This is a genomic window from Jiella mangrovi (assembly GCF_017815135.1).
Lineage (GTDB): Bacteria > Pseudomonadota > Alphaproteobacteria > Rhizobiales > Rhizobiaceae > Jiella > Jiella mangrovi.
The window spans coordinates 56,549-114,219 of sequence record NZ_JAGJCF010000017.1; the positions used below are offsets into that span (position 1 = coordinate 56,549).

Genomic DNA, 57,671 nt, shown 5'->3' on the forward strand with positions numbered 1-57,671 from the left:
GACCTGAAGAAGCGCGCCGAAATGCTGGAAAAGGCCGAAAAGATCGCGCTCGACGACGACGCCGCGATGCCGATCTATTTCTACCTGTCGGAAAACATCGTCTCGCCGAAGCTCAAGGGCTTCAAGGACAACGTCTTCGACAAGCACCGCACGCGCTACATGTCGCTGTCGGAATAGGTGCCGAAAGCGCGGCACCCCCGCGCTTTCGCCTGAAGACGTCGTTTGCATAGCACCGGGGCCGCCGAAGAGCCCCGGGCCTTCCCGAGAAACGATCCTGACATGCTGACCTTCGTTTTGAAGCGGCTGGCCTCGACGATCCCGGTCATTCTGATCGCGATCACCGCCTGCTTCTTCATCCTGCGCCTCGCGCCGGGCGGGCCGTTCGATCAGGAGCGGGCGCTTCCCCCGGAAGTCCTGGCGAACTTGCGCGCCTACTACCATCTCGACGATTCCCTGATCGTCCAGTATTTCCGCTATCTCGGCCGCCTCGCCCAGCTCGATCTCGGCCCGTCCTTCGTCACCAAGGACTTCACCGTCGCGCGGCAGATCGGTATCGGCCTGCCCTATACGCTGATCCTCGGCGGCTCGGCCTTTCTGCTCGCCATCGTCGGCGGCATCGCGGCCGGCATCTATGGCGCGCTCTACCAGAACCGCTCGGCCGACTACGCGATCGCCGCCATCGCCATGACCGGCCTCGTCGTGCCGAACTTCCTCGTCGCGCCGATCCTCCAGCTGGTCTTCGGCGTGAAGCTTTCCTGGCTGCCGGTCGGCGGATGGGGCGACGGCTCGCCGCGTTTCCTCTTCCTGCCGGTTCTCGTGCTGGCCCTGCCGCATATCGCGAGGATCTCGCGGCTGATGCGCGGTTCGCTGATCGAGACGATGAACGCCAACTTCATCAAGACCGCCACCGCGAAAGGCATCGGCCGGCGCCGGGTGGTGCTGAAACATGCGCTGCGCCCGGCCCTCACCCCCGTCGTCTCCTATCTCGGCCCGGCCGCCGGCTATCTCCTCACCGGCTCCATCGTGGTCGAGCAGATCTTCGGCCTGCCCGGCATCGGGCGGTACTTCATCAACGCGGCCCTCAACCGCGATTACGGCATGGTGCTTGGAACCGTGATCTTCTACATGGCGCTCATCGTTCTCCTCAACCTTCTCGTCGATCTCGCCTATGCCTGGCTCGATCCGAAGGTGCGCCAGCGATGACCCTTTACGCCGGCAAGCGCGAAGCGCTGGAAGACGCCTTCATCGGGCGTGACGACGAGATGCCGCGCGGCAAGCCGCGCTCGGTCACCCGCGACGCCCTCAGGCGGTTTCGTGCCAACAAGGCGGCGATGACCGCCCTCGTCGTCTTCGTCCTCATCGTCCTCGCCGCGATCGTCGGCCCGTATCTCGTGCCCTACGATTACGAGACGCCCGACTGGGAGGCCTTCACCGCGCCGCCCTCGATCGAAAGCGGCCACTATTTCGGCACCGACCAGAACGGCCGGGACCTTCTCGCCCGCACGCTCTACGGCACCCGCGTCTCGCTCCTCGTCGCGCTGATCGCAACCACGGTGTCGGTGATCGTCGGCGTTCTTTACGGCGCGGTCTCGGGCTTTGCCGGCGGGCGGATCGATTCCGCCATGATGCGCTTCGTCGACGTGATGTACGCGCTTCCCTACATCCTCTTCGTCATCCTCCTGATGGTGATGTTCGGCCGCAATGTTTTCCTGCTGTTTGCCGCCATCGGCCTTCTCGAATGGCTGACCATGGCGCGCATCGTGCGCGGCCAGACCCTGTCGCTGAAAGAGAAGGAGTTCGTGGAGGCGGCCCGCGCGGCGGGCGTTTCGAGCTTTGCGATCATCCTTCGCCACATCGTGCCGAATCTCGTCGGCCCGGTGGTGATCTACGCCTCGCTGACCATCCCCGAAATCGTCATCACCGAGAGCTTCCTGTCCTATCTCGGCTTCGGCGTGCAGGAACCGCTCACCTCCCTCGGGACGCTGATTTCCGAGGGCACCGGCGCCATCGGCTCGGCCGACTGGCTGCTCCTGTTTCCAGGCGGCGTTCTCGTGACCATGCTGCTCGCCCTCGCCTTCATCGGCGACGGCCTGCGCGACGCCTTCGACCCGAAGGACCGATGATGACCAGCAAGCCACCCACGGACATGCCCCCCCTCCTCGCCCTCACCGACTATGCCATCCGCTTTTCGACCCCCGACGGCGCGGTGAAGGCCGTGAACGGCCTCGACCTCGCCGTGGCGCGCGGGGAGACCGTGGCCGTCGTCGGGGAATCCGGTTCCGGCAAGAGCCAGACCTTCAACGGCGTCTTCGGGCTTCTCTCCGGCAATGCCACGACGTCCGGCGCAGCGCGGTTCGAAGGGCGCAATCTCCTCGAGCTCACACCGCGCCAGCTCGACGAGATACGCGGGGCGGACATGGCGATGGTTTTTCAGGACCCGATGACCGCGCTCAATCCGGCGATGAAGATCAAGCATCAGCTCGCCGAGACACTCAGGATCCACAAGGGCATGAACCGGCGGGACGCCGAGGCACAAGCGCTGGCGATGCTGAAAAAGGTCGGCATCCCTGAAGCCGAGCGGCGGATCGAGCAATATCCGCATCAGCTCTCCGGCGGCATGCGTCAGCGCATCGTCATCGCCATGGCGCTGCTCTGCCGCCCCAAGCTGATCGTCGCCGACGAGCCGACCACCGCCCTCGACGTCACCATCCAGGCCCAGATCCTCGATCTCTTCCGCGATCTCACCGGCGAGGCCGGCACCGCCCTCGTCCTCATCACCCACGATCTCGGCGTCGTCGCTGGCATCGCCGACAAGGTCGTCGTCATGTATGCGGGACGCATCGTCGAGGAGGCGCCCGTCGACGCTCTCTTCGCCCGCCCGGCCATGCCCTACACGGCGGCGCTGATCCGCTCGATCCCGCGGGTTGACCGGGACGTCGAAGCCGTCGAGCCGATCGGCGGCAGGCCGCCGAATCTGCTCCATCCGCCGGCAGGCTGCGCGTTTCATCCGCGCTGCCGCTTTGCGCAGGACAAGTGCCGCCGCGAGCGCCCGCCGCTGGAGACCATCGAGACCGGACGCCGCGCCGCCTGCTGGTTCCCCTTCGTCGACGAGACAAGCGGCAGAGAACCTATGAACGCGGAGATCGCCGGTGCCTGAAACGCTGCTTTCCGTCGAAAACCTCTCCACCGTCTTCGACATCGGTGGAGGTAACCCGTTTGCCAAAGCGCTTGAACTCAAGGCCGTCAGCGACGTCTCCTTCACGCTCGAAGCCGGCGAAACGCTCGGCATCGTCGGTGAATCGGGGTGCGGCAAGTCCACGCTCGGCCGCTCGATCCTCAGGCTCATCGAACCGACCCATGGCCGCGTGGTCTGGCAGGGCAAGAGCCTGACGGACCTTTCCGTCGGCGAGATGCGCAAGGCCCGTCGCGATCTCTCGATCATCTTCCAGGATCCGGTCGCATCCCTCGATCCGCGCATGAATGTCGGCAAGATCATCGAGGAGCCGCTGAAGGTCGCGGAGCCCTCGCTCGGCCGCAAGGCGCGGCGCGAGCGGATCGAAAAGGTGATGGAGGAAGTCGGCCTCGCGCCGGAGATGATCAACCGCTATCCGCACGAATTCTCCGGCGGTCAGGCCCAGCGCATCGGCATCGCCCGGGCCATCGTCACGGAGCCCAAGCTGATCGTCTGCGACGAGCCGGTTTCCGCCCTCGACGTCTCGATCCAGGCGCAGATCGTCAATCTGCTCAAAGCCCTGAAGGAGCGGATGGGGCTGACGCTGATCTTCATCAGCCACGACCTTTCGGTCGTTCGTCTCGTCTCCGACCGGATTCTGGTTCTTTATCTCGGCCGCGTCGTTGAGATCGGCCCGCGACGGGAGGTGTTCGCCAATCCCGGCCACCCCTATTCGAAGGCGCTTCTAGCCGCCGCGCCGATTCCCGATCCGGCAATTGCAAGATCCCGTGAGAAGACGCCCCTCAAGGGCGATCCCCCCTCGCCGATCAACCCGCCTTCCGGCTGTGCATTCCGGACACGCTGCCCGATCGCTCGCGACGTCTGCGCAGAAAAGCTCCCGCCGCTGGTCGATGTGGGGCGCGGACATCGCGCAGCGTGTCTGTTCACGGGTGACGTGCGTGCGGACGAGGCGATCGCCGGCTGACACGAGGGCGTCTTCCGACACGGTGGCTTGCGGTGAAGTGAGCCTGGACGAAGCGCAGCGGTGTGTTGGAGCGGGCGATGGGGATCGAACCCACGACATCAAGCTTGGGAAGCTTGCGTTCTACCACTGAACTACACCCGCGTCGGCGCGGACATTGCCGCCACAGCGCCAGAGCGTCAAGCAAATTCGTCCCGCTCCGAGGCCTCGACCGACCAGGAAGCGGCGATGCCGTCCCGATCCATCGGCCCGGTTGTCGATCATGCCCAATCGGACAGGTCCGCAACAGACTCGCCGCATAATATCCTTGCGACAATCGGCCGCAAATTTTCCTTTTCGAGACGGCACGCAGCCGCTCGATTGAGAAGACACGGCCACCGATCGAGAATCGGCGCCGCCGCAAAAGCGGCACGATTTTCAGTCGCAGAAGGAGCTTGCGTGGAGAACCGGGGCGTCCGGCCCGCCCGGTGACGCGTTGTGCGGCAGCGTCCGCGAAACTGCCGGAACCATCGCGCCGCAGCAATTGCATTCTTCGCAGAGCTCAAACTTCTGGCGAATACTGGCAGGCTTATGAATACGGTATCAAGGCAGTCCGAATGACTCGATCTATATTCGCCCGCTCCCTGAGCTGGGCGCCCACCGTTTCGCTGTCTTGGATGTGGGGGCTTGGTTTCTTCTATTCCATGCACGTCGTGTGGATCGAGGGATGGGCTGGATTTGTCGTCTTTGCGCTCGCCAATTGCTGCGGCCTTGCGACCTTCGGCTGTGTTCTCGGCTCGCGGCAGAGGAATTGCGAGGCGATCTTTCATGGCCTCGGATCGCGCTTCGCGTCGCTGTTCTTCCTATGTCAGATCGGAGCCGTGGCGATAACGCTGTTTGCGCTGAACGCCTATCTCTGGCCGCAGCTCCTGCCTCAAGCCGGGGCCGGAGTGGGGCTTTGTCTCACCGCTCTGGTCGTCGTGGTGGCGTGCATCGCCGGACGCCGGCTTTCGCTCGAGCGGCTGCGTCTGCTTCATACCGGCTATCTCGGCCTCGCCTTCGTCGCGATCGCCGTCGTCGCCGCCTCGCTCGTTCGAAGTGACGGTTCGCCTGCCGAGATTGCAACGCCCGACACGCAGTCCATCGCCGCCTTCCTTCTTCCAACGCTCGTCGGCTTCGCCCTTGGCCCGTGGAGCGACATCCAGCAATGGCAGCGTGTCATCGCGATCAGGAAGGCTGGTCTGTCCCCCGCCGTCGCCTATATCGGCGGGAGCCTGGTTTTCCTGGCTCTCTTGTGCGCCAACGCCTCTCTGTCGCGCCTTGCCGGCCCGAACCTCCTCGTTGCTGCCGATAACGCGATCGGCGCCCAGAGTTCGGTTGCGGCTCATCTCGGCTCGCATGGTTATAGCCTTGCGGCGGCGGCCTTCGCGCTCTGGGCCTTCGTCGCCGCTCTGTCCACGATCGACAGCTTCTATTGCGCGGCGCGCTGGTACGTGCCGCGGCTTCTGTCGAACAGCCTTCATCCGGCGCTCGCCTTCGTGTCCCCAGCGGCCCTGGCGTCGCCGCTGTGGATCCTCGGGGCCGCCGTCATCGTCGCCATCTCGATGAATGCTCTCGGCCTGTCCCAGAGCGCCTACATGATGCCCTATGCGACCCTCCTCGTCGGTGCGACGATTGCCCTGATCGCCACCTATCTCAACAAATTTACCGACTTCGATCCGGCGCAGAGCTATCTGTCCGGCATCGCGGCGGCGCTGGTGTTCTTCATCGGCTATCGCGAAGACATCGCCATCCTCATCCCGGTCTCCACGGTGATCGCTCTCATCGGGGCTGCCGGCTCCATTCGCGCCATCTTCTTCGAGGGCGGTGGACGGGTGGACGATCGTCCCGCGTCGCCGCTCGCCAAGCCGGCGGTCGATGCTCGGACGCAGGCAGACGAAATCGAACCGGTGCCTTCGTCCGAACCTGCCGCAGAGCCGATGGCGCCGCTGCAGGCCGAAAACACCAATCTGTCATCTGCCCATGGCTTCGACGGGCAATGGTTCGTCATGAGGGTCACCCCGACCTATGACGACACCAATTCGGTCGGCAACGTCTACTTCGCCAATTATGTGCGGTGGGTCGGCAAGGCGCGCGAGCTGTTCTTCAACGCCTGCATGCCCAATTTCGATCTCGAAACCACACGCTACTATGTCCTGACGCGCTCCTTTCAGCACGACTTCCGTCGTGAGATCGCCGAGTTCGAACCGGTGACGACGCGAATTCGCATCGTCAGTCACAACCGGAAATTCGTCACCCTCGGCCACGAGATCATCAGTGATCGTCATGGCCTGCTGGGGCGCGGCGAGCAGTCGCTAATGTTCGTCGATCGCGAAAGCTTCAAGCCGCTGGACATCCCCGTCGACATCGTCCGAGGCTTCCTGCCTTACTGGCCTTCCAACCGGCCCGATGCTGGCCTCGAGACGGCGCGGCAGCGGGGGTAGAGCAACCTGCGCCCTGTCGGGTGCAGACAGTGCCGGCTTCGCCTCGGGATCTTCAAGACTCACTTTGCGAGGACCGACTGCGCTTGTCGGGCCGATGCTGCGGGGCCTGCCCTTGCAGCAAGCGGTTTGCGCAAACCCCGATTCCATTGGAGCTGCTCGATCGTGCCTCACTCAGACGATGGCAGACGAACCCTGCCTGGAAGCCTTTTCCAGCAGGTCCAGCGTTTGCGCCGCGCTGGCCGGTCGCCCGAACAGATAACCCTGGAATTCCTCGCAGCCGATCCGGCGTAGGCAATCGCCCTGGGCGGGGCTTTCCACGCCTTCGGCGATCGTCGTCATGCCGAGGTGCCGGCCGAGTTCGACGATCGTCCTGACAATGCTGACATCCGTCTGGCTGCCAGGAAGATCGGCGGTGAAACTTCGATCGATCTTGAGTTTGTCTAGCGGAAACTGGCGCAGATAGCTGAGGCTCGAATAACCGGTTCCAAAGTCATCGAGCACAAGACGGACGCCCAGTTCCACCAGCTTGTCGAGAACCTCCCGGCTTTCGCAGGTGGCGGCGAGGAATGCCGTCTCGGTGATTTCAAGTTCCAGCCTGGAGACTTCGAGGCCGGATTCGGCAAGGGCCTGCTTGACCACTTCGACGAGGTTCGAGTGCCTGATCTGGACCGTGGAAACATTGACCGCGATCGACAGGGATCGGTCCGGCCATGTCGCAGCGAAACGGCAGGCGGTTCTCAAGCCCCATTCACCCAGCGCGACGATCGTCCCCGTCTCTTCGGCAAGAGCAATGAATTCGGATGGCGGAACATTGCCATGAACCGGATGCGTCCAGCGCATCAACGCCTCGAAGCCGACGATCGCGCCGGATGCCGCGGAGACAAACGGCTGGTAGTCCAGCCGGAATTCCTCGCGCTCAAGGCCCCCGCGCAGGTCTCCCATCAGGGCCGCCCGCTCGGCCTTCCGCTCATCCATCGACGGGTCGTACAGAATATAACCCGCGCCGCCGGTTTCCTTCATCCGGTAAAGCGCCGCATCGGCCTTGCGCAAAACCTCGCCGAAGGTTCCGCCATCACTGGAAAGAGCAATGCCGATGCTCGTGCCGACCTCAATGTCCAGACAGTCGAGGTGAAACGGCTCTTCCAGGATTGCCACCACGCGTTTTGCGAGATCAATATGTTTCTGAAGATCGGCCGCGCGATGGAAAATGGCGAATTCGTCACCCGAAAAACGCGAAACGACGACGTCCGGGCCGGACAGGGCAAGGAGACGCGTTCCGATCTCCTGCAGCAATTCGTCACCGACGCCATGGCCGAAGGTGTCGTTGACCTGCTTGAAGCGATCGAGATCCAGGCACATGACCGCATAGTCCGCGCCCGGCTTCGTTTCGCCGTTCACCGTTGCGTCAGACAGGATCGTCGTCTCGAATCCTCGACGGTTCAGGAGGTTCGTCAGGACGTCGTGGTTGGCAAGGTAGTCGAGGCGAGCGATGTATTCATGTTCGAGGGTGACGTCGGAACCGACCCCGCGAAAGCCGGCGAAGACGCCGTCATCGTTGTAGATCGGCTTGCCGGTCAGGCACCACCATCGTTTTTCGGCGGCAATTCGAACCGGGACACGCAGCCGGTGAAACGGGCGGCGAGCGGCCAGGGCGGCGAACAGCCGATCCATCTGCGGCGAGGATTCCTCGTCGGTCCGGGCGAGCAGCACGGTTAGCGGCAGCTTGTCGAGGTAGCATCGTGATTTCTGGGCGACGTCGACGAACCGGTTCGAGGGATGTTGGATCCTGCCAGCCGCATCGGTCTCCCAAAGCCAGTCACTCGCGTTTTTCTCGAAATCGTTGAGGAGAAGGTCGCTCACTTCGCGCTGGCGGTCGAGATCGATCTGCACCCGCGTCCGCAGCCCGACCAGCCGACCTACCTTGACGATCGTCGCAATGATGAAGGCCGAATAGATCGCGAGAAGCAGCGCGACGAATATGTAGAAACTCTCCCCGGTCATCGCGAGCGCGATGAACGAACCGATCATGATCGGAACCGAATAGGCAAGACCTGCCGCCGGCACGAAGCCGATCGATATGCCGATCGCGATCAGCCCCGCACAGGTGCAGGCGATCAGCAGGCGGCCATCGGCATCGGCGCCGGCGAAAAGCGCGACCGGAATCGAAGCCAGGATGACGCCAGCCATCGCGGCAAGGCAGATCAAGCGCGCGCGGACGGCTCGAACCGGGATCGGGCGCGACTGTTTTCGCGCGCGCCTCCACACGAGCCAACCCGACGAGGTGAGCAGCAGGAGGCCGATATCGATCGCCTGCAAACCGGCCAGGTAAACCACATTCGCCCAGTCCCAGAAGAAGATGGAGACGATGAGGGCGACGGATGAGCCCGTCAGAATCGTGAACGGCGCCAGACTGAGGACGAGATCCAGCTGATCGAGCCAGACCCTCTCGTCGTCCTTACCGCTCTGCCCTGGTCGGGTGCCTGCCGTAAAGGATGGGGCAACGGGTTTCAAGATCTGAGACACACCATGGTCAGCGAGACAGCCATATCTAGCGTCTCTTCGTTAAACGCTTGATAATAAGAAGGATATACTTTTCCAGGTAAATTGCAAAGTCGCGCCATCACGAGTAATTCATAGACTTATTATCGGTCTGTACTCAACCTGCCGCGGATATTACAACTCCTGATATAATATTACTCCCGAACCATGGCGAGAATCACGAAATATCAGCGGCCAACACCCGACGCGGCTTCGAAGGGTTCAACTTGCAGTGATCGAGATGCGGTGTAAAATGCAGAGCGCTCATACAAGTGAGCATGGCAGGATATATCAGCGAAAAATGTGTCGGCCGAATAGGTCCGTTCAACGGATAATCGCGATTCTTACGGTGATTGACCGATGCGCGAACTGATCAGCATCACCTCGTTTCCGAAAGATTTCAGGCGAAACGGCAGAGATAGTTTGCCAGGAAATATTTAGGATCGATCAGGCCGAGTGACGGCTCTTGTTTCCCAACTCAACAGTCTTGATTGCGGCCCACCGCACTCATGCGTCGACCCTCATCCGATCTTCGGCGAATTTGGTGCGGCGCATCGGACCCTGGAAAACGTTGCCAGCCTTCCCTGGGATTACGCCGCCCGACCGGGGCAATCGCCTGACTGAGCCGGGGAAGCCGGCGGCATGGCACGCTCCACGCACCACGCCTCTCGGGCGATCACGGCTGTTGCTGCAACCCTGCCGCCTCTTGCGCGAGAGCGGTGATGGCGGCCCAGTCACCGGACGCGACCTTGTCCTTCGGCGCGAGCCAGGAACCGCCGACACAAAGAACGTTGGGAAGCCCGAGATAGTCGCTGACATTCTTCATCGAAACACCGCCGGTCGGACAGAACTTCAATTGCGGGATGACGGGAGCGATGGACTTCAAGAAAGCGGCACCGCCGATCTGCTCGGCCGGAAAGAACTTGAGGACCTCGTAGCCCTCCTGCAGCATCGCCATCATCTCGCTCGGCGTCGCCGATCCCGGCAGCAATGGCACATCGCTGCCGCGGGCGGCGTCGAGGACCTCCACCGTCGCCCCGGGAGAGACGATGAACTGCGCCCCGGCCTTCTCCGCCGCCTCGAACTGCTTCGGCGTCAGGATCGTGCCGGCGCCGCAAACCATATCGGGCACTTCCGCGACGATTGCGCGAATGGCCTCGATCGCTGCGGGCGTGCGCAACGTGACTTCGATGGATCGAATCCCGCCGGCGGCGAGCGCGCGGGCAAGCTCGACGCCGACCTTGGCATCGTCCACCGCGACCACCGGAACGACCGGCTGGGCGGTGAGAATTTCGAGAAGGCGTTTGGAATCCTGGCTCATGACGACGACGCGCTCCAAATACATCAATCGCGCGCAGGCTTAGACCATCGCATGTCATGGTGGGAAGCGGCCCGGCGGAAAAAACCAAGGGCCGGCCGTCAGCCAGAGCGACGACCGGCCCCAATGGCCATGCGGATCGACGGTGAGGATCGCCTCACCAGCCGCCGTTATAGGTCCGGTAGAAGATGTGGCGGCCGATCTTGTCGACGCGCTGCATTGCGCGCGCCCAGCGAGGCTTCACATAGGTGGCGTGGTAATGCGTCGCCGAGCCAACGTCGGCGATCCAGATCTTGCCGGTGGTGACCTTTTCGGCGATGTCCTCGGCCTCGGCGTAGGAGCTGCCGTCACGGATACGATCCTTGTGCCCGTCGCAGGCGAAGGAAAACTGGCAGCGGTTGCGCCAGTTCTTGTTCTGGTAGACGACGCCGCAGATGGTATTCGGGTAGGCCGGGTTACGCACCCGGTTGAGAATGACCTGGGCGACTGCTGCCTGACCCTGAGAGGACTCGCCGCGAGCCTCGAAATAGATGCCGTTGGCAAGACAGGTCTGTTCGGATTTGCTGTAGGCAGCCTTCGGTAGCGGCGTTGCGGCCCAGGCGTGATCCTTGTCGTCGATCGGCGGAATGAAGGCCTCCGGCTGGTCCTTCAGGACCCGCTCGAACAGGGAGGAGGCCCGGCTGCTGGCGCCGCCGTCCGCCGGAGCATAGCCAAGAGCACCCGTGTCCTCGGATGGCCGCAAGGACGCGAGGAGCACCTTGCTGTCGCCGCCCTTCGCGCCGTCCTTCGACTTTTCAAATTTCGGCGGCCCCATGAGCTGGAAGCGGGTGGCGAGCGCCACGGCGTCACGGGTCGTCGGATTCAGTTTCGCAAAAGCGGTCCGGATCCCGGCTTTATCGGAGGCGCCGGCAGACGCCAGAAACGCCTTGCCCTCGAAGACCGAACCTGCCGCAAGGCCAAAGCGCGAACGGTCACCGACGGCACCGGCGACGCGGCCGGTCTTGCCGGCCCGCCGGATGCGCGGCTCGTCACCTTCGGCCACCAGCGCCATGCGCCGCGCCATCTTTGCCGCGGCCTCACGCGCCGCCGTCATCCGGGCGCCCTCTTCGGGCGAGTAGGCAAGGTCGACCGCCGACATCTGCCCGAATGCGTTCGGCACCAGAAAGGCGTGCGTCCGCTTGGCGACATCCGCGCCGGCGACCAGCCGCGTCATGTCCTGATGATCGATTTTGGTGGCGCCCATCCCCACGAGCAACACCCCTGTCACGACGATGTACGCCGCTCGCCGTGCCGTTTGATAGCCGCGACGTTGCTTGCGGCCATGCGCCGCTCGCCCCTCAGCCCCCATCAAGCCCCCGCTTGCGTGTTAAAAATTTCCTACAGATGCACTCGATACATCCCCCATTAACCTTGTCTAATGGTTAACGAAATTTGGTCATTTCAAGACGAGCGTTTCTTTTTCCCAGCGTAAGGGTTCTGTGCCTTGCGCATGGCAAGCCTTATGGGAACCCCGAAAAACCCGAACTGCTCGCGGATTCCGTTGACGAGATAGCGGGTATAGGAGGCGTTCAGCGCCTCCGGACGGGCGGTCGACAGAACGAAGGTCGGCGGCCGCGATTTGATCTGCGTCATATACTTGATGTTAATCCGTCTTCCGGCCACGGCCGGCGGCGGATGCTTTGCGACGGCGCGCTCAAGCCATTGATTGAGCTTGGCCGTGCTGATTCGCCGGTTCCAGACCTCGTGCGTCTCCGTGACGGCTTTCATCAGCCGGTCGATCCCCTCGCCCGTCTCGCCGGAAACCGTGACCGCCTTGACACCGCGCAGCTGCGGCAGAAGCCGACCGGTCTTCTCGCGCAGGTCGGCGAGAAGTTCCTGCCGGTCCTCGATGAGATCCCATTTGTTGAACGCGATCACCGGCGCCCGACCCTCGCGCTCGATGAGGTCGACGATCGACAGATCCTGCCGCTCGAAGGGGATGGTCGCGTCGAAGACGATGATCACGACCTCGGCGAAACGGATGGCGCGCAACCCATCGGCGACCGAAAGCTTTTCGAGCTTTTCCTGAACGCGCGCCTTGCGGCGCATGCCGGCGGTGTCGAAGACCTTGATCTTTCGGCCGCGCCACTCCCATTCGACCGAGATCGAGTCCCGCGTGATGCCGGCCTCCGGCCCCGTCAAGAGACGGTCCTCGCCGAGAAAGCGATTGATCAGGGTGGACTTGCCAGCATTGGGACGGCCGACGATCGCCAGCCGAAGCGGCTTGGTCGCGTCATATGCCTCGATTTCCTCGTCGTCGCCCGCAAGATCGCCGGGCACGTCGATGGTCGCCACCTGCGCCGGCTCGTCGTCGTCCTCCCGAGGCCGGCGGCTTGATGTTTTTTCGGGACGGAACGCACCTCTTCCAAGCGCCCCGACCATCGCGTCACGCAGGTCGCCCATCCCCTCGCCATGCTCGGCGGAGATCGCGACCGGCTCGCCGAGGCCGACCGAATAGGCATCGAGGAACCCCGCGTCGGAGCCCCGCGCCTCGGCCTTGTTGGCGATTAGGATCACCTTGCGGGCCGACCGCCGTAGGAGCTCGGCGAAGTCGAGGTCCTGGGGCGTCAGGCCGGCTTTCACGTCGATCATGAACAGGCAGACATCGGCGGCGGCTATCGCGGCCTCGGTCTGGGCCCGCATGCGACCTTCGAGCGTTTCGGCGGCAGCGACCTCGAGACCCGCCGTATCGACGACATCGAAGGTGAGATCCATCAATCGGGCCTCGCCCACACGCCGGTCGCGCGTGACGCCCGGCCGATCGTCGACGAGCGCCAGCCGACGGCCGACGAGGCGGTTGAACAGGGTCGACTTTCCGACATTCGGTCGACCGATGATGGCGATGGTGACCATGTCGGGAGTGATCCTTTCCGTTGTGGCGAGCTCTCCGGCTCAGTTGCCGGTCGTGGTGGCGTTGCCGCTCTCGCTGTCCCCGGAGGGGGAAGCCGGCACGATCGCGGTCGCCGGAGCGTCTGCGTTGGCAGACGGCGTCGTCGTGGAGCTCTCCGCCGCTGCCGGCGCCGCTGTCGACGTTTGGGAAGCGGCATCGGACGCTGCGCCATCCGCCGCCGGCTGCCGCGTTTCGGCATCGTCACCGCCGGAGGTCGCAGGCGTTTGATCCGAAGGCATAGCAGAGCCGGCGTCATTTTGCGTCTGCGGTGCGTCGGCCGCGCCCGAAGGAGCAGCGCCGGCCGGAGCATCTGCCGCGGAAGGCGCAGTGTCGTTGGCGCCCGAGGCGGCCGGTGAGGCCGCTCCGCCGGCGCTCTCGGCCGCAGCATCGCCGGTCGCCGAATTGTCAGGCGCGCCCGCACCCGAGGCGTCCGAACCCGACGAAGCGCCGAGATCCGTGGTCGGCATGGCCGCTCCGCCTGCCGATCCTTCGGTGCTGGCGTCGCCCGTCCCGTCGAGCAGGCCGGGCAGGTTGACGGAACCAAGCCCATCGTCGGCGCTGGCGGCGGGCGCCGAAGCGGCGTTTTCGCCAGCCTTGGCAGGCGGCAGGGCATCGGGGCCGGTGGCGCCGGAATTGATCAGGTCGAGCAGGATGCGCGCACGGCCGGAGATGTCGCGCGGTGTCCCGGAATCGGTCACCAGCTGTTCGAGAAGCGGCTTGGCGGTGTCGGCATCGCCGGCCTTCCAGGCCGCGAGCGCGATCGCCTCTCTTGCGGGAAAGCGCAAGGGCTCACTGTCGCCGGACAGCCGCTCGACCCGCTCGCGCACCTCGTCGAGAGTTCCCGAATCGACCAGGACATAAGCGGCGCGGATCGCCGCCATGTCGCGCAGCCCCGTCGGCGCGCCGGAGTCGTTTGCGACGGAATCATAGGCCGCGACCGCCTCTTTCGGCTTGCCCGCCTTCGCTTCGATGCCGGCGATGGAAAGCCGTGCCAGCGCCGGATAGGAACCGACGCCTTCCTGAACGATGCCGTTCAGCGCCTTGATGGCCGCGTCCGTTTCGCCGTCGGCCGCCAGCTTGATGGCCGCGGCAAACTGATCTCCGGCGGCGTTCGCCTGGTTCGTCTGGTAATGCTCATAGGCGACGAAGCCCGCCGTCACGGCAACTACGGCGATCGCTCCGCCCAGAAGCCAGGCGCCGAATCGTGTCCAGACCGCCTTGACCTTGTCGTGGCGGATCTCCTCGTCGACTTCCCTGAAAAAACTGTCGTCGCTCATACGCTCGCTTTCCTCCTTTTCCACCGCGGCGACCGAAAAACGGCCGGAGCGATGGAAATCAAAGCGTCTTCTAACGATTTTTTGCGGCGACGAAAGAGCGGGCTGGCGTTGCGATCAGGCGAGCGGCGATACGCCGAAGAGCCAGAGATGCAGCCCGCCGACAAAGATGGCGCTGAGAACGAGCCCGATGGCGATCGCCGCCACATCGCCGACGACGCGCGGCGGCTCGCTGAGAACGGGCGCGTTTCGTCCGAGCGAATTGAGATAGTCGAGCACCGCCCAGACGAAGAAGGCGGCGAACAGGATCACGTCCGCCATGCCACCATTGGAAAGGAGATGGCCGAGCGCCCAGAGCGCGGTGCCGAGCACCATGGGGTGGCGGACCGCCTTCTTGATATGGCCCGCCGGCGCATAGGCGGCGGCGACGAGGACGAAGGCGGCGGGCACCAGGATGAGTGCCAGATGGCGGAGCCCCGGCACGGGTTCGTAGAGGGCGGCCTGTCCCTCCCGCCCCCAGCCATAGCCGTAGACGACAAGGACGAGACCGATGATCGAAAGCAGCGAATAGGCGCCCTTGAACCGCGCCTCTCCGAGCCGCCTCTGCGTGTTCGCTCGCCCCGTTTCGGAGACGATGCGGAACGAGTGAATGCCAAGAAAAATGCAAAGCCCGATAATGAGAGTGATCATCTGCACGCCCCTTCGACAACGCTGAACGGCAAGATCGCCGCCCCGTCGGTGGCGATGACGATACGCTCGGTCCGTTCCACCCGGACTTGCTTCGTCATGCCCTCTTCATCTGATACTACGTTGGCGGCGCGCGGAGCGATGCGTCCCGACGCAAAGAAGGATGAATTTGAATGAATACTTTGGGAATCGCCGCCGTTGCCATCTATGCGGGCCTGAATGGCGCGATCCTGATCTGGTTGGCAGTGCAGACCGGTCTGATCCGCAATCAGGAAAAGGTGTTCATGGGCGACGGCGGCAATGCGCGGATGATCCGGGTGATGCGCGGCCATGCCAACGCGATCGAGTTCATCCCGATCACGCTGATCTGCATGACCCTTGCGGCGCTTCTCGGCACCTCGGCGGTGATCCTCCATGCCCTCGGCATCATGCTGACTGTCGGCCGCTTCATCCACGCCTTGCACTTCACCGCAGCCGACGCGCCCATGTGGCAGCGCATGGCCGGCACGGGGCTGTCCTTTCTGGCGATGGGCGGTGCGGCGGTGATGGCGCTCGGGTCGGGCGTGATGGTGCTTGCAGCCTGAGACGAGACCTCCGCTCCCGGCCGGCGCTCCTGCCCTAGCCCCGCAGCCAGACCCGATTGTCATGAAACGCCGCCCCACCGAAAGGCGCGACCGGGTCGGCGCCGGTGAGGGTGTTGATCCCCTCGCTGTCGAGGAAATCGTCGTTGGCCCATAGCCCTTCATGAATGACGACGCCGGGTTTGACCGTATAGCTGACTTGGAGCTTCACCCGAACCTCGCCGCGTTCATTGCCGATGGTCACGACAGCCCCGTCCCGAAAGCCCTCGCGCGCCGCATCGTCTGGATGGATCATCAGCGCCGGCTCGCCCTCTCTCTGCCTTGAACCGCCGGTTTCAGCGAAGGTCGAGTTCAGGAATTGCCGCGCGGGCGAAGTCGCCAACCGGTAGGGATGCAGCTCGTCCGTCGTCTCGATCAATTCCACATGGTCGGGAAATTCCGGCAATGCGCCGTGCGGTCCCTGCAGCCCGAGGCTTTCGGGCGGCCGGTTCGGTGCCATCGAGCCCTGCCAGTTCGGCTTGAACCGGAACTTGCCGTCTGGCCAGTCGAAACCTTTGAGGAAATGCGCCGTCGCGAAATCCGGCTGCTTGTCGATCCAGCGGCCGGCTTTGAGCGCCTCGTATCCGCCCGGCTCGCCGCTCAGTTCGAGCAGGCCGTCGATCAGCTCGCGCTCGCTCTTGCCGAAGCCCGGCCGGTCGGCGACCCCAAGACGCTTGGCGAGTTCCTCGACGACGAAATGGTTCGTGCGCACTGTCTGCGGCGGCTCAACGAGTTTGGGGCCGAGGACGATGTGGTTCTGGCCGCCGCCGCGATAGATGTCGTCATGTTCGAGGAACATCGTCGCGGGGATGACCAGATCGGCGAGCTTGGCCGTGTCGGTCATGAACTGTTCGTGCACGGCGACGAAGAGGTCGTCGCGTGCAAGGCCCCGGCGCACCAGCCGCTGCTCCGGGCAGACATTGGCCGGATTGGTGTTCTGGATCAGCATCGCCGTCACCGGCGGTCCGCCGGACAGGGCCTCGCGGTCACCCGTCAGGACCGCGCCGATGCGCGACTGGTCGAGATGGCGGATCGACGGATCGCGATAGGCAGCGCCCATGATTTCCGACTTGTCGAGGCCGAAGATGTCGGAATTGGAATGAAACGCCCCGCCGCCCTCGTGCCGCCAGTGGCCGTAGACCGCCGGCACGCTCATCGCGGCATGCATGGCGACGACGCCGTTCCTCTGCCGGGTGAAGCCGTAGCCGAGACGGAAGAACGTGCGCGGCGTCTTGCCGATCAGCGCGGCGAAGGCCTCGATCTCTTCCACCGAAAGGCCGGTGATCGCCGCTGCCCATTCCGGCGTGCGCGTCTGAAGATGCGCCTCGAGCCCTTGGGGATCGTCGGTATAGCGGGAAAGATAGTCTCGGTCCGCCGTGCCGTCGCGAAAGCCGACATGCATCAGCGCGCAGGCGAGCGCGGCATCGGTGCCGGGCCGAAGCTTCAGCTTGAGATCGGCCTGCTTCATCGTCGCATTGTCGTAGATGTCGATGACGACGATCTTCGCCCCGCGGTCCTTCCTCGCCTTGGCCGCATGGGTCATGACGTTGACCTGCGTCGCCACCGCATTGGTGCCCCAGATCACCACGCAGTCGGATTTTGCGATCTCGCGCGGGTCCGATCCGCGCATGGCCCCGGCGCCGGCGAACCAGCCGGACCAGGCCATGTTGGTGCAGATGGAATCGAACTGGCCCGAATAGCGCTTGGCATGGCGCAGCCGGTGGATGCCGTCGCGCTGCACGAGGCCCATGGTCCCGGCATATTGATAGGGCCAGACGGCCTCGGAGCCGTCTTTCTGCTCGGCCGCGACGAAGCGCTCGGCGATCAGGTCGAGCGCGTCGTCCCAGCTGATCTCGCGCCACTCGCTACCGCCCTTTTCGCCAACGCGTTGAAGCGGTTTCAGCAATCTCTTCGCGTGATGGATGCGCTCGGCATAGCGCGCCACCTTGGCGCAGATCACCCCCGCCGTGTAGTCGTTCTGCGCCGCCCCGCGCAGCCGCCCGATCTGGCCGTTCTCCAGAATTTCCACGTCGAGCGCGCAGGTCGACGGGCAGTCATGGGGACAGGCGCTGTGGCCAATGGCGATGGGAAGCGGCTTGTTCATGGGACGAGCTTTAGCATGACGGGTCTACCGGGAAGAAACCCGGAATGAGGGATGATCTGATTGCCTGGAAATTTTCAATCGTCAGGGAAAAGAATGGCTTCATAGTCCCGGGCAGCGTGGATGATGTGAAGGATCTCGATCCGCTCGCCGTTGATCCGGTAGAAAATCAAATAGTTTCCGTGAGATCGCCGTCTCACCTCAAAATCTCGATACCGCAAGAGCCGAGGATATGCCTGAGGCGTAGCAGCCAGATCGATGCAGATCTTTCTGAGATCTGAGACGAAGCTCAAAGCTCGCTTGGGATTATCAGACGCAATGTAGTCTGCGATTGCCTCCAGGTCGGTCTCCGCTTCGGCCGTGTAGACGACCCTCATCTTTTGCCATTGTCGGCCATGGCACGGTATTTTGCCGCAAGTCGTTCAGTGACCTCTTCGATCGGCTTGACCCGACCCGCATCGGCATCCGCAATACCCCTGGCAAGCGCCGCGTCGAGCGCAGCGAGACGTTTTTCGCGCTCCTCGACGAGGCGAACGCCTTCGCGCAGGACCTCGCTGCGGGAATTGTAGCGTCCGCTTTTGACGAGGCTGGTGACGTAGTCTTCCAAGGACTGACCGAGATTGGCGCTGCTCGCCATCGCACCCTCTTTCGCTTCCACGATCGATAATAGTTATCACAGGGGCTGATACCATCCCATAGGACGGCCGACTTTCGCGTGCCTTGGCGACGGCGCAGCTCCTCCATCGACATGGCGGCAGCTTGCCTTTGCACGATTGGCCATCCTTATGTCGCCTCGACACAATTTCGTGTTGCCGGGCCACCATCGCCGAGAAGCCTTGAGACTCACGGGCTTGCCATCCGGGCACCGTGCAAAGTGGCATTCCGGCGCAAGGTCCGCGCCATGCGACCGCTTGACTCAGGGGCGGAAATTATAGAACAAAATAGGAACAATTGTTTCTCTCAAGGCCTGCCAGAGCGTGTCGTCCCTATCCGCCCCCATCGCTGACATCGCGTCCCTGCGCGCCCGGATCGACACGATCGGGAGCGGCAGGAAACGCGCGAAATCGGCGCTCGCCTTCGGCGTCGAAGCGCTGGACGAGCGGCTGCCGGAGGGCGGCCTTGCTCGCGGCGTCCTGCATGAGATCGCCGGCGGCGGGCGCAATGGCGGCGACGGCCCGGCCGCCTCGCTCTTTGCCGCGGGCATCGCCGCGCGCACCAAGGGCAAGGTGCTGTGGTGCCTGTCGCGGCCGGACCTCTTCGCCCCCGCCCTTGCCCAGGTCGGCCTTGCGCCGGACCGGGTGATCTATGTCGAGGGCCGCGACGACAAGACCGTCCTTGCCTGCATGGAGGAAGGGCTTGCCCATGGCGGGCCGGCGGTGGTCGTCGGCGAGACGGCGCGGCTGTCGATGACCGCCTCGCGGCGGCTGAACCTTGCAGCCGAGAAGACCGGCTCGCTCGCCATCCTCGTCCGCCGCTGGTCGCGGCCGCAAGAGGCCGAGGATTTCGGCCGACCGACCGCCGCCGCCACCCGTTGGCGCATCTCCGCTCTGCCCGCCGCGCCCTTGCCGGTTCAAGGTGTCGGGCGGTCGCGCTGGCGGGTCGAACTCATCCGCTCTCGTGGCGGGCAAACCGTCGATCTCGAACTGGAGGCCTGCGATGAAACGGGTCGTCTCGCTTTTCTTGCCGACCTTTCCGACCGATCGGCTGCGCCGCCTGTGGAACGGCAAAAACGCCGGGCCAGTGCATGACGGGGCGCACAGCCAGGGTCCCGTCGACCTGCCGCTGGTGCTGATCGGCCGCGAGAAGAACCGCCGCGTGGTGATGGCGGCCGACGCCGCCGCCCGGGCCGGCGGCCTTCGCGTCGGCACGGCGGCAGCGACGGCAACGGCGATGGTCGCCGATATCGAGACCGAGGAGCACGATCCGGCCGCCGATGCCAAGGCACTGGAGCGCCTGGCGCTTTGGGCGCTCGAACGGTTTTCGCCGATCGTCGCCGTCGACGGGACGGACGGCATCGTCATCGATTCCACCGGCGCCGATCACCTTCATGGCGGCGAAGCGGCGATGCTGAAGACGCTCGTCGGTCGCCTTGCGAGCGCCGGAATCACCGCCCACGCCGCCGTCGCCGACAGTTGGGGCGCCGCCCATGCTTTGGCCCGCCATGGCGCCGAGCCCGTCCTCGTCGCGCCGCGAAAGCACGGGACGGCGATCCTCGAGCCCTTGCCGGTCGAGGCCCTGCGTCTTTCTTCCAGCACGGCCGAAGCCCTGCGCGATCTCGGCTTTTCGACCATCGGCGATCTTTTCGCCACGCCCCGCGCGCCGCTGGCCCTGCGCTTCGGCGAAGACCTCACCCGCCGGCTCGATCAAGCGGCCGGGCGGCGCTGCGAGCCGATCGAGCCGTTGCGCGCACCCGAAACCGTTGTGGCGCAACGCAATTTCGCCGAGCCGATCGGCGCCGCCGAAACCATCGCCCGCTATGTCGGCAAGCTGGTGGTGACGCTTTGCGACGAGTTGGAGGAAAAGGGTCTCGGCGTTCGCCGGCTCGATCTCCTCTGCCGCCGGGTGGACGACAGGATCGAGGCCGTACGCGTTTCGACCGCGCGGCCGGTGCGCGAGGTTAGCCGGCTCACGCGTCTTCTCTGCGACAAGATCGAAACGATCGCGCCGGGCTACGGCATCGAGGCGATGACCCTCGTCGCAACTTCGGCCGAGCCGCTTGCCCCCCATCAAAAGCTCGCCGCCCTCACCGAGGAGATCCTGCCCGACGTCTCCAGCCTGATCGACGTCATCGCCAACCGCGTCGGCGAGGACCGGCTCTATCGCCTTGCCCCCGTCGAAAGCGACGTCCCGGAACGCTCGGTGAGGCGCATCGCGCCGCTCGCACCGGAGACCGGCCAGAGCTGGCGGCTCGACTGGCCGCGCCCATCCCGCCTGCTGAAGCGACCCGAACCCATCGAAACGCTCGCCCTTCTGCCCGATCATCCGCCCGCCTCCTTCACCTGGCGCGGCGTCCGGCGCCGGGTGCGCGCCGCCGACGGGCCGGAGCGGATCTTCGGCGAATGGTGGAAGCGCGACGCCGAGCTTGCCGCCGTGCGCGACTATTTCAAGATCGAGGCGGAGGATGGCGAGCGCTTCTGGATCTTTCGCGCCGGCAATGGCGAGGATCAGGCGACGGGCTCCCAGCGCTGGTTCCTGCACGGGCTGTTCGGATGAGCGGCGCGGCCCGCATGCGCCGCCAGGAAAGACCCGGCCCGGCCTATGCCGAGCTGCAGGTCACCACCCATTTCAGCTTCCTGCGCGGGGCCTCCTCGCCGGAGGAACTCTTCGCGACCGCCGCCGTGATGGGGATCGAGGCGCTCGCCGTCACCGATCGCAATTCCCTCGCCGGCATGGTCCGCGCCCATGAGGCGGCGAAGGCGACCGGCGTCAGGCTCGTCGTCGGTTGCCGGCTCGACCTTGCCCACCACCTGCCCGTGCTCGTTTATCCGACGACGCTTTCCGCCTATTCCCGCCTCTGCCGCCTGCTCTCGCTCGGCAAGAAACGCGCCGGCAAGGGCGGCTGCCATCTCGAATGGGCCGATCTCGCCGAGCATCAGGCCGGGCTGATCGCCATTCTCCTGGCCCAATCTGCCGACGAGGATTGCCGGCGTCAGGCCGAACGGCTCGCGGAAACCTTCGGCGACCGGGCCTATCTCGCCCTCACCCTCTTGCGCCGTCCCGGCGACCGGCTTCGGCTCAACGCGCTTTGCGATCTGGCGGCTGAGGCGGGCCTCGCCCCGGTCGTCACCAACGACGTGCTCTTTCACGAACCGGATCGACGCATCCTCCAGGACGTCGTCACCGCGATCCGCCACAACGTCACGATCGACGAGCTGGGCTTTCGCCGGGAGCGCCATGCCGACCGGCATCTGAAGCTGCCCGACGAGATGCACCGGCTGTTCTCCCGCCACCCGGACGCGCTGGCCCGGACCATCGACATCGTTGAGCGCTGCCGCTTCTCAATGGACGAGATCGCCTATCAATACCCGGAAGAGCGCGACGATCCGGCCCTCACCGCCCAAGAGACGCTGGAAAAGCTGACATGGGAAGGCGCGGAAAGCCGCTACCCTGACGGTGTGCCGGAGACGGTCAGGAAGAACCTCGACCACGAGCTGTCGCTGATCAAACGGCTCGACTACGCCCCCTATTTCCTGACGGTGAACTCCATCGTCCGCTTCGCCCGCTCGAAGGATATCCTCTGCCAGGGCCGTGGCTCGGCGGCCAATTCCGCCGTCTGCTACGTCCTCGGCATCACCGCCATCGACCCGGCCCGATGCGACCTCCTGTTCGAGCGCTTCGTCTCGGAGGAGCGCCGAGAGCCGCCGGACATCGACGTCGACTTCGAGCACGAGCGGCGCGAGATCGTCATCCAGTGGATCTACGAGACCTATGGCCGCGAGCGGGCTGCGCTCTGCTCGACCGTCATCCGCTACCGAACCAAGGGCGCGCTGCGCGACGTCGGCAAGGCGCTCGGCCTGCCGGAGGATCTGATTTCCTTGATCTCCCGCCAGGTCTGGGGCTGGTCCGAAGGTCCGGTCGACGAGAACCATCTGAAGGAGCTGAACCTTAACCTCGCCGACCGGCGGCTGCGGATGACGCTGGAGCTTGCCGGGCAATTGCGGGGATTTCCGCGCCATCTTTCCCAGCATCCGGGCGGCTTCGTCCTGACCCGGGACCGGCTCGACGATCTCGTGCCGATCGAGCCGGCGGCGATGGACGACCGGCAGGTGATCGAATGGGACAAGGACGACATTGACTCTTTGAAGTTCATGAAGGTCGACGTGCTGGCGCTGGGCATGCTCTCCTGCATGAAGCGCGGGCTCGATTTCCTGAAGGAACACAAGGGCCTCGACCTCGATCTTGCGACGATCCCGGCCGAGGATCCGAAGACCTATGCGATGATCCGCAAGGCGGACACGCTCGGCACCTTCCAGATCGAGTCGCGGGCCCAGATGTCGATGCTGCCGCGCCTCAAGCCGGCCACCTATTACGATCTCGTCGTGCAGGTGGCGATCGTACGGCCGGGGCCGATCCAGGGCGACATGGTGCATCCGTATCTCCGCCGCCGCGAGGGCAAGGAGCAGGTCGACTATCCCAAGCCCGAACTGGAGAAAGTGCTCGGCAAGACCCTCGGCGTGCCACTGTTCCAGGAGCAGGCGATGCGCGTCGCCATCGAATGCGCCGGCTTCACGCCGGGCGAGGCGGACCAGCTGCGCAAGTCGATGGCGACCTTCAAGTTCACCGGCGGTGTCTCGGCCTTCCGCGACAAGCTCATCGCCGGCATGGTCGCCAACGGCTACGAGAAGGACTTCGCCGAGCGCACCTTCCGCCAACTCGAGGGTTTCGGTTCCTATGGCTTTCCCGAAAGCCACGCCGCCTCCTTCGCCCTCGTCGCCTATGCCTCGTCCTGGCTGAAATGCTGGCACCCGGACGTCTTCTGCGCGGCGCTTCTGAACGCCCAGCCGATGGGCTTTTACGCGCCCGCCCAGATCGTCCGCGACGCCCGCGAGCACGGCGTCGAAATCCGCCCCGTCTCGGTCGCCCATTCGCGCTGGGACTGCACCCTAGAACCGATCGACGCCCAAAAGGCGGCGAGCGGCCATCTCGCGGTCCGGCTCGGCCTTCGCATGGTCAAGGGGCTGGCCAACAGGGACGCGGCCGCGATCGTCGCCGCCCGGGCGGCGGATCCGTTCGCCTCGGTGGAAGACCTCTGGCGCCGGGCCGGCGTGCCGGTCGCCGCCCTCACCCGGCTCGCCGAGGCGGACGCCTTCAAGGACGATCTCGGGCTGTCCCGGCGCGAGGCGCTGTGGGCGATCAGGGCGCTGCGCGACGAGCCGCTGCCGCTGTTTGCCGCGGCCAGCGAAGCGGCCGCGAAACAAGCGGCGGACACCGAAGCTGCCGACTCATCCGGAACGGCGCGGCCTCGCTCGGCGACGCCCGAACTGATCGAGCCGAAGGTGGAGCTGCGCAAGCTGGCGGCGGGTGGCGAGGTAGTCGGCGACTATCGTCATGTCGGCCTGTCGCTGCGCGCCCATCCGGTCTCCTTCCTCAGGCCGGATTTGGCAAAGCGCCGCATCGTTTCTTGCCGCCATGCAATGGAAAGCCGCGACGGGCGCTGGCTGGAGGCGGCCGGGCTCGTCCTGGTGCGCCAGCGGCCGGGCAGCGCCAAGGGCGTCATGTTCATCACCATGGAGGACGAGAGCGGCATCGCCAATCTCGTCGTCTGGCCGAAGATGTTCGAAAAATTCCGCCGCATCGTCCTGACGGCGTCGATGATCTCGGCCCATGGCCGCATCCAACGCGAGGGCGAGGTCGTGCATCTCGTCGTCCACAGGCTCACCGATCTGTCCGGGGCCCTTGCCGGGATCGGCGAGCGCGAAGCGGCCTTCCCGCTTCCGCACGGGCGCGGCGACGAATTCCATCACGGCCCGCCCTCGCCCGATCCGCGCGACGCTCCGCCGCGGGCGATGCGCACGCGCGACATCTACATTCCGGACCTCCATCTCGACACGATCAAGGTCAAGGCGAGGAATTTTCGATGACGGAGCGGTCGCTTCTTCTTCGTCGCCGCGAACGTGTCACGCCCGCCTTGTGGCCTCGTCTCAGGCCTTCCTCAGCGCCAGAGACCGACCGTCATCTCCTCTTCGCGGCCGCGGATCGCCACGACCTCCCAGACGTCCGGCTCCTGAAGGCCGGCGACGTCCGCCGCATCCCAAAGCGCCTTGGAGATCGCGATGCTGGCATCGAAGGATTTGGCGACCTCCATCAGCCGGCTCGCGACATTGACGCTGTCGCCGGTCGCGGTGATGTGCTGTTCCTCGTCATGGCCGAGGCGCGACATGATCACCGGGCCGTAATGGGCGCCGAGCCGCACGCCGCCGAGCTTCGTCTCAGCCCCCTTCTCGGCGATCCAGCGGCGCACCGTGCCGATCACCGCAAGGCTCGCAACGACGGCGTTCGTGGCATCGTCGCTGCCGCCTTCGGGCAGGCCGAACACCACCATCGCCCCGTCCCCCATGAAGTTCAGCACCACGCCGCCGCGCGGCACCAGCTCCTCGACGACGAGAGTGTGGAATTCTTTCAAGACGTCGCGGGTGCGCGCGGCGCCGAGCCGCTCGCTCATGCCGGTGAAACCGGCGAGATCGACGAAAAGGACGGGCAGATCCCGCTTTTCCGGCACCATCAGATAGTCCGGATTTTCGGCGATGTGGACGGCGAGCGCCCGCGGCTGGAAGCGGCGAAGCGCCGCCTCGGCCACCACCACCATGCGGGCGAGCCGGCGATCGCGGTAGAGCCGCACGGACGCCGCGAGCCCCGCTGGCGGCAGAACAGCGGCGAGCGGCAGGACCGAGGCGAGCCAGAAGCCTTGCGATACGGCGAAAACCGTCACACCCAGCCAGGCCAGCAGCCCCACGCCCACCAGCGACAGCGCGACCGGCAGCGGCACGAAAGCGATCAGCGCGACTGCCACGCCAGCGAGGACGACCGCGGCCGCCGCGTCGATCCGGCGCACCGCGCCATCGCGGATCAATGCCGTTCCCTCGATCAGGTTGGCTGCGCCCGTCGCCAGCACCTCGACGCCCGGCATCTGCGGATCGAAGGGCGTATTGAAATTGTCGCCGATCGCCGTTGCCGTCACGCCGAGAAAAACCAGCCGGCCTTTCAGTCGCGCGTCGGTTTCGCCTTTCAGAAGCCGCGCCACGCTGATCGTTTCGATCGTCGTCGACGGGCCGTAGAAGCGTAACGGCAGATACCAGCCGATGTCGAGCGGGCGCCGCGTTTCGCCAAGCCGCACGGCATCTCCCGAGAGGGCTGCCTTGCGCCCCGTCCCGAGGCCCGCCGCCGAAAGCAGGATGGACGGCATCGGCCCCTCAGGGGTGACGACGAGCATCGGCATCAGCCGCGGCGTTCCGCCTGCATCCGCCGAGACGTTGACGAGCCCGACCTTGGCGGATTTTTTGAAGACCTCGGCGGGAGACAGAACACTTTCGGCAATCGGAACGGCGCTGGAGATGGTCTTGTCGAAGGTCGCGGCCGCCGCGATCACCGAAGGCAGCGTTGCGAGCGCCCTCGACAGCGCCGCGTTGCCGGCATCCTTTTCGCTTCCCCCGGCAAAGAGGATGTCGATCGCGATCGCCTTCGCGCCGCTCCGGCCGATCGTATCGACCAGTTGTGCCACCCTTTCGCGGGGCAGCGGATAGCCGCCTGCGTCCGTTACGGCCGCGTCGTCGATGGCGACGACGGCAACCGTTTTCGGGGCGGACAAAGGCCCTACCGCAAGGAGCCGCCAATCGAGCGTTGCGACTTCGAGCCGATCGAGCAGGCTTCCTTCTCCAGCGATCTGCTTCCTTGCAAGCCAGCCGGCCCACAGGAGCGCTGCGACGAGGAGTGCAACCGTCAGCAGCCAAGGCAGCCTGGCAGACCACCGCCGACTTTCCGGCGCAAGGTGCCGGCTCGAACGGGAAACGCCCGATGCTAACGCCATTTTTCTGAAGGTCCCAGAGCGCTTGAAGGCGGATCGTCTGCCATGTCCGCGCTACCGCCCGAAGCGCGCCAACAGGGCATCGACCCTGGGCTGCGGCCAATTGCGCACGGTGAGCGGCTCGCCCGGCCGCACATCGACCCCTTCTCCGGGCCCGAGCAGCACGGCGCTCGAGCCGTCGCGTCTGGAAACCTCGACCTTGCCGTCGACGACGAAGACCGAGCTTGTTCCGCTCTCGACATCGACGGCAAAGACCGTTCCGCGCACCGTCGCGATGGCATGGGGTGTCAGGACCTGGAATGAATCGCGCGGCGAGACCTCGATGAGAATGGCGCGGTCATCGAGATCGAGCGACCGCTGGGGCGCCTGGCTGGCGAGCGCAGCTGCTGCCTCCTTGTCGATGATCAGCCCGTTGCCGCAATCAAGGACCTCCCGGACGGGATCCTGAAGGGTGGTGGCCTTGCAGCCGGGCAGCGTTTGCGCCCACCCCTCGGCGGGCTGGAAGGCGAGCGCCATGAACACAAAGCCGGCGGCGAGCAAGGCCGCGGTCCGTCCCTGCCGCGTCGAGCTGCCCTTTCCAGGGTGCCCACGACGTTTTTCTGTGGTGCAAAGCCGGGTCATGATAATCCTGTCAAACATCGCAAGTCACTCTGGTTCGAAGGCTTGGCCGCCTCGATACGGTCGAGGCTCGATCGCATCTTTTTCGAACGCCACCCTGTGACAGCCGACACACCCGGCGCGATCCCATGAGGAACTTCGTCTGTGACCCGACTACGGGCAAGTGAAATCATATGGCACCCGACGCAACGCTTTCTTAGCGGCTTGCCACGATAATGTGGCCGGGCTGGTCTCGTCCTTTTAGCCTTGGTCGAAGAGGTCCGTGACCATGGCCCCGAAGATCCAGCCACAACGACATCAGATTCGGCGCGCGGCAGATGAATGAGCAAAACTCGCCACGGCCCATCGTGCAGGAACCCATGGTCAAGCCGGAAGCCTCGCAGGCACCCTCTCGCGATCCGGTCAAGCTCAACGAGCAGGCGGAGCAGGCGCTCGCCCATCTCGACAATGATTTCATCAGCCCGCGAATGCTCTGCAGCCTGTGGCGGATCGGCGAGACGGCCATGGTCTTCGCTGCCGGAGCCTTCTCCTGGGAATGGCGGCAGGGACTGAGCGAAACCGGCCCATGGCTGCCGCTTTCGTCAGCTCTGGCGGGCTCGCTGATCGCAGCGGCGATCATCACTTCCGCCCATGCCTACGAACTGGCCTTCCTGCGCGCGGCGCACCGCCGGATCTGGCGTGTCGTCGCCGGGCTCGGCCTCGCCATCGGTTTCGTTGCGGCCGCGCTCGGGTTTCTGGCGCCGGGAACGCTGGCGGTCTTTCCCTTCGCCACCTGGTTTTTCTTAAGTCTGGCGGTCATCGTGCCGGCCCGGTTGATCCTCGGCCTCAACCTTCGCCGCTGGGCGCGCAATGGCCGGATGGAGCGACGGGCACTGATCGTCGGCGGCGGCAAGAACGCCGAGACGCTGATCCGCAGGCTCGAAATGCAGCCGGGCAACGATATCCGCATCTGCGGCATCTTCGACGACCGGGACGATCGCCGCTCGCCGCCTCTCGTCGCCGGCTACCCCAAGCTCGGCACGATTGCCGAACTGGTGGAGTTTGCCCGCCGGACCCGGATCGACATGCTCATCGTCACCCTGCCGCTTTCGGCCGAGGAGCGGCTGCTCGTTCTGATGAAGCAGCTCTGGGTGCTTCCACTGGACATTCGCCTCGCGGCCCATGCCGGCGAGATGAAGTTCAGACCGCGCACCTATTCCTATATCGGCAGTGTGCCGATGATCGACGTCGTCGACCGGCCACTCGCCGATTGGGACGCCATCGCCAAGCGCGCGCTCGACATCACCGCTGCCTCGCTGGCGATCCTGGTGCTTTCACCGGTGATGGCTCTAGCGGCCCTCGCCGTGAAGCTCGATTCCCCCGGCCCCGTCATCTTCCGGCAGAAGCGCCACGGCTTCAACAACCAGCCCGTCGAGATCTTCAAGTTCCGCTCGCTCCATCACGCCATGAGCGACCCCGAGGCCAAGCAGATCGTAACGAAGGGGGACGCGCGCGTCACCCGCGTCGGCGCGTTCATCCGCCGGACGTCGATCGACGAGCTGCCGCAGCTCTTCAACGTCCTGCGCGGCGATCTTTCGCTGGTCGGTCCGCGCCCCCACGCGATCCATGCAAAATCCAGCCGCGACGAGACCTTCACCGAGATCGTCGATGGCTATTTCGGCCGCCACAAGGTCAAGCCCGGCATCACCGGCTGGGCGCAGATCCATGGCTGGCGCGGCGAGATCGACGATCCGGAAAAACTCGTCAGGCGCTTCGAATTCGATCTGTTCTACATCGAGAACTGGTCGCTGCTTCTCGACATGTACATCCTCGCCATGACGCCGATCAGCCTGTTCCGGTCGAAATCCGCCTACTGACGGCGGCCCATCATGCGCCGCCCGTCTCAGGCGGCCGCGCTGGCAGGCTCGAGGCGCACCAAGCGAAATGCCTCGCGGATGAGATCGGGAGACGCGCCCGGCCGCGTCGTTCCCTCCGAAAGAAGCTGGCGCCAGCGCCGCGCGCCCGGACGGCCGGAGAACAGACCGGTCATGTGGCGCGTCACGTGATTGAGCTTGCCGCCGGCGGCGACATGCCCCGCCGCATACTCCACCATCGTCTCGATCAGGCGGTCATAGTCGAACGAGGAATGCGGCTCGCCATAAAAGGCCGCGTCGACGCCGGTCAGGAGATCCGGCGTCTGATAGGCGGCCCGGCCGAGCATCACGCCGTCGAGCGCTCCCTCGGCGCCGTTAGCCATGACGGCGCTTGCGTGATCGAGTGTCTTCAACCCGCCGTTCACACCGACGAACGGCGCGCCGAGCCGCGCCTTCAGCCGGCGCACGCGCTCATGGTCGAGCGGCGGAATCTCGCGGTTTTCGCGCGGGCTGAGGCCCTGAAGCCAGGCTTTGCGGGCGTGGACCCAGATCCCCGAGACGCCGGCGGCGATCGCTTCGTCGGCCAATGCGTCGAGCGCCGGCCCGGGGTCCTGCTCGTCGACGCCAAGCCGACACTTCACCGTCACCGGCACGCCGTTGGCGGCATCGACCATGGCCGACAGGCAAGCGCCGACCAGCGCCGGATCGCGCATCAGGCAGGCGCCGAAGGTCCCGGACTGCACCCGATCCGACGGACAGCCGACATTGAGGTTGATCTCGTCATAGCCGAAGTCCAGCGCGATCGTCGTCGCGCGGTGAAGCTTTTCCGGGTCCGATCCTCCGAGCTGCAGCGCGACAGGATGCTCGGCGTCATCGAAGCCGAGCAGGCGCTCGAGGTCGCCGTGGAGGACAGCCTCATCGACGATCATCTCGGTGAAGAGCTTCGCGCGCGACGTGAGCTGGCGGTGGAAATAGCGGCAGTGACGATCGGTCCAGTCGATCATCGGCGCGACGGCGAAACGCGAGGACAGGGCGAAGGACTGCCGCGCCGGCCCGTCGACAGCCTCGTTCGGCGAGACCGAAGCCGCCTGCCCCGAACCAATCGCCCGACCATCGGCGGGCGGCACCATACGCGTCTCGATGTGCTTGTTCTCAAGGGTCATGCGCCAAACTCTTGCCAGTCGAGATGTTCGTGATCGTCTATTGAGAGGACGCAGCTGAAAGCTGGCCAGTCGGGTGACCCACTCAAAAGCGGCTCCGAAGCGTCCCGTTCTAGCGCACGCGCGGGCAGTGGAGCCACCAAGCCTTCGAAAAAGGCCCCGCCGACAATCGCGCTGCCCGCGGTTCCTTCGCCGCCAGCGCAGCGCCAGCTTTACTCTGGAATTTTCGCTCAGGAACGGCTATCGGTTCCCGGTCCACAGTTCAAGGTCACGGCCCTTTTCCCGCCCTTGCGGCAACACCGTGGCCCCTGGCTGAACCTGTGACGGGCCTGTAGCTCAATGGTTAGAGCCGGCGGCTCATAACCGCTTGGTTGGGGGTTCGAGTCCCTCCGGGCCTACCACTTTTCGTGCAAAGCACTGAAAACGCTAAACGTTGTCGCCTTTTCGGACTGGACACAGGCCGAACTGCATAACATTGTGCATAACATGGACGACGAATTGGTGTCTCTGCCTGCCTATGTAACCCAGCGAAACGGGGTCTATCAGTATGTCCGACGGGTCCCCGAGGACCTTGTCGGTCTGTTTGCCGGAACACGGATACAGCGATCACTACGGACCCGCCTTCCCGGCGAGGCCCGGCATCGGGCCGCTGCCGTCGATCTACAAATTGAACAGGAGTTCGATGCGGCACGTCGGCGGGCCGGCCTGGAGGCAGCACTTCTGCCGACCGTAGATTGGACCTGGTCCGAGTGGCAGAAGGTGATCGACTATCTGAAGGCGCGGTGGCTTCGCGATGACCTGAAAGAGCGTCTCGGCAATGCGACGGGTGAGCATTTCTCGCAGGAGGCACGAGGACGGCCGCTTTGGCTTGATGACAGGAGGCTTCGCAGCGCGATTGATCGTCACCGGAAGCTTAAGGGGATGACCGTTACGCAATATGATGCCGAAGGAGCGCCTTCACTGCGACGTACGCTCTCCGTGATCAGAGTACCCCTCCCAATAGCAAACCCCTATCGCGAAGAGTTTATGGCCGCAGCTCTGCGAGTGGAGGTCGAAGCATTGGAATTAATCTTCAAAAGGGAGTCGGGCGAAACCATTGAATATCCGCACCCCGACATGATTGAGGGTCCGTGGAAATGCAATCGAGTTCTGCCCGGAGCATCCGCAGCGTCGTGGGAGATGCCGACTGAAAAAATGCCAGCATCGGGCAAAGCGCTTTCCCTGTCCAATCCACCGAGAACGCTATCTGACTGCATCGCGGAGTGGAAAAGGGAGCGGGTACGGCTTAGGAAGAAGATTGATCCCCATCTCGTCAATGATATGCAGAAAACGGTTGCGCGGTTTGCAAGCCACTCTGGCGTCGCTCAAATCCGTCAGATTGAGCGCCACCACATTGTCCGCTTTCGCGACAGTCTCTTCGACGAAGGGCGCTATAAGGTTGCGACCATCAACAAAAAAGTGGGCTTCGTCACAACGCTAATTTCGTTGGCGGCCACCAAGGGTTGGATCGAGAAGGACATCGACGGCGGTATCTACATCGAGGTCCCTGAAGACGAGGACAAGCGCGAATCCTACACGACTGAGGAGATCAATACCCTCTTCGCGCATCCGGTCTTCACAGCTGGCGCTCGCTCAAAGGCAGTGAAGGCAGGAGGTGAATTGCAGTTTTGGCTGCCGCTCATCTCATGCTGCCATGGGCTCATCTCATCGGAAATTTTGCAACTTGGTCCCGACACGATCGTCCAACACCCAGGCACCGAAGTCTGGTGTTTTCGCGTGACAACGGCGGGCAGCCGCAGCATTAAAGCCTACTCCCGCGAACGATTTGTGCCAATCAGAAATGAGCTGCTAGATCTTGGCCTTCTTGATCTAGTGACCTTCGCACGATCCAGCTCCCTGAGTACCCTCTGGGCTTCGATCGGTCCCTCCAGGGACAATGTATCGATGGTATCGAACTATTTCTCCGCGCACTGGACATCCTTCGCTCGCAAGCAGTTGAAAGAACCTTCTGAAAGGACGTCTCTTTACTCTTTTCGTCATGCCTTTAAGGACGAGATGGATCGCAGGGAAGTACCTCTAGAGGTGAAACGAGCGCTTCTTGGGCATGCTGACGGAGGAACAACCGGGCGATATGGTACGAAGAAGTCTCCCCGTCCGGTCGACATCGGACGCCTGAAAGCTGCAATCGACACATTGGAATGGGAGTTTATGGCAAAGCTGATGAAGCCGCGATAGAAGGCATTTGTCATTCGGCTCGGCATGTTTGCACGACGGATCACAGGCAATTTGGGGAAGCTTGTCGCAAACTTTAACCACGCATCTTTCCGGAACCCGTCGGTGAGCTTTTTGGCTTTCAAATGACGGAGGGTCTTTCGAAGATCTTGACGCGCTCGCGGAAAGGCAGACGGGGTGCGGCTAACAGGTTCGGATCGCGCTGAAGTCCGTCGGCTGTGTCTCAGTCCGATGCCTACGTTTTCTGCAGCAACCGGGCATTGCGAGCGACCAAAATTCAGCTGACCGGAACGAGTGTTGAGTTCAATCGACAAAATCGTGTCAGTCGGGAAACCTGGATTCCCAGCCCACTTTACAACCGCCTGAATCCTTTGCGCTTCTTCAGACAATTTTGTCACATGTGGACCAGCACGGTGGACCCGTCAAGACTGGCCTACCCGATTGTGAGGACCTTGTTGGGAGAGCAGCCCTTGGTGACTTGGTCGGCATGGCCGGCGAGGCCTTTCCATCAAACCGATTGCAGCACCCAACTATGGCCCCGGTGGCCGATAGTCCGGCAAAGGAACTGGTCGCTTTCAGGTGTGAACGCGGCACGAAGTTTCGGCCGCGAACTCAGCTTCGGCAAGCGCACTGCCGCACCGCAGTACCCATGATACCGGACCGGTTTCAGACGGAAGACGTGTAGGAACGCCGCGCTGGTACGGGGACGTCGTCTGTGCCGATCATACTCTCATTCCTTATCCGGCGGCTGCGACCTTTCATAGTCTGACTGGTCGCCACCTAAATCATCGCAAGGTCGAAAGAGGATCGCTGCGTCATGGGCGAACCGAGGCCCGATAGTCCCGGCAGTGAGCTGCTGGCGAAGGATGCGTCTGCGTGGCGCCAGAACACCTCAAGCAAACCTAAGGATGAATTTTCGCAAGCGTCGACTATGGCACGATGGCGCGAGAGAGGGGCTGGCGAGAGGCCAAGCAGAGACTGAGATGCTGATGGACACCGCGAGGCCATGAACGGGCCGCAGGCGATCTACGCCTTCAAGGTGGCGCTGGCGACGGTGCTCGCCCTCGCCTTTTCCTTCATGCTCGACCTGCCGAACACCTACTGGGCGCTGATGACCATCCCGCTCGTCGCCCGGCCCGATGCCGGCTCCATGGTCTGGCGCAGTGCGGCGCGGCTCGCCGGGACACTGATGGGCGCGCTCGTCGGGTTAATGCTGATCGCCAACTTCGCCCAGACGGCGGGGCAAATGATTGCAGCGCTGGCACCGTGGATCTTCGCCACGAGCTATCTCGCCCGGCTGATGAGCGGCACGGATGCCTATGCCTACAGCGTCGCCGGCCTCACCGCACTCGTCATCGTGCTCGACACCGGCTCGAACGCTCCCGCGGCCTACGGCTATGCCCTCGCCCGGACGACCGAGACCGCAGTCGCCATCGTCGCGAGCTTCGTTGTCCTCCTTGTCGTTTTCCCGGTTTCCGTCGAGAACCAGGTGAAGGGCCAGATCGCCAGCGCCAGAAGCCGGATGCTCAATCTTGCCAGGGCCGATCTTTCCGATGAAGCCACCGTCGCGATTGGTGAGCGGAAGGCCGTCTTCTCTGAGCTTCTCGCAATCCATACCACGTTAAGGGCCCAGGCCTTCGAGCGCTCGCGACGGAACTGGCGGCTGCCGCGGATGACAGAGGTCGCGGTGCTTCTCAACCGCACCCTCGTCGCGGCGGATGCCGCGGCCTTCGCGCTCGGCAAATTTTCTCCGGCCGAGCGCCAGGGCCGTGTCGAAGAGGAGCGGGCGACCCTTTGCCGGATGCTTGCCGACTATCCGCCACAGCGGACGAGCGTCGAAGAGACACGAGCCGATGTCGGGGCGATTGAGCGATTCATTGCCTCCCTCGATCCCTATACGCTGGTTCACCATCTGACCCGTACGCCGGGCCTGATCGACGAGTCCCTGCCTCGCCGTGTCGCGGCGCTCTACCGGCTCCGCCTCTTCGCCGAGAGCCTGCGCGATCTTCTTGTTGCCGAAGCGGCTCTTCTCGATCCGGACACGCCGACGCCGAGGGCCGAACCCATCAGCGCCCGCTACTACAACCTTGAAGCCGCCTATCAGTTCGGCTCCTTCGGATCTTCCGACATCGGTGCCTGGACGACATCCGCCGACATCGGCTACACCCTCGACGCGCTGCCCTTCTCGCCCCGTCTCGGGCTGAAAGCCGACGCAATTTCGGGCGGCGGCGATCTCAACGATAACCGCCTCGGGACATTCAACCCGCTGTTTCCCAAGCTCCCCTATTTCTCGGAAGCCAATCTCGCCGCCCCGGCCAATCTTCTCGATATCCAGCCCGGAATTTCGATTTCACCACGCGACGATCTGAAAATGGAGTTCAGCTGGAATCCGTTGTGGAAGCAGTCGAAGGAAGATGCGTTCTACGGCCCGCCACTCACGGCAGTCAAAGGCACAGCCGGCGGCAACAGCCGCTTCATCGGCCAGCAATTCATCGCATCCGGCGACTGGTCTGTCACCGAGCGGCTGTCGGTCTCCGGCACTTATGTGCGTTTTGAGCCCGGCGCTCGTTTGAAAGAAATCGATGCATCGTCGGGCGATTATTTCGCGCTCTCGACCCAGTGGCGTTTCTAGATCGCCTCGACCGATCGGCAGCGTTGAGACTGTCGCTTGAATGGCCGCGACGTAACAGAACTCTGTCAACGCGAGGTCAGCGGCGGCATCGCGGCATCGCGGCATCGCGGCATCGCGGCATCGCGGCATCGCGGCATCGCGGCATCGCGGCATCGCGGCATCGCGGCATCGCGGCATCGCGGCATCGCGGCATCGCGGCATCGCGGCATCGCGGCATCGAATGGATGTCTTGGACGCCCGTCCTTGTCAAATGGCGCTTGGTCTAGCTGCCGGTCATATAATCAGGAGTCATATTTCGAACGCACCGTAGAACGCGCGAGATCAACGGGTCCCACGCCGGCAGCGCGGCATCAGCATCCGCCGATTCAGGCGGATTTGGACCATTTAGCGGCGTCGCCGCTTGGCTTTCAAAAACGTCGCGAAGTCCGAGTCGATTTCAACGATGCCCTCCCCTGTACGCGAGCGCAGGCATTCGTCGAGAAGGAGGACAATCAATTCGTTACGGCTCAGTCCTTCAGCTCTAGCCTCCGCGTCAACTCTGTCGAGGACCTTCTGTGAGACCCTGATCGTCGTTGCCCCGGGGGATTTGCCAGTCGACGCATCCTCGCCAGACGCGGTCTCTGTCTTGTGGTTTCCCAGCAGTTCCATACGCAGTTTTTTCATATTGTTTCCGTAATTCGAATAATCGTCGCGATCTCTTCAAAGAGAGATTCAAACTCGTTCCTAGAGCGAAGCGTAAACCGCTGCGTGAATGCAGTGCCTCCGACGTCCATGGCGTCGCGTAGCGGTACACGCCGCGTGATCACGGTTTTCATGAAAAATCGGCTCAGAACGGCATTGTCGAGATAGCCCCGGATGGCGCTGGATACCTCTGCTTGACTACCGTCAAGCCGATCCTCCGTGGCAGACGGATCGACCAGCGAAAGGACAAAACGGAGGGGGCGTCCGCGCGCAGTCGCTTTCTTAAATGTCCTCAACGCCGGCCCACGGTCTCGCGCGGATGTAGAAAGCGGAATCAGCACGAGATCCGCACAATCGATAGCGGCAATGTGCGCTGCGAGAACCGCGCCGCACGTGTCGATAACGACAACATCGACGGTCGTGAGGCGCTGCAAAGCCCCTAAAACATCAGCCGGGTCGACTTTGATTACGTCGATCCTCCCGCCTGCCTGTCGCCATTCGACACAGGAATGTTGATCGGTATCCGTGTCGAGAATCGCGACCGTGTATCCCGCTGCGGCGGCAGCGGCCGCTAAATTGATGACGAGACCGGACTTCCCGACGCCACCCTTCCCGCTCGCAATGGTGATCCGCGCTTGTTTGCGTTTACCGTGACCATCAACCTGTACATCTCTGACTGGCATGACTTGCCTCATCGAATCAGCATCGATCCGATGATCTCGCTCTCACGACCGAAATCGGCATGCTAACTTGTTGAATAGCCCCCCAAGCGACTGCGTGAGGGTTATGAGTTGCAATCTCGCAACAGCGCATTGATGCCAACTCAGGCCTAAATGCAGCGGTCGCGCAGCGGAACAAATCTCGCCCAACGCGTAATGTTTGAAAGGATAAAACTTTATGTAATTTCGATATATTAACCCCGAACGAATTGGGGCGAATGTCACTATTTACATTGTGGAATTTGGTCTTATCTTCCCCGCATCGGCATCATTTCGACTGCCGACCATAGATCAGGAAGCAGGCGACCGCATGGGGCGGCCGCCGGGGGAGCGCCAACTCCGCCCAGCGACCTGACCAACTGTCTCGATAGGAGAGAACAGATGGCTGACGCTTTCATTGCGCGCACAGCGACGACGTGCAAGACCACTCCCGATTTTTCTGACGAAGATAGTCATCCCGATGTCGCTGGCCTTCAGGGCTGGGCCATGTCGGACGAGGACGGGACCTGCCTCGCACACTTCATCTCGCGCCCGATCGGCTCGCGGGAGATCTGTGGTATCCCATACATCACCGGCTTGGGGCCGATCATGCGGATCACCGAGATCCCCGATCTGCCGGACGAGTTCAAGACGCAGATGATTGAGGCGGCACAGTCCGCAAGGCGCCAGTCCTACCTGAACAGGGAGTACGGCGAAGTCGACGACGTCGGCCGCCTCAGTGTGGGCGAGCGCGCTTCTGTCGAAGCTTCCGATCCCACTCTGATCTGCGACCACGACAGCATGAAGTCTGACACGCCGGCACCGAACAGGACGGGTCCCGTCTTTTCTGGACGGGAGGTGGCGACCGCTCGCCGAATCCTCGCGGCGATCGCACAGGTCGGCGAATATGTTGCCGATCTCGACCAGGGCCACGCGGCATGCGCCAACGCTCTGTTGCACACGCACGTCGTTACCGAAGACCTTTGCTTGAAGCTCGTCGGCCTCGACCTCGTCACGGCGACGCGCACCGCAAACGGTTTCGTTCTTCGCTCTCCGACGGACAATCCGCAAGTCGGCTGACGTCATTCGCGACACCGCGTGGCTTCAGAAGCGGCCAACTCGTCGCGGTAGTCTGACGCCCCCTGCTTTTCGGTCCGCTTGCCATTCGTGGCCGGCGGCGGTCCCCTTCCCTTCCGCTCATCATGACCTGACGACCTCGTCAGGCAGGAGGAATCCTATGTCCAATCGTGATCGTAAACCTTTTGGCCACGCCATCCCCCGGCTGTCCCGCCGGGTCCTTTCCGGACGTCCACCGCGCAATCCCGGAGCGGAATCGGCGGCATCGAAGGCGGAAGATCCCGTCTGTGGTACCATCGATGCCATTGCCCGTTCGATTGTTGACGATGCTCTCGTCAGCGCGGAGGCGCTGGAAGCCGATCCGATGCTTGGCGAATATTCTACCATCGCCAGTCTATTTCGGTCGATCGTGACGCGATCCGGGCAGGCGATCCCCGACGTGATTGCTGTCGCCCTTCGCGAGAATCCGCACTACCTCGTTCTCAGGGAACATCCGTTGCCCCTGACACGGACGGCCGACGAGATCGTTCGAAACAATAATCAGCGCACGCTCGACGTTGAAGTGCGAGCGGATACGCAGGTTCTCGGCTTCTTCGCAACGGATCTGGTCGTTATCGATCTAACGACGCGGCACGCGACTCTGATCGAATGCATCCGCGGCAGCGTTCCGCTTTCCGGTCCTCGAACAAAGTCCCTTGTCCGAACCGTTCGGACGGCAGCTATGAGCGCACGTAGCGCTCTCGAAGCCGAGGGCCATCGCGTCAACGGCGTCGGTTGCGCGGTTTTCGATCGCTATGGCCGAGCAGGGCACGACGAAGCGATGACAATTCGCGCCGGTGAGATCGACAGGTTTCTTGATGCTCCGATCATACGCCTTCTCGATCGTCTCGACCAAAGGATTCGGGACAGGCTGGCCACGATTATCGAGCCGGAGCCCGACGCGTCTGGCACTTCTAGCGAGGATGCCACGCGAGAAAGCCGCTTGATCGATCATGGCGATAATGTTGCTCATTTGTCGGATGATGAGGTCAAGCCGTCCAAGGACCGGGCCACGCCGCCCCCTCGCGTGATCGACCTGAGCCGCTCGATCGGCCCTGCCGAATTGCGGCGAATGATGAGCGGTATCGAACAGGCCGATCGTCATCCCGAGCCGTCTCACTGACCGCCTGACCCGTCTGATTTGTCTCAACTAGGCCTACAGTCTGTTCCCGCATCAGCTAGGCATCCAGATTCGCGCTACTGATCGGGTACATTCGGCCGCATGCCCGAAGGTCTCACACCAATGCCGCCCGCAACGACCAGATCGACAGCCATCGTTGAGCAGTCGCTTGATGAGGCTGCGACGCCGCGCCTCCTCCACCTCGACTCCGCCTTTTACGTCGCGGCCGCGCTACGCCTCGGACGTCGCTCGATCCCGCGATGGGAACGCAACCTATTGATCGTCAGCCTCGATCGGCTCACGGCCTGCGGCGATGCAACTGCCCCGCTGGTTCGTGAGTGGCTCGTCCGCCAACAGCCTGACAAGCATAGGAGCAACTGAGATGCCCAACTTTCCTTACAGCGCTCCCGGGATTCCGATCGGCAGTGAATGGATGGACATCGAGGCGCTCGAGCGCCTCGCCGCCGACCTGCGTCGTTATGGAGCCGCAGGCGCACCGACCGAAGCCGAACTGGCGGCCGCCCCGGTTATTTGCACACCACGCATCATTCCCGATCTCTCGGCTTTTCGGCTTGCCGGACAAGTCGTCGGTCATCCGCTCGTCGGTCCCGGACTCTCGATGACGTCCCGCATCTACGCCCTCGATCGCGCAGGCGGATGGGCGCGGAGCTATTCGCGGCTCTGGCGCATTGGTCGAGACCCGGGAGAGCTGCAATGAAGAAGCTGAGTAAGCTGGGCAAGGTTAGCCCCGTCCCCTCCCCCAATGTCTTGCTTGTCGGTGATTTCGATGTGCAAGATCCGGACGACAAAACATTCGATGAGAACAGCGCTTTTGGCTTCATCGGCACGCAGATCCGCTCTTACGTAGCTGACCTCGATGCCAAGACCAGAATTGTTCGTCTGGTCGCCGGGACGAATGTTATCGATTTCGTCCGATCGGTGTTTCCTGAAGCGATCTCCCGCACGGAGGGCCGCTTGCAGGACTTCGGCGCTATAGCCCGTCCAGAAGATATCTTGGGATCGTCTGCAATTGGTCGCGCATTTGTCCTTTGCAGTCCGGAGGAATTCCCACCGGTCCTCGAGGCGACGATCGAGATCGGCTGGAGCAACGATGACCTCATCAGGATCGCAGGCCGCCGTTTTGGCCAAGCGCCAAAGCCCATGGCCCGCGAAATCTATGCAGGCTCGGCGGACCTCATCCTCAGAACCGCAAGGTCCATCGAACAGTTTAATGATCTCGCGTCTCAATATGTACGATTCTGGGATAATGCCGACAACAACGGAGAGGAAGACCAGCAGAAGTTATCGAGGCGCGGTACAACAACCGCGGATCGTGCGGCCTTTTCTGGCCAGCATGTCGAACTCCATCGGCCCACAGGGCCACTTGTCTCACAGCTCCATGGATATGGCGAAGCCGCCTGCTGGGCACTCGATCTTTCGGCTGACATCGAGGCTTACAGGACCGGGAAAATCCAGTGGTCGGAGGTGGATCGCGGTTGCGTTCTTTATGGCCCTCCCGGCACTGGCAAATCGCAATTTGCCACGGCGCTGGCGGCGGAGTGCGCTGTTCCGGTGATCTACACCTCGTATGCCGCGTGGTCATCTGTCGGCGAAGGTCACCTGAGCTACGTTACGAAAGCGATCCGCGCCACTTTTACTGTTGCCGCCGAGAATGCGCCCTGCATCATCTTCATCGACGAGTTGGATACGATCGTTGGCCGCGGAAAGGGGCACAGCCAACGTGATGACTGGTGGACGACCATTACCACGACGCTGCTCGAACAGACGGACGGCGCGCTACGTACGGAAGGAGTCGTCGTCGTGGGAGCGACAAATCATATTGACTCGGTCGATACCGCAATGCTGCGGTCAGGGCGCCTCGACCGGTCTTTTCAGATTGGCCTGCCAGATGAGATGGCCCTTCTCGGCATCCTGCAAATGCATTTTGCGGAAGAGGCCATCGCTGCCGACGAAATTCAACTCGTCGCCACGGCTCTTGCCGGAACTGTCAGTGGCGCCGACGTAGCTCGACTGGCCCGAGAATGTCGCAGGATTGCTCGCAAAAACGCTCGGCCGGTTGATGCCGCGCTTGTTATTTCGCAGGCACTCCCGGCCGAGACACGATCACCTGGAATAGTTCGACGTATTGCCATTCATGAGGCGGGTCACGCAGTGCTCGGGTGGCTCGCCGGAGATACGGTTCATGCCGCATCGATCGTTTCGCAATCCGGCGTCGGAGGTTACGTCCGCCGCGAGGCCGCAGAGTTCGACCAGACTGCCGCTGGTCTGGACAAGCTCGTCATTCCTCTTCTCGGCGGTCGCGCTGCGGAACTCGTTATCCTTGGCGATAGCAGCACGGGCGCCGCATCCGATCTTGCCAGCGCTTCCCGAGTCATCGCGTCCGGGGAAAGCGGGGGATTGGGTTCGTGGCTTTCGTCTGGCGACGTCGACCGTCACGTCATCGAAAGGCGTCTGCGGCGACTCGAAGCAGAGGCCACGCTCCTTGTGACCAGACATAGGCGAGTGATCGAGGCGCTCGCAGATCGACTTATCGCAAAACGGGTGCTTTCGCGTGCGGCGATTGAAGACCTTCTCGCGAAGGTGCAACCCTCGAAGTCGCGCGATTTGGAACAGTGAGTCCTCGTTTTTAGGGAGAGAATGGGCTCCAATCTCGTATGTTTTGATCGGCCTCTTCGAGTCCCGATGCGTCATTCCGATGCCGAGGCCGAAAGTGAACCAACTCTCCCTCGCAACGCAGAGATCGCGTCTCCCGAACCAGACGACCGTCTGACAATCTCGCCGTCCGCAAGGGTTGCCGAACCAAGTCGAGCAGAGCAGCATGGGGAACCGCGACCGCCATGCTCGAACTCAATCCCGTTCGGCTATGCGCATAATGCCACTGCGCCGTCCGATCTGACGCATGACCGGCGAGTGCCGCTACCTCTACCGACGACATGGTCTGCTTCGCGGTCGCTAGTCCAACGTGCCTTGCAGTGTAAAGTGCTATCCGGGGAATTCCGAGCAGTCTGCACGCGCGGGCGATACGCGAAGCCAGCCTTGACCAGAGCCTGGACCAACTCCCGGCATGCCCCAGTGCGTCATGCAGACCGACAATTAGCCGGTCGACGCTGTCTAGAAAGTAGGGGCACTGATTGAGGATCGGCCCTAGATCGACGTCTCGTGTCGAGTCAATGCCGCGCCCGTTTGTAAATTTGGCACATTCAACTGAGAGTGAGCTGCCATATCGAGTTGCGGTTTCCCATTCGACGGGACGCAGTGCGATCCGGACATTGCATTTAAGATAGAGTCCCGCGATGCGGTCCAGAACCGTGCCACTTTCCAAGAAGTCGATGACTGCCTCCAGTTCTGTGAGGAGGACGCTCTGTCGCTTTCGCGCTGATGTCCGGGGCTTCGCCCATGCACGCCTCGCTTTTATGGCTTTAGGCGGAGCATCGAGTTTCTCAAACGCCGCCGCCATTCCCGAAATCGAAAGACAATAAGTGTCGACGGCACGCTCGACGGCGACCCGGAGCGCTGCTTGATACTGTCGTATCGTACTCTTCGACCAGCGGTCATCCTGGCCGCAAAACCACGAAATGGCGTCGCCAAGTCGAAACTCGGAGAGGTCAGGCGCCACGTCCCTTCTAGCCTGCCATGTCTCCTTGAACGCTTGCAGACGGAGTTGTTCCGCCCGCTTCAAATACGCTGTCTCCGTCTTTGCCGTTCGGGTCGGCGGTGGAATGTTCTCTCTGATCATCGGCGAACTCCTCGTTACACGACGAGGAAAAACCGATTCCTTGAAAGTCAAAAGCGTTTCGGAGTTCCTATCGATGATTCCGAGCCGCAAAATTCCGTTAGAGCTCTATCTGGGTTTTTGGACGCAGTTTTCTGCGGATCAAAGCCATCGGTTCCGCTACGAGCCGGGTCGGACCTATTTCGATGGGGAGCCCATTCGGGAAATCGGATCGGCAGCTACGCGCCCATGCCGGTCATCCGAGCACTCGACTTTCAATGCCAATAGCGGACATTCTGATCCTGACTTCTGACACCTTTGAAGTTCCGGAGAACCGTGTGTTCGCGAGCCGTGTCAAAATCGTCCGGTTCTGACACCTCATATGGCCGGCCTTTGGGACGACGTCCTCTTGGCTTCATCGTGACCGGCGGCGAGGCCTCAGACTACAAAATCGCTACCGATCTCCTGTCCACACTGGTCGGCAAACAGCTGCTAATGCTGGCTGTCAAAACTACGACGGCGAAGCCGTCCGAACCGACCTGTTCTTGTCCGCGGCATCCTCTGCCGATATCGGAAGGATTGATCGCTCCGCAGACAAGCGAAGGCCAACATCGATAATCAATCTTGCCAACTCCTCTTCCGGTTCCGGCCGGCTAAAGTAATATCCCTGCATTTCAGAGCAGCCCTCGTCCTGGAGGCGATGGCACTGTTCTAGCGTTTCTACTCCTTCTGCTATGACCGCGATATCCATCGCACGGCTCAGCCCGATGACGGCACGGATGATAGCCAGATTTTCTCGCGCCTCGATGCTCCGGACGAACGACTGATCAATTTTGATCTTATCGAAGGGAAACCGGCTGAGATAGCCGAGTGACGAATAGCCCGTCCCAAAATCATCCATCGAAATTGCGATGCCCAGATCGCGCAAAGCTTTGAGCGTTCGCAGAACAATTTCAGTTTCCTGAAGCAGTAAGGATTCTGTCACCTCAAGCTGGAGACGGCGCGGATCAAGTCCGGTCTTATTCAGAACGTCGCGGACGTCGGCAGCTAAGGTCCGGCTGCGAAACTGTACTGGGGACAGATTGACGGAGATCTTGAGGTCAGCCGGCCAATTCACCGCCTGCCGGCACGCGGTTTCCAACACCCAGAGCCCCATCCTGGCCATCAGACCACTTTCCTCGGCAACAGGAATGAATTCGCCGGGCGAGACAAGACCTCTTTCCGGGTGACGCCATCGCAGCAGGGCCTCAAAGCCGGAAACGACACGTCGAACTGTATCGACAAAGGGCTGATAAAACAGCTCGAGTTCATCGTTTTCAATTGCCGCGCGGAGATCGAGTTCCAGTGCGCGCCGAGCCTGCAGCCTTGCATCCATTTCCGCTTCAAAGAATCGATAGGTGCCGCGCCCCTCAACTTTGGCACGGTAGAGGGCAAGATCAGCGTTCTTGATCAGACCGTCGACATTGCTTTGCGCAGCCCCTTTTTCCAGCCGGCCAGGCAACATGATGCCGATACTGACGCCGACAGAAACCTGATGGGGTCCAATGGCGAAGGGCTCGTTCAGCGCGTTTATAATTCGTCGAGCCGTGCGTTCGGCCGCCTCTGCGGGATTAGCAGCTCGGAGAACGATAGAGAACTCATCACCCCCGACGCGTGCCACGAGGTCACCGTGATCAACTGAGGCCACAAGCCTCTCTGCCGTTGCTCGCAGAAGGGCGTCCCCGACAGGATGCCCCAGCGTGTCATTCACCGATTTGAAGCCATCCAGATCGAGGCAGAGAATTGCAGTCTGAGCGACAAGAGGACACTTCTGAAGAGTAGCCTCGAGCATCTCCCGGAGTTGTACACGATTGGGAAGATCCGTGAGCGTATCGTGCAACGCCATATGAGTGAGCTTTTGCTCGGCGCGATGACGCTCTGTCACATCTTCGAATGTATCGACCCAACCACCTCCTAGGACAGGTTGACGGGTCAGACAGATTATCCGGCCGTCGGATAATTCATGCATGAGCGCCGTATCCACGCTCCGAGAAAGCAGGTGCTGAATGTCGGGATCGTCAAAGGCCTCTCCTGCTGATCGTCCAATCTCCAAGTTCCCAAACATGTCGACAAGTTGCTTGTTATAGACGACAAGCCTTTCGTTCTCATCGAACATGCAAAGCCCCTGAGACATGTTGTTCAGGGCGGCTTCGAATCTGGCGCCCTGCAGTGCAATTTTCCCATCGTACCGGTTTGCCTGCGATTTCATCAGATCCCCGATATGCGCAATCTTCTCCGCGATACTTTCCTGCATGGTAGCAAGGGCAGACAAAAGGATTGCGGTTTCGTCCTTGCCGTGAGGCACTATCAAATTATCAAGCTTCCCTCCTGCGATTGAGCGGGCAACTCCCACAGCCCTGTTCAGCGGCGGCACGATCGCATGCGCAAGGGAGAGCGAGATAAGGATGGCAGTGGCAACCGCGAAAACCAGCATCACCCGGACACGAAGGACGGAACTGTCGATCAGGTTGCCAATGTCTTTACGGAAGCGAAACCCGTCACCGGCAAATATCTCGACGGCGACATCGAACGACGCATCGAGTTCACTCAATTCGCGAAGAAACGTCAGCCGCGGCAATGCATCGACGCGCTTCTCAAGATTCTCAAGTTTGAAACGTATCTCGGCCGTCTTCCGCTTTCCGGACTCGGAGAGAGCACGTGCCCAGGCTACATCGACGTCTGCAAGAATATCGGATAGCGCATTCGTCGCGCTCTGTGACAGACCTTCTGGCGCATTCGACTGAGTGGCGGAAGCGAGAGCGACATCCTTTTCCAAAGTCACGAGCGAGTTCTGCGCCGAACGTAGATAGCTCATCGATAGAAGCGCTTCATCGTAGATTAGCGCTGCCAAGGTTCCGACCTGGCGTTGAGAATATTGAGAAAAAGTGCCAAGCGCGATTGTTACGAGTGTTAATCCGAGACAGCCGGCAAATAGCTTAAACCTAAGCGACAAGATGGTTGCCTTTACGCAACTGAACACCGGGCGAATTCTATTTTTCAACACTTACGTCGAGACCCATGCGGGGATGAATTCCGCACCTTACGGTGAAGTGTCCGGGAACCGGGAATTCTACATCAAGCTCCTCACCGGGGCCTTTCTCGTCTGAGTCAAAACTAAAGTCTTTGGACTCGACATAGATCTGGTGCAGAAATTCATCCTCGTTGGTAAAGCGGATTATCTCACCTACGTTTAAAGAGACTTCCGAGCGATCAAAGTTTCGCTTGATCTGACGAACGACAACATGTGACGTTCCGTGAGCAGCGAGGGCCAGCTGGACGCCAAATCCACAACAGAAGGCGGCGATCACGATATGGAAAGGAGCCACTATACACCTACTGGGAGGCGAGGTGCGCCGCCTGATCGCCGCTTCGCCGGCGATGAGACACCCGGTAGGCGCGGGTACGGGAGATCAGCATGGGGTCATCTGACGGAGCGATACCGCCGACTAAACTGAGCGGCGTAAAAAGGATGTCACGCTGGCGCTGCTTCTGATTGGCCCCGACAGCCGTCAGCTCCAGAATACCTAATTGAACAAATCTACGGCTCCTGGGCCAGGGAAAGGAGCCATCCGTTAAAGAGTCTCCGGCCTCAGCCAATTGCACCCTCAGCGCGAAGCGGATGGGACCGTTCCGCAAGCGTGCCTGCACCTCCGAAAACAGATAATCAGGCTTCTCGGCCGCGGCTTGTGCATCCGTCAAATGCGCTTCTCCCGCAAGAGGTGCGAAGTAATATTTCCCGAAATGCGAGACTCCCTCGGCATTCTTGAAGTTGAAAGCATTGACTCCGAAATAACTTTCCGACGCAAAGCTCAAAGGTGCCGGCTTCGGCGCATCGACGAACAGCCTGGCTGCAGGATGACTTGCGACATGCGTCGCAAATTGTTCCGGACCACTGCCAAGAGCAGTGAGAAACGCCAGAAACTCTTCGGGTGTTGCGGCAGGAAAGCCGTTGTACGAATGGGCAACAATGTCAGTCGACCCCCCGTCAGACAGCATGAACTTCACAGCCATTCCCTTGGGATTGGCTTCGGGTGCGTTGTCTGCGATTGTGGGAACCCCTGCAAAATCGGAGAAACGCACCACGATCGGCACGGACGCGCCTTGAAGGTGAATAGCGCGGCTTAACTGGGCAGCATGGGGGTCAGGCACGAACCGGCCTTCGAGAAGGATGCCTTTGGCATGCACCGATCGAAAGCTTGGGTGGGGGCCGCCGAAGAGCCTATCGAACGCGTCGACAATCGCCTTTGCAACGACAGTCGGACTGGACACGGACCCCGCCAAAGCGCTGCGCGGCGAACTTACTGTAAGTCCGAACACCAGCAGCGAGAATGCGCAAGCACCGTAGGCTGCTTTTCGTACATGTTGAGACCATAGGACGGGTGACATGGACGTTTCCGAAATACAATGTCAGTTATCGGAATACTCGCATGGTGGCCTTAACGTTGTGTAACGGATAGAACTTCCCGCGACCCCAGATTGTTAGCTGTACCCCGTGTCACGAAGTCGCACACCAACTGAGCCGTAGCGAGCGTAGCATTATGCCGAAGGCAGGGCGTTGCCGTTGTTGTTCGTCCTGACTTCCGTTTGAGCCCACTCTCGTAGTGGAAGGGTGCTCTACCTCTACTCGTCTGTGGAACCCGCGACGTTTCGGCCGTCGCAAGTAAAACCATATTTGGTTCTGAGGTAATCAGTCGGATAGGCTGTGCAGCATCTTGGCTGCCTAGCCAACAGATCAATCCTTAGAACTGCGCCTTGACCGACAGCATGGCGTTGCGTTCTTCGCCGTAGAAATTGAAGACCGACGTACTCCCGACGCGGGCGTAGTATTTCTCGTCGAACAGGTTATTGATCTGCAATTTTGCAGAGAGATTCTCGTTGAATTCGTAGCCGAGTTTCAGATCGACCACTTCGTAGCCAGGCGCCTCGATGGTGGTCAAGCCGCTGACGGCTGAGAAGTCGCTATAGATCTTGACGCCGCCACCGATCGACAGCCCATCCCACCAAGCGTCGGCATCGCGGAACGTGTAGTCGGTCCAGATTTGCACCTGATGTTCGGGAGTGTAGGGACTGAATACCGAGCCGGCGCTGCTGCCGTTGAGATATTTGGTCTCGGTGTAGGTGTAGCCGGCCTGAACCTGCCAGTCCGGCAGGAGTTCGCCCGAAACTTCGAATTCGACTCCCTTGGACTCGACCTCCCCGAGCGCCTCGTAGATGCCTGCGGTGTTCTGCAGGGCCCGGTTCTCTTCGCGAAAATTGAAGTAGGCGAGCGTCCCGTTGAGCGCTCCGTCAAAGAACTCGCCTTTGAAGCCAAGTTCGTATTGATCACCTTGACGCGGGTCGAGCAGATCGCCGTTGGCGTCGAAATAGGTCTGGGGTTGGAAGATCTCCGTATAGCTTGCATAGGTGGAGATCTGATCAGTAAGATCGACCACGGCGCCGAGGTAAGGCGTGAAATGGTTGTCGATCTTGATCTCGTCGTCAGTTCCGCCGCTTAGGAGATTCTCTGTCGACGAATCGTACCAGCTCACGCGGCCGCCACCGATCAGCGTGAGGCGCTCGATCGGCTTGATGCGCAACTGACCGTAGATGCCCGTCTGCTCTTGGTCGCTATCGGTCTGACTAGTGTAATCAACCGTCGGCTCGGCGATCGCCGAAGCGTTCCAGTCGTAGAGATTGTAGGTGCCAGAGCTTACTCCCGAAGCGGCAAGAAGCGTCGTGTCGATCTTGCGGTAGTCGGCGCCGATGAGGACATTGTGCTCCTGGCCGAACAGCATGAACGGCTTGGAGACGAAGGCGTCGAGCGCGAGCGACGTTTCGTCGAAGTCTCTGGCGATATAGCGGATGCCGTTGACATTGCCGTTCTGGTCGGCTGAGCTTCCTGCCCAACCATAGAGGAAATCGGCATCGCGATCCGAATAGCGTAGCGCAACCCGGGCATGACCGCCGTCGTCGAACTTGTGCTCCACCTCGGCGATGTAGTCGTCAACGGAGTTGTCGAAGCGGTTCCAATCCGCACCTGTGTAGGTCGAGCGGTCGAGATCAATCAGCGTGCCGTCGGAATAGGTCGGCAGACCGTTATATGGCGTGATGTCCCGCTCCAGGTGGCTGACGGAGAAGGTCGCGGTGGTCTGTTCCGTTACGTCGATCGAGACCGTCCCGTATGCGACACCGTTCTCGTTGTCGACGACGTCGACCATATTGTTGCCGGTCTGATAGGCACCGACAATACGCCCGCGGATCGTTCCCGCCTCGTTGAGCGGACCGCCAGCGTCGAGTTCGGCCCGCTTGGTGTCCCAGGAGCCGTACTGTGTCTCGACATAGCCCCGCCAGACGTCGGGCGCCTTCTTCAGCGCCATGTTGATCGCTCCAGCGGGCTCGCCGGATCCTCCGAACAGGCCGGAAGGCCCCCTCAGGATCTCGATGTGGTCGACAATGGCAAGGTCGGGCTGAGTGCCGTAGACACTCGAAAGCGGAGCGGGCAGTCCGTCGAAGTATAAGGAATCGAACTCGTAGCCTCTGGAGAAGATGCTGGAGCGTCCATTGTCGTTATTGAGGACGACAATGCCCGGTGTCTCGCGCATCGCAGTGTCAAGCGAGGTGTAGCCGCTGTCCTCGATCCGCGCCCGGGTAAGGACCGTTGTCGTCTGTGGGATCTCTCGCGGTGAGCGGGCTTCCTTCTCGCCGACACTGATAAGGTCTGTCGTGTAGCTTTCGGTTCCCTCAGTTGTGTAGCTTGAGCCTTGGACCGTGACGGTGTCGAGCTCAATCGTCGGATCAGCTTCCTGCGCGGCGCTTGCGCCGATCCAGCTCCCACTCGCGATGCTCGTTGTGACGAGCAATCCCAAAATTCTCTGGCGGTCAGGCCGCTGTTTGAAGTCGGTCATTTTATATCCCCTCGCACTCTAAGACGGTTCGGACCGGATGGGGGCCTTGCACCGTCTCACTAAAACCTGTCATTTGAAGTCATGTTTTACGAGAAAGCCGATGGCGGGACGAGCGTGGGTCGTTTGCGGACGTGTCAAAGAGTTTTGAAGTTGGTGCAACGGCATCGCTGCGGCGAACATGGCGTGATTGTGTTGCTTTGATGACACGGCCAAGCTCCATGAATAAACCAGCCCGTCGATTGCAGTTCGGATTCACCATGAGACAGTGTCTAGGACGATGATGGGTATGGCCTTCGATCTCGACGATGAAACCATTGCGGCCAGTCGCCTCGCCGATGCGTCCACCCTCGTCGGGAATGGGTTTGCCTGGCGGCGTAGCGGCGAAGCAGGCGACGGAGCCGCTCTGAAGGGGCACTACCAGTTGACCGAACTGCGGCCAGGTCTCGTGCTGCATGCCTCCGATACGACCGAACTCGTCGATCTTGAGACGTGCATCGAGCAACGGCCCGGCGTTACCTTCTATCTTTTTCTGCAAGGGGCGGTCGACGCGGCGATCGACGACTGTCCGATCATGCCGGCCAGCGAAGGTGATGGCGGATGCATGCGGGCCGCCGTGATGGCGCGCACCGGACCGACGCGGTTCAGACGGCATTCGCGCCGAGGCGAGCATCTGCGTAAGGTCAACGTGACGATATCCCATGAATGGCTGGCCGATTGCGGCCTTGCGGACTCCTCGCACGCGCCGCGCATCGCCGGATTCTGCAAGACCCATCTCGCACGACACGGCTGGCGTCCAAGCAACAGCATGATCGCGATCGGCGAACAGATTTTGCGGCCTCCATCATACGAACCCGCATTGCAACGGCTGTATCTGGAGAGCCGTGCGTTGGAACTCATCTCAGAGGGTTTCGGCCAGCTCGACGCCAGGCGTGCCTGCTGGGCGACCGGCCACGTCGGCTCCCGTGACCTGCACCGGATGCGACGGATCGAGGAGTATTTGCGCGAACTCTCCAATCCGACCCTCGACGAAATCGCCGCCGCCACCGGAACCAGCGTCAGCACGCTGCAGAGGCTGTTCCAGTCCGTTCATGGCATGAGCGCCTTCGACTATATCCGGCGACGCAATCTGAACCGCGCTCGCCGCGCCATCGAGCACGAGGGGCTGAGCGTCGCGGAAGCCGCGCATGTCGCAGGCTACCGGAGCGCCGCCAATTTTTCGACGGCGTTCAAGCGACATTTCGGCATGTCCCCGAAGAGCGTGCGATAGGCGAGCAGGCTGTCGCAGCCGTGACAGCGCGGCGACGGCCCTATCCACTGCGTTATCAAAGCCCAAACCATCGAGAATCAGTCCTCGAACTTCTCCGTCGTATTTGCCTTGCCGCGGACCCAGTAGCCAGACGCTTTGAACCAGCCTTTCGGGTGACCTCGCTCTTGGAGAATGACCTGGCGGAGCGCACGCACAACGGACGCCTCGGCAGCGATCCAGACGAAGCAATCCGGTTCGATCTCGATGTCGCGTAGCGCGTCAAGCAGCAATTCGGGATTGTCGGCGCGCTCGAGCGGACGGTGGATCCAGTGCGCATCAAGATCGGCAGACGTCTCGAAGCTCTGCTCGTCGGCACGTTCCGGCACCGTGACGAGGCTGACGATCGAAACGTCCGGTCCGGCCTCTTCAATACGCCGGCCGATCGCCGGCAGTGCAGTCTCGTCTCCAATCAGCAGGAAGCGCCTGACGCTCTCTTCGACCACAAGCGAGCTCCGGGGACCGGCGATCATCAGCTCGTCGCCAACCTTCGCCGACAACGCCCAGGCAGTAGCCGGGCCGGCCTCGTGAACGGCGAAATCAAGGGTTAGCTCGTTGCGCGCGTGGTCGTAGCGTCGCGGAGTGTAGTCCCGTCGCTCCCCTTCCGCTCCGTCTTTGTCCGCAACGAAAAGCTTTACATGATCGTCTGCCCCAGCGCTTGTGAAGCCGCGAAGCTCGTCGCCGTTAAGGACGATCCTCAGCATCGCTGGGCTCAGCCGCTCGGAGGAAACGACCGACAGCCGGCGGCGGTGCAACTCGTGGCGCAGACGCCGGGTCGGAGAAACCGCTGCTGACTCGTGCAGATTCATGTCCTAATGTCCTTTTTGGATACTTTCCGATCGGCCTCAGTTTCGCAATTGCGATACCTCCCGACATATGCTGAGCGCAAGGATCAACATATATCGGGCCCGATGGCCGAGGCTTGGGATGCGCCAGGAAACCGAACTGAGCTTTACCGGGCGCTCCTATCGCGTCATGCTTCGCCGGATCGGGACATGGCGGCCTCTCGGACCGGCCAGCTTCATCCTCGATGCCGATCAGTTCTTCGACACGGCGGAAGAGATCGCATTGACAGAGGGCTCCCCCAGGCTTCTGGTCGGCATTGGTCTGCCGGAGTTCGAACGGCAGGCCCGTATCCTGCGTCGATATTTCGAACTCACCGATACGGCCGGGACCGAGACGTTTTCACTTCGGCAAGGTCTCCCTGTTCCGCAGACAGGAGGCGAACGCCTGTTCGCAGGCTTTCTGCAGAATCGGCTGATGCCGTTTCTTGCCGATCAGGCTCCGGTAGCAGCGGAATCAAGTGCAATATTCGGCCACTCTCTGGCTGGCCTCTTCGTGCTGCGGGCCTTTCTACGTCGAGACCTGCCCATTGCCAAATACTTCGCCGCTGATCCCGCCGTCTGGTGGAACCGCCACCGGTTGATGCAGGAACTCAACGAGACCCTGGCGCAATTCCCCGACAGTCCTGCCATCGATACGCGGCGCCTGACGATACTCGCGGCCGGTCGCAGGCACCCGCGCGCCGAACTTCCTACGACAGAGCGGAACAAACTTGAAGCGGTCCGCGCAGGGCCGAACGGGATCGACTTCGGAACACGGCTTGCCGATGCGGGCCATCGCTATGTCGCCACGTTCCTTCTCCCCGAGGAAACACATGGCTCAATGGTAAGGCCCGCGCTCCGCCGGTTCTTCGCAAGGCCGGCCAGGCACGACGAGAACGATAGACCCTAGTAAGAGTTGCAGGCACCGCTCTACGCTTCCTGGTCTTGCTACCGGTCGGTTTGGCAGATCGGCCTGCCTGCCCAGCGTTGTGTATCGCGTGAAACACGATCCCTTGCGCATCCAACGAACGGCGAATGGTTTGTTGCCGAGCCGACCCGGTCTAAACGGTGGGTCGGCTTGAGATGCGTAGCCAAAATATTGACACTTTTTATCAAGTATTGCGATGACCGCCCCCACGAGAACTGTTTTCCGCGAATAGGACTGACCATGCTTCCGACCATTCTTCGCACTGATGTAAGAAAGGCCTCGGCGTTGATGCGCAAAGCGTCTCGCTGGCTCGCTGCTGCGAGCTTGGTCGGGCTTCTCGCTAGCCCACCGGCCTATGCGCAGGACAATGCTAGTGGAACGGTCAAAGTCGAGACCGCGACCGGCGAACAAAGCGTTCCCCACGCGCCGAAGACGGTCGTCGCCTACGATCTGGCCACGCTTGATACGCTCGATGCGCTCGGCATCGACGTCGCGGGCGCACCGACGGCTCCTTATCCGGAGTACCTGTCGAAATATTCCGGCGACGACGTCGACAAGGTCGGATCGCTGTTCGAGGCGGATCTCGAAATCGTTGCAGCGTTGCAGCCGGACCTTGTCATCACCGGCGGGCGTTCGAGCAGCCAGACCGAGGCGCTTTCTCAGATCGCGCCGACCATCGACATGTCGGTCGACCAGACCGACTTCCTGAACTCCGCTCTGGCGCGGGCCCGCGCGCTCGGCGTGATCTTCGACGAAACGTCGGAAGTCGAATTGCGAATCGCGAAGCTCGAGAGCTCGATCGCGACCTTGAAGGACAGGGCGAAGAACCAAGGCAAGGGCCTGATCGTGCTCACCACCGGCAACCGGATGAGCGCCTTCGGGCCGGGTTCGCGATTCGGCCTCCTCCACGGCGCGTTCGGGGTTGAGCCGGCTGACAACAATCTGGACGTCTCCAACCATGGCGAGGCGATCTCCTTCGAATATATCGCCAAGAACAACCCCGACTGGCTTTTCGTCATCGATCGCGACGCGGCGATCGGCCGGGGTGCTGCCGCCACTATGCTCGAAAACGAACTCGTCGAGAACACCACTGCCTGGAAGAGTGGTCACGTTGTCTATCTCGACCCCGCCACCTGGTATCTTTCCAGCGCCGGCCTTACAGCCCTGCAGCGCAATGTCGACCAGCTGTCCACGCTTTTCGCAAAGGCCGAGTGAGCATGGCATAAGCCACGCCGAATGAACCCGCCGCCGGGGCTGGCAACTGCTGCCCGGCGCCTGCGGCAAACGCTTCGCAGACCGAGCCGACCATGTCAGATCGCCACATTCTGAGCCTTGGCTGCCTGGGCCTCGTCCTGCTCTTCGTCGCGAGTCTCTTCATCGGCGCCGGCGATCTCTCCTTCCGGACGATCGCGAACGGGGAAATGGACGGCGAAGCATTGCGTCTTCTTCTCGTCAGTCGCCTGCCCCGAACCGTCGCGGCGATGCTTGCCGGTGCCAGCCTCGCCGTTGCAGGGCTTCTGATGCAGATGCTGTCGTCGAACCGTTTCGTCGAACCCTCGACGATCGGCACGACCGAGGCCGCCGGGCTTGGCATGGTGGTGGTCACGCTGCTCGCGCCGGGGGCACTCATCTTCGTCAAGGCGCTAGTTGCAGCCGGTTTCGCAATTGCCGGCACGGCGGTCTTTCTTATCCTCATTCGCCGGCTGCGGCTGAAGAGCGGCCTGCTCGTCCCGCTGGTCGGACTGGTTCTCGCCGGCATCATTCAGGCGGCCGCCCATTTCGTCGCCTATCGGGCCGATCTCCTGCAATCGCTCGGTGCCTGGAGCAGCGGCGACTTCTCGATGGTTCTGCAGGGCCGTTACGAGCTTCTGTGGATCGGCGCCATGCTCGGTTCGGTCGCGCTGATCGCCGCCGATCGCTTTACCCTCGCCGGTCTCGGGCGAGACGTCAGCGTCAATCTCGGCCTCGCCTATGAGCGCGTGGTCGCCCTCGGTCTCGTCATTGTCTCGGCAATTGCCGCAGTGACCGTCGCGACCATCGGATCGATCCCCTTCGTCGGCCTCGTAGTACCCAATCTCGTCACCATGACAATGGGCGACAACGGTCGCCGTATCGTCCCGTTCGTCGCCCTGTGGGGCGCTATCCTCGTCCTCGGTTGCGACGTCCTCGGCCGTCTCCTGCGCTACCCTTACGAGATACCGGTGAGCGTCATCATGGGCGTCGCAGGTTCGGCGCTGTTCCTGATGCTCTTGGCAAGGCGGAGAACGGCCCATGGCTGACGTCGCCGCATCGCAGCGGCGCGGCGAATTAGGAACGGCGCGACCGCTTATTCTCCTCGCGCTCCTCGCGCTTTCGTGCTGCGCGATATTCTTGACAATCGGCGCGCAGGGCAACTGGTCCTTCGTGCTGCCCATCCGCGCTCCGAAGCTCGTGGCGATGATCCTCGTCGGCCATGCCATTGCCTTCTCGACGGTCGTCTTTCAGACGCTGTCGGGCAACCGGATCCTCACCCCCTCGATCATGGGCGTCGACGCGCTGTACGGCCTAATCCAGACCCTCACCGTATTCTTCGCCGGAATGCTCTTTGCGGCCAACAGCAATTCGATGACGCTGTTCCTTGTCCAGACGATGGCGATGATCGGCTTTGCTCTCGCGCTTTATGGTACGCTGCTCGGCCGCGGTGCGCGAGATCTCTACAAGCTGCTGTTGATCGGCGTCATCGTAGGAGTGCTTTTCCGCTCGCTTTCTGGTTTCCTGCAGAGACTAATCGATCCGAACGCTTTCGTCGTCCTACAGGACAGGCTCTATGCGAGCTTCAACACGGTCGAGACCGAGCTTTTGACCGTGGCTGCAATCTTAATCGGCCTCGTCACGCTGGCCTTTTGGCGCCTGTTGCCGCAACTCGACGTGCTCGCTCTCGGCCGCGATACCGCAACATCGCTCGGGGTCGATCCGGTGGCTCTAATGCGGCTCAGCCTCGGCCTGATCGCCGTCCTCGTTTCGGTCTCGACCGCGCTCGTCGGTCCGGTCACGTTCTTCGGCCTGCTCGTGGCGAGCCTCGCGGTCTCTCTCGTCGGATCGAGACGGCACGCGGAAACTCTTCTCGCCGCTTCGCTGATCGCGGTGATCTGTCTCGTCGGGGGGCAGACGCTTCTCGAACGCCTGCTTCACTTCGATACGGCGCTCGGCATCGTCATCGAGTTTGTCGGAGGGCTCGTCTTCCTTGCCATTGTTCTGAAAAGGGGAATCCGGTGATCGAAGCTTCGGCTCTGACCAAGCTCTATGGCGACAGCCGGGTCGTCGACCGGGTCTCGCTGACGCTCGACCAGCCGGGCGTGACCGCGATTATCGGGCCAAACGGGGCCGGTAAATCGACGCTGCTCTCGATGATCGCGAGGTTGTTGCCGATCGACAAGGGAAGGGCATTCATCGACGGGCTGGACGTCACGCGGACGAAAGGGTCCGAGCTGGCGCGACGCATCGCCGTTTTAAAGCAGGAGAACGGCTTGCTCGCGCGGTTGACGGTGCGCGACCTGATCGGGTTCGGACGTTTCCCCCATTCGCGCGGCCGCCTGACCGCAGCCGACCGCGCAAAGGTCGACGAGGCCATTTCCTTCCTCGACCTTACGCCGCTGTCCGACCGCTTTCTCGACGAACTCTCGGGCGGACAAAGGCAGCGCGCCTTCGTCGCCATGGTGCTTGCGCAGGACACCCCGGCGATCCTGCTCGACGAACCCTTGAACAATCTCGACATCCGCCACGCTGTGGCGATGATGCGTCTCGTGCGAAAGGCGGCCGACGATCTGGGCAAGATCATCGTCGTCGTCCTGCACGACATCAATTTCGCCAGCTGTTACGCCGACCGCATCATCGCCATGCAAGAAGGCCGCATCGTTGTCGACGGACCCGCGGCCGCTGTGGTGACGGAAGAGACTGTCGAGGCCGTGTTCGGGCTGCCCGTAATGGTGCGTGAGATAGAGGGGCAAAGGACCTGCCTGTTTCGGCGGTAACCCGCAAACGCGAACACAGCATACGGGTTGGGCTTTCCCACGCGGCTGCGGTCCAACAAATGCTCGAACGCCCGAACGAATAAACGTCTTACGCTGTAGCAGTTCTCCCGAGGCATGGTGTCTGAGCTATTGAGACAGTGCCGCAGAAGGGGGACGGGCGCATCGTCACTGGCGTGAAAATCAATTCAGGGCTGAACGTTGACCGCCGTTACGTCCGCGACATCCGCGCGAAGCTCAGCTCGATAGAGCGACATGGGCTCGAAGCCTCGCAAGTAACATATGCTTCAAAAGGTGGCAAAGGTGATATCGGCTCTCACATTCGCGGAAAGACTGCATACGTCGGCCATTTGAAGGGGTTGGCGGACCCATTCGCTAGGTCCTTGGCTTTGCGATACAATCGGAGCTTCGCAGATTCATCCCGTGAAGATCACACCGACTGCCAGTGAGCAGCGGGATAGGTCGGTTTGGATCGTCGAGCATTCCGGGAATGGAGGTGAGCAGGGTACCGCCTTTTTCCTGAGTGGTGTTGGCCTCGTTACGGCTGCTCATTGCGTGGAGGATCCGGAGGATCTGCTCGTCTATCATCAAAGCACCCCCTCGAACCAAGCCAAGGTTTCGGTTCGCAAGCGATGCGAGCATCACGATTTGGCAATTCTCGATCACGCGATTAGTTCGAATGAGTTCTTCGAACTTGAAGCGGCGACGGCAGCGGTAGCGGTTGGTGATGACGTCATCGCCTACGGTTATCCGGGATATGGGCCTGGTGATCGTCTGAACATTCGAGAAGGAAAGGTTACGTCCCTCCCTCGCAAGCACGCGATCGATCGATCGATCGATCGAGTAGAGGTGTTGCAAGAACTCAGTCAAGGCATGTCTGGAGGTCCCGTACTGGATGCCCGGGGCAAGGTTGTCGGCGTCATTCACAAGGGTGGGCCGAACGAGGGGCGCCAGATCGCAACCGCGATCCACGAGTTGAAGAAGTGGGCGGCAAGCTAGAGGGCGCCCTTTCTTGCAGCCCATGTCGAAACCAGAAATGTTGCCATCGTGCCGGACAGATTGACGGCGAGCTGAGCATGTCGGGCCGCAGGCTTTACCTTTTTTGGCCCCGGGCTGTGAGCGTCACTGATCTTGTTGCGCAGCGATCCCAACGACTCGACGACCGACTGGCAGCTTCCTAGAATCTGCTTGAAAACAGGTTCCGTGTGGCCGTCCGGAGCCAGATTCAGAATTTTCGCT

Annotated in this window: 44 protein-coding genes and 2 tRNA genes (2 of these 46 running past the window's edge); 25 read left to right on the plus strand and 21 right to left on the minus strand. The window is 62.2% G+C overall.

The window, feature by feature from the left end:
• The 5 genes from J6595_RS18330 to J6595_RS18350 form a co-directional block, all read left to right on the plus strand.
• Nucleotides 1–177, plus strand: the 3' end of a protein-coding gene (locus J6595_RS18330; protein ID WP_209596447.1) for a peptide ABC transporter substrate-binding protein. 1,410 nt of this gene lie to the left of the window's left edge; only the last 177 of its 1,587 coding nucleotides appear in the window; the start codon falls outside the window, past its left edge; it ends in the stop codon at nt 175–177.
• A gap of 102 nt (nt 178–279) precedes the next feature.
• Nucleotides 280–1,203: an ABC transporter permease subunit gene (locus J6595_RS18335; RefSeq protein ID WP_209596449.1), complete on the plus strand. Its 924-nt coding sequence runs from the start codon at nt 280–282 to the stop codon at nt 1,201–1,203.
• Nucleotides 1,200–2,123, plus strand: a complete 924-nt coding sequence (locus J6595_RS18340; RefSeq protein ID WP_209596451.1) for an ABC transporter permease — start codon at nt 1,200–1,202, stop codon at nt 2,121–2,123. The genes J6595_RS18335 and J6595_RS18340 overlap by 4 nt, the downstream gene beginning before the upstream one ends.
• Complete coding sequence (locus tag J6595_RS18345) at nt 2,123–3,157, plus strand: ABC transporter ATP-binding protein (protein ID WP_425342176.1); 1,035 nt, start codon at nt 2,123–2,125, stop codon at nt 3,155–3,157. Before J6595_RS18340 ends, J6595_RS18345 begins: the two co-directional genes overlap by 1 nt.
• Nucleotides 3,150–4,157, plus strand: coding sequence for an ABC transporter ATP-binding protein (locus J6595_RS18350; RefSeq protein ID WP_209596455.1), 1,008 nt, complete (start codon nt 3,150–3,152; stop codon nt 4,155–4,157). Before J6595_RS18345 ends, J6595_RS18350 begins: the two co-directional genes overlap by 8 nt.
• Nucleotides 4,158–4,223: 66 nt before the next feature.
• Here J6595_RS18350 and J6595_RS18355 read toward each other — a convergent pair.
• A tRNA-Gly gene (locus tag J6595_RS18355) sits at nt 4,224–4,298 on the minus strand.
• A 452-nt stretch (nt 4,299–4,750) separates the two neighbouring features.
• Between J6595_RS18355 and J6595_RS18360 the strand changes: the two genes are divergently transcribed.
• Entirely contained in the window at nt 4,751–6,616 is a 1,866-nt protein-coding gene (locus J6595_RS18360; protein WP_209596458.1) for an acyl-CoA thioesterase, read from the plus strand.
• Nucleotides 6,617–6,787: 171 nt separating this feature from the next.
• Here the strand turns inward: J6595_RS18360 and J6595_RS18365 are convergent, their stop codons facing one another.
• From J6595_RS18365 to J6595_RS18390, 6 genes are all read right to left on the minus strand, one after another.
• Nucleotides 6,788–9,127 carry a putative bifunctional diguanylate cyclase/phosphodiesterase gene (locus J6595_RS18365; RefSeq protein ID WP_209596460.1) on the minus strand — a complete coding sequence of 780 codons (2,340 nt, stop codon included), beginning with the start codon at nt 9,125–9,127 and terminating at the stop codon, nt 6,788–6,790.
• Between the two features lie 703 nt (nt 9,128–9,830).
• Nucleotides 9,831–10,475 carry a 2-dehydro-3-deoxy-phosphogluconate aldolase gene (locus J6595_RS18370; protein WP_209596462.1) on the minus strand — a complete coding sequence of 215 codons (645 nt, stop codon included), beginning with the start codon at nt 10,473–10,475 and terminating at the stop codon, nt 9,831–9,833.
• 154 nt (nt 10,476–10,629) lie between these two features.
• A complete protein-coding gene (locus J6595_RS18375; protein ID WP_209596464.1) occupies nt 10,630–11,715 on the minus strand; it encodes a cell wall hydrolase in 1,086 nt (361 codons plus the stop codon).
• A gap of 197 nt (nt 11,716–11,912) precedes the next feature.
• Entirely contained in the window at nt 11,913–13,364 is a 1,452-nt protein-coding gene (gene der, locus J6595_RS18380; protein WP_209596466.1) for a ribosome biogenesis GTPase Der, read from the minus strand.
• Nucleotides 13,365–13,403: 39 nt separating this feature from the next.
• Nucleotides 13,404–14,678 carry a tetratricopeptide repeat protein gene (locus J6595_RS18385; RefSeq protein ID WP_209596467.1) on the minus strand — a complete coding sequence of 425 codons (1,275 nt, stop codon included), beginning with the start codon at nt 14,676–14,678 and terminating at the stop codon, nt 13,404–13,406.
• A 114-nt stretch (nt 14,679–14,792) separates the two neighbouring features.
• On the minus strand, nt 14,793–15,365 hold the full coding sequence (locus J6595_RS18390) for an NnrU family protein (RefSeq protein WP_209596468.1): 573 nt from the start codon (nt 15,363–15,365) through the stop codon (nt 14,793–14,795).
• A 170-nt stretch (nt 15,366–15,535) separates the two neighbouring features.
• Between J6595_RS18390 and J6595_RS18395 the strand changes: the two genes are divergently transcribed.
• Nucleotides 15,536–15,946, plus strand: coding sequence for an MAPEG family protein (locus J6595_RS18395; protein WP_209596469.1), 411 nt, complete (start codon nt 15,536–15,538; stop codon nt 15,944–15,946).
• Nucleotides 15,947–15,980: 34 nt separating this feature from the next.
• Here J6595_RS18395 and J6595_RS18400 read toward each other — a convergent pair whose 3' ends face one another.
• The 3 genes from J6595_RS18400 to J6595_RS18410 all read right to left on the minus strand — a co-directional run bounded on the left by J6595_RS18400 (nt 15,981) and on the right by J6595_RS18410 (nt 18,720).
• Nucleotides 15,981–18,086, minus strand: a complete 2,106-nt coding sequence (locus J6595_RS18400) for a molybdopterin oxidoreductase family protein (protein ID WP_209596470.1) — start codon at nt 18,084–18,086, stop codon at nt 15,981–15,983.
• Between the two features lie 74 nt (nt 18,087–18,160).
• Nucleotides 18,161–18,460 (minus strand): type II toxin-antitoxin system RelE/ParE family toxin, encoded by a 300-nt coding sequence (locus J6595_RS18405; RefSeq protein WP_209596471.1) that lies wholly within the window; start codon nt 18,458–18,460, stop codon nt 18,161–18,163.
• Entirely contained in the window at nt 18,457–18,720 is a 264-nt protein-coding gene (locus J6595_RS18410; protein ID WP_209596472.1) for a type II toxin-antitoxin system ParD family antitoxin, read from the minus strand. The genes J6595_RS18405 and J6595_RS18410 overlap by 4 nt, the downstream gene beginning before the upstream one ends.
• Before the next feature lie 340 nt (nt 18,721–19,060).
• Between J6595_RS18410 and J6595_RS18415 the strand changes: the two genes are divergently transcribed.
• From J6595_RS18415 to J6595_RS18425, 3 genes are read left to right on the plus strand one after another with little or no spacing between them, the layout of a single operon-like run.
• Entirely contained in the window at nt 19,061–19,831 is a 771-nt protein-coding gene (locus J6595_RS18415; protein WP_209596473.1) for an ImuA family protein, read from the plus strand.
• Nucleotides 19,740–21,296: a Y-family DNA polymerase gene (locus tag J6595_RS18420; RefSeq protein ID WP_209596474.1), complete on the plus strand. Its 1,557-nt coding sequence runs from the start codon at nt 19,740–19,742 to the stop codon at nt 21,294–21,296. Before J6595_RS18415 ends, J6595_RS18420 begins: the two co-directional genes overlap by 92 nt.
• A complete protein-coding gene (locus tag J6595_RS18425; protein WP_245198802.1) occupies nt 21,293–24,664 on the plus strand; it encodes an error-prone DNA polymerase in 3,372 nt (1,123 codons plus the stop codon). Before J6595_RS18420 ends, J6595_RS18425 begins: the two co-directional genes overlap by 4 nt.
• 71 nt (nt 24,665–24,735) lie before the next feature.
• Here J6595_RS18425 and J6595_RS18430 read toward each other — a convergent pair whose 3' ends face one another.
• On the minus strand, nt 24,736–26,607 hold the full coding sequence (locus J6595_RS18430) for a CHASE2 domain-containing protein (protein WP_209596476.1): 1,872 nt from the start codon (nt 26,605–26,607) through the stop codon (nt 24,736–24,738).
• Between the two features lie 51 nt (nt 26,608–26,658).
• Nucleotides 26,659–27,144 carry a FecR domain-containing protein gene (locus J6595_RS18435; protein WP_245198805.1) on the minus strand — a complete coding sequence of 162 codons (486 nt, stop codon included), beginning with the start codon at nt 27,142–27,144 and terminating at the stop codon, nt 26,659–26,661.
• Nucleotides 27,145–27,539: 395 nt separating this feature from the next.
• On the opposite strand from J6595_RS18435, the gene J6595_RS18440 reads away from it, so the two are divergent.
• Nucleotides 27,540–29,078, plus strand: coding sequence for an undecaprenyl-phosphate glucose phosphotransferase (locus tag J6595_RS18440; protein ID WP_425342177.1), 1,539 nt, complete (start codon nt 27,540–27,542; stop codon nt 29,076–29,078).
• 26 nt (nt 29,079–29,104) lie between these two features.
• Here J6595_RS18440 and dusA read toward each other — a convergent pair whose 3' ends face one another.
• Nucleotides 29,105–30,238, minus strand: coding sequence for a tRNA dihydrouridine(20/20a) synthase DusA (gene dusA, locus J6595_RS18445; protein ID WP_280891395.1), 1,134 nt, complete (start codon nt 30,236–30,238; stop codon nt 29,105–29,107).
• Between the two features lie 322 nt (nt 30,239–30,560).
• On the opposite strand from dusA, the gene J6595_RS18450 reads away from it, so the two are divergent.
• From J6595_RS18450 to J6595_RS18460, 3 genes are all read left to right on the plus strand, one after another.
• Nucleotides 30,561–30,636: transfer RNA gene (locus J6595_RS18450), tRNA-Ile, on the plus strand.
• Nucleotides 30,637–30,721: 85 nt separating this feature from the next.
• A complete protein-coding gene (locus J6595_RS18455) occupies nt 30,722–32,470 on the plus strand; it encodes a DUF6538 domain-containing protein (RefSeq protein ID WP_209596480.1) in 1,749 nt (582 codons plus the stop codon).
• A gap of 1,003 nt (nt 32,471–33,473) precedes the next feature.
• Nucleotides 33,474–35,099, plus strand: coding sequence for an FUSC family protein (locus tag J6595_RS18460; protein ID WP_209596482.1), 1,626 nt, complete (start codon nt 33,474–33,476; stop codon nt 35,097–35,099).
• Between the two features lie 384 nt (nt 35,100–35,483).
• On the opposite strand, the gene J6595_RS18465 is transcribed toward J6595_RS18460, so the two are convergent.
• Together J6595_RS18465 and J6595_RS18470 are read right to left on the minus strand one after the other, a co-directional pair.
• On the minus strand, nt 35,484–35,762 hold the full coding sequence (locus J6595_RS18465) for a ribbon-helix-helix protein, CopG family (protein WP_209596484.1): 279 nt from the start codon (nt 35,760–35,762) through the stop codon (nt 35,484–35,486).
• The gene (locus J6595_RS18470) at nt 35,759–36,463 is read right to left on the minus strand and encodes a nucleotide-binding protein (protein ID WP_209596486.1); all 705 of its coding nucleotides are present in this window, start codon (nt 36,461–36,463) and stop codon (nt 35,759–35,761) included. Before J6595_RS18470 ends, J6595_RS18465 begins: the two co-directional genes overlap by 4 nt.
• A 417-nt stretch (nt 36,464–36,880) precedes the next feature.
• Between J6595_RS18470 and J6595_RS18475 the strand changes: the two genes are divergently transcribed.
• From J6595_RS18475 to J6595_RS18490, 4 genes are all read left to right on the plus strand, one after another.
• Complete coding sequence (locus J6595_RS18475; RefSeq protein WP_209596487.1) at nt 36,881–37,558, plus strand: hypothetical protein; 678 nt, start codon at nt 36,881–36,883, stop codon at nt 37,556–37,558.
• A gap of 157 nt (nt 37,559–37,715) precedes the next feature.
• Nucleotides 37,716–38,717 carry a hypothetical protein gene (locus J6595_RS18480; protein WP_209596489.1) on the plus strand — a complete coding sequence of 334 codons (1,002 nt, stop codon included), beginning with the start codon at nt 37,716–37,718 and terminating at the stop codon, nt 38,715–38,717.
• Between the two features lie 379 nt (nt 38,718–39,096).
• On the plus strand, nt 39,097–39,432 hold the full coding sequence (locus J6595_RS18485) for a DUF6634 family protein (protein ID WP_209596490.1): 336 nt from the start codon (nt 39,097–39,099) through the stop codon (nt 39,430–39,432).
• Nucleotides 39,429–41,351 (plus strand): AAA family ATPase, encoded by a 1,923-nt coding sequence (locus J6595_RS18490; protein WP_209596491.1) that lies wholly within the window; start codon nt 39,429–39,431, stop codon nt 41,349–41,351. The genes J6595_RS18485 and J6595_RS18490 overlap by 4 nt, the downstream gene beginning before the upstream one ends.
• Before the next feature lie 1,607 nt (nt 41,352–42,958).
• On the opposite strand, the gene J6595_RS18495 is transcribed toward J6595_RS18490, so the two are convergent.
• From J6595_RS18495 to J6595_RS18510, 4 genes are all read right to left on the minus strand, one after another.
• Nucleotides 42,959–45,301 (minus strand): putative bifunctional diguanylate cyclase/phosphodiesterase, encoded by a 2,343-nt coding sequence (locus tag J6595_RS18495; RefSeq protein ID WP_209596492.1) that lies wholly within the window; start codon nt 45,299–45,301, stop codon nt 42,959–42,961.
• Between the two features lie 175 nt (nt 45,302–45,476).
• The gene (locus J6595_RS18500) at nt 45,477–45,812 is read right to left on the minus strand and encodes a cupredoxin domain-containing protein (RefSeq protein WP_342453245.1); all 336 of its coding nucleotides are present in this window, start codon (nt 45,810–45,812) and stop codon (nt 45,477–45,479) included.
• Nucleotides 45,813–45,819: 7 nt separating this feature from the next.
• Nucleotides 45,820–46,872 carry a catalase family peroxidase gene (locus J6595_RS18505; RefSeq protein ID WP_209596493.1) on the minus strand — a complete coding sequence of 351 codons (1,053 nt, stop codon included), beginning with the start codon at nt 46,870–46,872 and terminating at the stop codon, nt 45,820–45,822.
• Nucleotides 46,873–47,225: 353 nt separating this feature from the next.
• Entirely contained in the window at nt 47,226–49,370 is a 2,145-nt protein-coding gene (locus J6595_RS18510; RefSeq protein WP_209596494.1) for a TonB-dependent siderophore receptor, read from the minus strand.
• Nucleotides 49,371–49,656: 286 nt separating this feature from the next.
• On the opposite strand from J6595_RS18510, the gene J6595_RS18515 reads away from it, so the two are divergent.
• Nucleotides 49,657–50,637 carry a helix-turn-helix transcriptional regulator gene (locus J6595_RS18515; protein ID WP_209596495.1) on the plus strand — a complete coding sequence of 327 codons (981 nt, stop codon included), beginning with the start codon at nt 49,657–49,659 and terminating at the stop codon, nt 50,635–50,637.
• A gap of 77 nt (nt 50,638–50,714) precedes the next feature.
• Here J6595_RS18515 and J6595_RS18520 read toward each other — a convergent pair whose 3' ends face one another.
• Complete coding sequence (locus tag J6595_RS18520) at nt 50,715–51,482, minus strand: siderophore-interacting protein (RefSeq protein ID WP_209596496.1); 768 nt, start codon at nt 51,480–51,482, stop codon at nt 50,715–50,717.
• Between the two features lie 118 nt (nt 51,483–51,600).
• On the opposite strand from J6595_RS18520, the gene J6595_RS18525 reads away from it, so the two are divergent.
• The 6 genes from J6595_RS18525 to J6595_RS18550 all read left to right on the plus strand — a co-directional run bounded on the left by J6595_RS18525 (nt 51,601) and on the right by J6595_RS18550 (nt 57,431).
• Complete coding sequence (locus J6595_RS18525) at nt 51,601–52,407, plus strand: alpha/beta hydrolase (RefSeq protein WP_209596497.1); 807 nt, start codon at nt 51,601–51,603, stop codon at nt 52,405–52,407.
• A 306-nt stretch (nt 52,408–52,713) separates the two neighbouring features.
• Nucleotides 52,714–53,640, plus strand: coding sequence for a siderophore ABC transporter substrate-binding protein (locus tag J6595_RS18530; RefSeq protein ID WP_209596538.1), 927 nt, complete (start codon nt 52,714–52,716; stop codon nt 53,638–53,640).
• 92 nt (nt 53,641–53,732) lie between these two features.
• Entirely contained in the window at nt 53,733–54,704 is a 972-nt protein-coding gene (locus J6595_RS18535; RefSeq protein WP_209596498.1) for an ABC transporter permease, read from the plus strand.
• A complete protein-coding gene (locus tag J6595_RS18540; RefSeq protein WP_209596500.1) occupies nt 54,697–55,680 on the plus strand; it encodes an iron chelate uptake ABC transporter family permease subunit in 984 nt (327 codons plus the stop codon). The genes J6595_RS18535 and J6595_RS18540 overlap by 8 nt, the downstream gene beginning before the upstream one ends.
• Entirely contained in the window at nt 55,677–56,435 is a 759-nt protein-coding gene (locus J6595_RS18545) for an iron ABC transporter ATP-binding protein (protein ID WP_209596502.1), read from the plus strand. Before J6595_RS18540 ends, J6595_RS18545 begins: the two co-directional genes overlap by 4 nt.
• Nucleotides 56,436–56,855: 420 nt before the next feature.
• Nucleotides 56,856–57,431 (plus strand): S1 family peptidase, encoded by a 576-nt coding sequence (locus J6595_RS18550; RefSeq protein WP_209596504.1) that lies wholly within the window; start codon nt 56,856–56,858, stop codon nt 57,429–57,431.
• Here J6595_RS18550 and J6595_RS18555 read toward each other — a convergent pair.
• A protein-coding gene (locus tag J6595_RS18555; RefSeq protein ID WP_245198815.1) for an abortive infection family protein crosses the window boundary here: on the minus strand, nt 57,428–57,671 show its end. 944 nt of this gene lie beyond the right edge of the window; only the last 244 of its 1,188 coding nucleotides appear in the window; the start codon falls outside the window, past its right edge — the gene reads right to left on this strand; the stop codon is at nt 57,428–57,430. The two genes, J6595_RS18550 and J6595_RS18555, sit on opposite strands and share 4 nt — an antisense overlap.

Excerpts from the sequence above, each read along its gene's own strand:
- J6595_RS18335 (WP_209596449.1), top strand. The coding sequence starts at position 280 with ATGCTGACCTTCGTTTTGAAGCGGCTGGCCTCGACGATCCCGGTCATT.
- J6595_RS18340 (WP_209596451.1), top strand. The coding sequence starts at position 1,200 with ATGACCCTTTACGCCGGCAAGCGCGAAGCGCTGGAAGACGCCTTCATC.
- J6595_RS18345 (WP_425342176.1), top strand. The coding sequence starts at position 2,123 with ATGACCAGCAAGCCACCCACGGACATGCCCCCCCTCCTCGCCCTCACC.
- J6595_RS18360 (WP_209596458.1), top strand. The coding sequence starts at position 4,751 with ATGACTCGATCTATATTCGCCCGCTCCCTGAGCTGGGCGCCCACCGTT.
- J6595_RS18370 (WP_209596462.1), bottom strand. The coding sequence starts at position 10,475 with ATGAGCCAGGATTCCAAACGCCTTCTCGAAATTCTCACCGCCCAGCCG.
- J6595_RS18375 (WP_209596464.1), bottom strand. The coding sequence starts at position 11,715 with ATGGGCGCCACCAAAATCGATCATCAGGACATGACGCGGCTGGTCGCC.
- der (WP_209596466.1), bottom strand. The coding sequence starts at position 13,364 with ATGGTCACCATCGCCATCATCGGTCGACCGAATGTCGGAAAGTCGACC.
- J6595_RS18385 (WP_209596467.1), bottom strand. The coding sequence starts at position 14,678 with ATGAGCGACGACAGTTTTTTCAGGGAAGTCGACGAGGAGATCCGCCAC.
- J6595_RS18390 (WP_209596468.1), bottom strand. The coding sequence starts at position 15,365 with ATGATCACTCTCATTATCGGGCTTTGCATTTTTCTTGGCATTCACTCG.
- J6595_RS18395 (WP_209596469.1), top strand. The coding sequence starts at position 15,536 with ATGAATACTTTGGGAATCGCCGCCGTTGCCATCTATGCGGGCCTGAAT.
- J6595_RS18400 (WP_209596470.1), bottom strand. The coding sequence starts at position 18,086 with ATGAACAAGCCGCTTCCCATCGCCATTGGCCACAGCGCCTGTCCCCAT.
- J6595_RS18405 (WP_209596471.1), bottom strand. The coding sequence starts at position 18,460 with ATGAGGGTCGTCTACACGGCCGAAGCGGAGACCGACCTGGAGGCAATC.
- J6595_RS18410 (WP_209596472.1), bottom strand. The coding sequence starts at position 18,720 with ATGGCGAGCAGCGCCAATCTCGGTCAGTCCTTGGAAGACTACGTCACC.
- J6595_RS18420 (WP_209596474.1), top strand. The coding sequence starts at position 19,740 with ATGAAACGGGTCGTCTCGCTTTTCTTGCCGACCTTTCCGACCGATCGG.
- J6595_RS18425 (WP_245198802.1), top strand. The coding sequence starts at position 21,293 with ATGAGCGGCGCGGCCCGCATGCGCCGCCAGGAAAGACCCGGCCCGGCC.
- J6595_RS18430 (WP_209596476.1), bottom strand. The coding sequence starts at position 26,607 with ATGGCGTTAGCATCGGGCGTTTCCCGTTCGAGCCGGCACCTTGCGCCG.
- J6595_RS18440 (WP_425342177.1), top strand. The coding sequence starts at position 27,540 with ATGAATGAGCAAAACTCGCCACGGCCCATCGTGCAGGAACCCATGGTC.
- dusA (WP_280891395.1), bottom strand. The coding sequence starts at position 30,238 with ATGACCCTTGAGAACAAGCACATCGAGACGCGTATGGTGCCGCCCGCC.
- J6595_RS18455 (WP_209596480.1), top strand. The coding sequence starts at position 30,722 with ATGGACGACGAATTGGTGTCTCTGCCTGCCTATGTAACCCAGCGAAAC.
- J6595_RS18460 (WP_209596482.1), top strand. The coding sequence starts at position 33,474 with ATGAACGGGCCGCAGGCGATCTACGCCTTCAAGGTGGCGCTGGCGACG.
- J6595_RS18465 (WP_209596484.1), bottom strand. The coding sequence starts at position 35,762 with ATGAAAAAACTGCGTATGGAACTGCTGGGAAACCACAAGACAGAGACC.
- J6595_RS18470 (WP_209596486.1), bottom strand. The coding sequence starts at position 36,463 with ATGCCAGTCAGAGATGTACAGGTTGATGGTCACGGTAAACGCAAACAA.
- J6595_RS18475 (WP_209596487.1), top strand. The coding sequence starts at position 36,881 with ATGGCTGACGCTTTCATTGCGCGCACAGCGACGACGTGCAAGACCACT.
- J6595_RS18480 (WP_209596489.1), top strand. The coding sequence starts at position 37,716 with ATGTCCAATCGTGATCGTAAACCTTTTGGCCACGCCATCCCCCGGCTG.
- J6595_RS18485 (WP_209596490.1), top strand. The coding sequence starts at position 39,097 with ATGCCCAACTTTCCTTACAGCGCTCCCGGGATTCCGATCGGCAGTGAA.
- J6595_RS18490 (WP_209596491.1), top strand. The coding sequence starts at position 39,429 with ATGAAGAAGCTGAGTAAGCTGGGCAAGGTTAGCCCCGTCCCCTCCCCC.
- J6595_RS18495 (WP_209596492.1), bottom strand. The coding sequence starts at position 45,301 with ATGAGCTATCTACGTTCGGCGCAGAACTCGCTCGTGACTTTGGAAAAG.
- J6595_RS18505 (WP_209596493.1), bottom strand. The coding sequence starts at position 46,872 with ATGTCACCCGTCCTATGGTCTCAACATGTACGAAAAGCAGCCTACGGT.
- J6595_RS18510 (WP_209596494.1), bottom strand. The coding sequence starts at position 49,370 with ATGACCGACTTCAAACAGCGGCCTGACCGCCAGAGAATTTTGGGATTG.
- J6595_RS18515 (WP_209596495.1), top strand. The coding sequence starts at position 49,657 with ATGGCCTTCGATCTCGACGATGAAACCATTGCGGCCAGTCGCCTCGCC.
- J6595_RS18520 (WP_209596496.1), bottom strand. The coding sequence starts at position 51,482 with ATGAATCTGCACGAGTCAGCAGCGGTTTCTCCGACCCGGCGTCTGCGC.
- J6595_RS18525 (WP_209596497.1), top strand. The coding sequence starts at position 51,601 with ATGCGCCAGGAAACCGAACTGAGCTTTACCGGGCGCTCCTATCGCGTC.
- J6595_RS18530 (WP_209596538.1), top strand. The coding sequence starts at position 52,714 with ATGCGCAAAGCGTCTCGCTGGCTCGCTGCTGCGAGCTTGGTCGGGCTT.
- J6595_RS18535 (WP_209596498.1), top strand. The coding sequence starts at position 53,733 with ATGTCAGATCGCCACATTCTGAGCCTTGGCTGCCTGGGCCTCGTCCTG.
- J6595_RS18540 (WP_209596500.1), top strand. The coding sequence starts at position 54,697 with ATGGCTGACGTCGCCGCATCGCAGCGGCGCGGCGAATTAGGAACGGCG.